The sequence below is a fragment of the Sphingomonas sp. SRS2 genome (genome assembly GCF_000971055.1).
GTDB lineage: Bacteria > Pseudomonadota > Alphaproteobacteria > Sphingomonadales > Sphingomonadaceae > Rhizorhabdus.
Genome location: NZ_LARW01000115.1, coordinates 1 through 43,500, shown reverse-complemented (window position 1 = coordinate 43,500; position 43,500 = coordinate 1). Strand labels below are relative to the sequence as shown.

Below are 43,500 nucleotides of genomic sequence, written 5' to 3'. Positions count from 1 at the left end.
CCCCTGCAGGGGAGGGGTGAAGAGTTTGTCGCTCAATCCCGTCAGCCAAGGCGACATCGCGGGCGCGCCGCAAACAAAAAAATCGGGGCGGAGCCTTTCGGCCCCGCCCCTCCTCTCCTCCAGAGCTCTATAACCGGCACCGGAAGCGCGGAGAACCGCCATTTGCAGGCCGGTCTGGGCTGGATGGCGAGTTGCCCTCAGCCCGCCCAGTTGTCCCGGTCGTTGGCATCCGCGCGGAGCGTCTCGCCAAGGCGGTCGAGCCGCTGATGGATGACATTCTCTTCATTCGCGGTGAAGCGGTTGCCCGAGCGGCGCATCTTCGTCTCGTCGCGACGGATCGAGGCGAGTTCGTTGCGCGCACGGTTGGCTTCGGCCTTGCTGATCACGCCGCGCTCGCGCTGGCGGTCGATCCGCGCTGCGACGCGAGCCTCGCGGACGCGAACGTCGCGGCTGTTGGCGACGCCGCCCGGACGGCCAGCGGCCATGCCGGTCGAAACCCAGCGGCCACGGGCGTCATAATAGCCGGTGGCCTCGCCACGGACCCAGCGGCCGTTGGCGTCATAATAGCCGGGCTGGGTCTGCGCCTGCCAGTAACCGGTCGGCGTACCGTTGGAATTACGATCGGCGATCCAGCGGCCATTGGCGTCGTAACGGCCATAAGCGGGGCCGGAGACCCAGCGGCCATTGTCATAATAGCCGGGCGAGTTCGCCTGCACCCACTGGCCGTCGGCGGCGTAATAGCCGCTCACGCCCACCGGTACATAGCGGCCGTCACGGTCGCGATAGCCCGAATGGGACGGGTCGCCGTTGAACGACACCCAGCGGTTGTTGTTGTCATAATAGCCGTTGGGAGCGCCTTCGACCCAGCGGTTGTCGCGGTCATAATAGCCGCGCGCCGCGCTGGCATCGATGCGGTTGGCGTGCCAGCGGCCGCTCTCGTCATAATAGCCGTACGACACTTCGCAGCGGTCATTGCCGCCCTTGGCAAGCTGATTGCCCGCGACGCCGCCGGCGATCGCGCCGCCGATCGTTCCGACTTCCTTGTGACGGCCGCCGTCGATGACGCGGCCGAGGATCGCGCCGATGCCTGCGCCAGCGATGGTGGCGACGGTGCGACCCGTATTGTCCTGCTTGCAGACCGTGGCGGCCTGCGCGCTGGTGGAGCCAGCCGCAAGCGCGGCGATGCTGGCCGCGATAAGATATGTACGCATGTGTCTCTCCTGGAACCGACTTATTGCCGTTTCCCCCGCCGCACAGACGCTTCACATGGATCAATGTTCCGTTGGTCGCCGGTGGAACAACTGGTCGGCGGGTGGAGCCGGCCCGGCGCGGCGGACTTGACGGCCGCCATGGCCGGCACGCAGAACCGACGGGTCAGGAGATGCCGATGCGCTTGATCATCTTCGCCGCCGCCACCGCCGCAACGCTGGGCGCGCTGTCCCCCGCTCTGGCCGTGAATCTCCCCGGATCCGAACCCGAAAAGCTGACCGCGCTGCCCGACGACTGGCTCGACGAGGATGTGGACGCCAACAGCGCCGGCAGCGGCCGCACCGTTGCCGCCGACGCCTCCGATGTCGCCGAAAGCGGCAGCAGCAGCGACGAGCGGCTGGCCGGCAATGCGGAGGAGTGCCGGCAGGGCAGCGGCGCCACCGGTGCGATCCTCGGCGCGGTGGCGGGCGGCCTGCTCGGCAATATCCTCGACGGCGGCCGCCACCGCGCGGCGGGGACGATCGTGGGGGCCGGCGGCGGCGCGCTGCTGGGCCGCGAGGTCGAGAAACGGCGCGGCTGTAAATAGGCCTTCCCCTCCTCTTTCTCCCCTCCTCGCCTTCTTTCTCCCCTCCCGCATGCGGGAGGGGAAAGAGGATGCGGAACGGTGAAAACCCCATGTCCCCCAGATGAACAGGACGTAGTTTCCTGTTCACGCAACCTTTGCGGAGCCGTTCCGTTCTCCCCCCGTCCATATCGGACTGGAGAGATTCAATGCGTAAGTTCATTCTGGCAATCGCCCTGGCCGCCACCATCACGCCCGCGATGGTCGTGAGCCAGCCGGCCGCCGCGCAGAGCCGCGAAGACCGCCGCGATTGGCGCGAAGAGCGTCGTGACGATCGCCGCGACGACCGCCGGGAATGGCGCGAGGACCGCCGCGAAGCCAAGCGCGACTATAAGGAAGCCCGCCGCGATCAGCGCCAGGCCTATCGCGACTGGAACCGCTACGACTATAACCGTCCCGATCCGCGCTATGGCCGCACCTATGACGCGCGCCGCTATTATCGCGACGGCCGCTATTATCAGGAACGCCGCCTGACCCGCGCCGACCGCATCTATCGCGGTAATGACGGCCGCTATTATTGCCGCCGAGACGACGGCACCACCGGCCTGATCATCGGCGCGCTCGCCGGCGGCCTGCTCGGCAATGCGATCGACAATGGCCGTTCGTCGACCCTCGGCACCCTGCTCGGCGCAGGCGGCGGTGCGCTGATCGGCCGCTCGATCGATCGCGGCGACGCACGCTGCCGCTAGGCTGATCCACGCCCGCAAGCGCACAGGATCTGGACCCCGCTCATGGACGCGCATGGGCGGGGTTTTTCTTGGGCTTGGGACGGCCTGTCGCCGGGATGAACGTGCCGTAGTTTACGATTCACGCAACCTTTGCACAGCCGTTCCGTTCTTCGCGCATCACTTCGGAACGGGAGAGATCCGATGCGTAAGTTTCTGTTGGCCGCGGCGCTCGCCGCCACCGTGCTGCCTGGCACCGCCGCCTTCGCCGACCCGCCCCCCTGGGCCCCCGCGCATGGCAAGCGCGCCAAGGACGATTGGCGTGACCATCGCCGCTACGACTATAACCGTCCCGACGCCCGCTATGGCCGCACCTATGACGCGCGCCGCTATTATCGCGACGGCCGCTATTATCAGGAACGCCGCCTGACCCGTGCCGACCGCATCTATCGCGGTAATGACGGCCGCTATTATTGCCGCCGGTCGGACGGCACCACCGGCCTGATCATCGGGGCGCTCGCTGGCGGCCTGCTTGGCAACGCGCTCGACAATGGCCGCTCGTCGACCCTCGGCACCCTGCTGGGCGCAGGCGGCGGCGCGCTGATCGGCCGCTCGATCGACCGTGGCGAGGCGCGCTGCAGATAAACCTTCTCCCTCCCCCCGCGCGCGGAAGGGAGGATCAGTAAGTTGCGTAGAGTAAGTGTATGTTGCGTATCGTTTGACCCGCCCCTCGTTACGCCGAACCGGCGTGGCGAGGGCGGATGTCCGTCAGGGGCCACCTACGATCGCCTGATGGTGTTTCTGTTTTGTTCTGGTAATTCCGGCGATATTCTGCTACGCGATCCGGTTTGACATCGGCGGCGCCCTCATCGCGCACCGCCCCGGAGCGACGCTATGCAGAGCCATTCTATTTTTCCCGGCAAGGGTCGCCCGGCGACCATCGTCGCACCGGTCGAAGGGGCTGCATCGGAAAAAACACAAAAACGCATGATCAACCCCATGCACCCGGAGTTTCCGCGAACGAGTCGCATCTGGCCCGCTCCGGCGCCCGGCGATGGCGCGCTGTGCGTCGCGCTTGACCCCGCCGCCGCGCCGCGCCAATCCGGCGCAGCAACGAGGCGGGGATTTCCATGACCGACATGACAGCGACACCGCCATCGACACGGCGCATCCTGCTGGCCAGCCTCACCGGCACATCGGTCGAGTTTTACGACTTCTATATTTTCGCGACCGCCGCCTCGCTGGTGTTCGGTCCACTGTTCTTCGGCGGGTTCGAACAATCAACCCAGCTGATCTGGGCCTATACACTGCTCGGCCTCGCCTTCCTGTCGCGGCCGCTCGGCGCATGGGCGTTCGGGCATTTCGGCGACCGGATCGGCCGCAAGTCCACCCTCGTCGCCTCCCTGATGGTGATGGGGCTGTCGACGCTGCTGATCGCCTTCCTGCCATCCTATGAGACGGCGGGCTGGATCGGCGCTTTCCTGCTCGCGGTCCTGCGCTTCGGCCAGGGTTTCGGGCTGGGCGGCGAATGGGGCGGCGCGGCGCTGCTTGCGGTCGAGAACGCGCCGCCGAACATGCGCGGACGCTATGGCATGTTCCCGCAGCTCGGCGCGCCGGTCGGCTTCATCGCCGCCAATGGCCTGTTCCTGATCCTCGGCATGGCCATGACCCAGCAGCAGTTCATGGACTGGGGCTGGCGGCTGCCCTTCCTGGGCTCGGCGGTGCTGGTCGGCGTCGGCCTGTGGGTCCGTCTCAAGCTGACCGAGACCGCCGCCTTCCAGGAAGCGATGGCGCATTCCGAGCCTGCCAAGGTGCCGATCGCCGAGCTGTTCCGCGACCATCTCGTTCCCACCGTCGCGGGCACCTTCGCGGCGGTCGCCTGCTTCGCGACCTATTATCTCGCGACCGCCTTCGCGCTGGGCTACGGCACCGCGACGCTCGGCATCCCCAAGGAGACTTTCCTGGGCGTCCAGCTCGTCACGATCCTGTTCATGGCCGCCGGCATCCTCCTCGCGGGCTGGTGGTCCGACGTGAAGACCCCACGCTATGTGCTGATCGCCGGCTGCATCGGCACGATCGGCACCGGGCTGCTGATGGGGCCGATGTTCCTCAGCGCCGACCTCACCATCATCGCCGCCTGGCTCGCGCTGGCGCTGTTCATGATGGGCTTCGTCTACGGGCCGCTCGGCGCATTCCTGCCGTCGCTGTTCCCGCCGCGCGTGCGCTATACCGGCGCGTCGATGACCTTCAACATCGCCGGCATCCTCGGCGCGGCCCCGGTGCCCGCGGTCGCGCAATATCTCTCCGACCATGGCGGGCTCGGCTATGTCGGCTTTTATCTGAGCGCCTCGGCGTTGCTCAGCCTCGTCGCGCTGTGGTGGACCCGCCACCATGATGCTAAAAGCGTCTGATGTTCTTCGGCTTCCTCGACGAGCTGCGCGCCGCCGGCATCAAGGCCAGCCTCAAGGAGCATCTGACGATGCTCGAGGCGATGCAGTCCGATGTGATCGGCTGGTCGTCCGAAGAATTCTATTATCTCGCCCGCGCCACCTATGTGAAGGATGAGGGGCTTCTCGATCGTTTCGACCGGGTGTTCGCCAAGGTGTTCAAGGGCGCGCTCGAGCCGGCGCCCGAGGGGCACGACATCCCCGAGGAATGGCTCAAGGCCATCGCCCAGAAATATCTCACCCCCGAGGAGATGGCGAAGATCGAGTCGCTGGGGGACTGGGACAAGATCATGGAGACGCTGAAGCAGCGGCTCGACGAGCAGAAGGGCCGGCACCAGGGCGGCAGCAAGTGGATCGGCACCGGCGGCACCTCGCCTTTCGGCAATGCCGGCTATAATCCCGAAGGTGTGCGGATCGGCGGCGAGAGCACCCATAAGCGCGCGGTGAAGGTCTGGGAAAAGCGCGAGTTCCGCAACCTCGACAATGACATCGAACTGGGCACTCGCAACATCAAGGTCGCGCTGCGCCGGCTGCGCCGCTTCGCGCGCGAGGGCGCGGCGGAGGAGCTCGACCTCGAAGGGACGATCGACGGGACCGCGCGGCGCGGCTTCCTCGACATCCATATGCGCGCCGAGCGGCGCAACGCGGTCAAGCTGCTGCTCTTCCTCGACATCGGCGGATCGATGGACCCGCATGTCAAGCTGTGCGAGGAGCTGTTCTCGGCGGCGACCGCCGAGTTCAAGCATCTCGAATTCTTCTACTTCCACAATTGCGTCTATGAAGGCGTGTGGAAGGACAACAGCCGCCGCTTCAAGGAGCGGACCCCGACCTGGGACGTGCTCCACAAATTCGGCCATGACTATAAGCTGGTGCTGGTCGGCGACGCGTCGATGAGCCCTTACGAAATCAGCCAGCCGGGCGGCTCGGTCGAGCATTTCAACGAGGAGACGGGGCAGGTCTGGCTGCAGCGGCTGACCAATGTCTATTCGTCGGCGGTGTGGCTCAACCCGACCGCCGAACCCTATTGGATGCACAGCCAGTCGACCCGGATGATCCGCGACCTGATGGACAACCGCATGTTCCCGCTGACCCTGTCGGGCCTCGACGATGCGATGCGGAACCTGTCGCGGAAGAAGTGATTCAGGCAATCCAAATCGTCATGCCAGCGAGGGCTGGCATCTCAGGAGAGGTTCGAGACCTCCGATCCGTCCGTGCCGCACGAGATCCCAGCCTTCGCTGGGATGACGGTCAGGCCTCGTGAATCACCCCGCCCGTCATCGCCGCGGGCACCCCGGTCGTCCCCGGAAAGCTGATAGGATCCCCCTTCAGCGCGCGGACCGCCATATAGGCGAAGCCCTCCGCTTCGGTCGCGTCGCCGTTCCAGCCGAGCGCCTCGATCGGTTCGGCGGCGATCCCGGTCGCGGCGGAGATCATCGCCATCAAGGTCGGGTTGTGCCGCCCGCCCCCCGCGACGATCAACCGCTTCGGCGGCGCGGGCAGGTGGCGCAGCGCCAGCCCGACCGTCTCGGCGGTGAACGCGGTCAGGGTCGCCGCGCCATCGGCGGCGGACAGGCCGCGCGCTGGATCCATGGTGAAGTCGGCGCGGTCGAGCGACTTGGGCGGCGGCGCGTCGAACCACGCTTTGTCGAGCATCGCGCCCAGCACCGCCCGATCGACCGCGCCACGCGCCGCGAAGGCCCCGCCGGCATCATAAGGCGATCCGGTCTCGGCGAGCATCCAGTCGTCGATCAGGCCGTTGGCCGGCCCGGTATCGAACGCGATCACCGCCTGTTCGTCCGTCGCCAGCCAGGTGATGTTGCCGACGCCGCCCAGGTTCAGCACCGCGACCGGGCCGTCCATCCCGGCGGTCAGCGCGCGGTGATAGACCGGGAGCAGCGGAGCGCCCTGCCCGCCCGCCGCGACATCGGCCGAGCGCAGGTCGTTGACCACGCGGATGCCCAGCGCACGCGCCATCGCCGCGCCGTCGCCGATCTGCCAGGTCCAGCCGCGATCGGGCCGGTGCGCGATCGTTTGCCCGTGGAAGCCGATCACGTCGATGGCGGCGGGATCGAGGCCCGCCCCGGCGAGCAGCTGTCGCACCGCGAGGATGTGGCGATTGGTCAGCATCGCCTCGGCCTCGACGATCTTCGGGCTCGGGCGCGGCTTCTCGAAGCTCAGCGCCAGCGCCGCCGCCTCGCGCAGCTGTTCGCGCGCCTGGGCGCTATAGGGATCGGAGCGGAAAGCGATCGGGCGAATATGCGCCGCGCCGTCGGTCTCGATCAGCGCCGCATCGATCCCGTCCAGCGAAGTGCCCGACATGAGGCCGATTGCGAGCATGTTCGTCATCACCGGCCTCTCCCCGTCACCGCAGCCATCGCTGGCATGACGATCGAGGCAGATCAAGGTGACAGCGGCAGACCGCCCATGCTAATCGCCCGCGCGTCATGACCGAATACAGATCCGACCTGCTGCGCCTGCTCGAAACGCGGGGCTATATCCATCAGATCACCGATGCGGAGGGGCTGGATAAGCTCGCCGCGACCTCGGTCGTCCCCGGCTATATCGGCTTCGACCCGACCGCGCCGTCGCTGCATGTCGGCAGTCTGGTCCAGATCATGCTGCTGCGCCGGATGCAGCAGGCCGGGCACAAGCCGATCGTCCTGATGGGCGGCGGCACCGGCAAGATCGGCGATCCGAGCTTCAAGGACGAGGCCCGCCAGCTGATGACCGGCGAGGTCATCGCGGGCAATGTCGCCTCGATCAAGCGCATCTTCGAACGCTTCCTGACCTTCGGGGACGGCCCCACCGACGCGGTGATGGTCGACAATGCCGACTGGCTCGACAAGCTGGAGTACATCCCCTTCCTGCGCGAAGTCGGCCAGCATTTCTCGATCAACCGGATGCTCAGCTTCGATTCGGTGAAGCTGCGGCTTGATCGCGAACAGTCGCTGAGCTTCCTCGAGTTCAACTACATGATCCTGCAGGCCTATGACTTCATGGAGCTGGCCCGCCGCCGCGATTGCCGGTTGCAGATGGGCGGATCGGACCAGTGGGGCAATATCGTCAATGGCATCGAACTGAGCCGCCGCATGCTGGGCAGCGAAGTCTATGGCGTCACCACGCCGCTGATCACCACCGCCGATGGCGGCAAGATGGGCAAGACCATGTCGGGCGCGGTGTGGCTCAATGAAGAGTCGCTGCCCGCTTATGATTATTGGCAGTTCTGGCGGAACACCCATGACAAGGATGTCGGCCGCTTCCTGAAGCTGTTCACCGACCTCCCGCTCGACGAGATCGCCCGGCTGGAGACCCTGGAGGGCCAGGAGATAAACCAGGCCAAGATCGTCCTCGCGAATGAGGCCACGACGATGTGCCGGGGACCGCAAGCGGCGGCAGCGGCGGCCGAGACCGCGCGGCGGACCTTCGAGGAGGGTTCGGTGGGCGGCGATCTGCCGACTCTGGCCGTGGGCGATGAGGGTATCAACATCCTCGACGCGGTCGTGCAGATCGGCTTCGCTGCGTCGCGTGGCGAAGCGAAGCGGAAGCTGGAAGAAGGCGCGGTGCGTATCGATGGCGTCGCCATCTCCGATCCCGCGCATGCCGTGAACGCTCCCGCCAAGCTCAGCCTCGGCAAGAAGAAGCACGGGTTGCTGACGCAATAGCATGATCCGCACCATCCTCCTCGCCGCCGCTCTCGTCTTCGCCGTCAACGCCAAGCGCGCGCCGTCTCCGCTCGACGGGATCGCCGAGGACTATGTCCACCTCACCCTCGAAGCCGGCCAGCGCGAGGAGGGCTATGTCGATGCCTATTACGGTCCCGAAGCCTGGGCCGCCGAGGCGAAGGCAAAGCCGCGCGATGTCGCCACGCTGCGCAAGGACGCCCGCGCGCTCGCGGCGAGGCTGGCCGCGATCAAGCCCGCGAAGCTGACGCCCGACGACCGTATCCGCCGCAGCTTTCTGGCGGCGCAGCTCAAGGCGGCCGAGACCCGGCTGGCGATGAAGGCCGGGGTGAAGTTCAGCTTCAGCGACGAGGCCCTTGGGCTGTTCGGTGTCCGCCCGGTGGTCCGGCCACTCTCCAGCTATGACGCCACCCTCGCCGAAATCGGAAGGATCGTGCCGGGCGACGGCCCGCTGTGGAAACGCGTCGACGATTTTCAGGACCGCTATATCGTACCCACGGACAAGCTCGAACCCGTCATGCGCGCCGCGATCGCCGAATGCCGGGCGCGTACCGCCGCCCATATCGCGATGCCGGAGCAGGAGCGGTTCGAGCTCGAATTCGTCACCGGCAAGAGCTGGTCGGGCTATAACTGGTATAAAGGCGATGCCCACAGCCTGATCCAGGTCAACACCGACCTGCCGGTCCGGGTCAGCCGCGCGGTCGATCTTGGCTGTCACGAAGGCTATCCGGGGCATCACGCACTCAACATGCTGCTGGAGCGCAATTACGCGCGGGCGAAAGGCTGGGTTGAATATACCGTCTATCCGCTGTTCAGCCCGCAAAGCTTCATCGCCGAGGGGTCGGCCAATGCCGGCATCGATCTCGCCTTTCCCGGTGACGAGAAGGCGCGTTTCGAGGCGGCGAAGCTCTATCCGATCGCCGGGCTCGATCCCGCGACCGCCGCCGCCTACGACAAGCTGCTCGACCTGCTGCATGGACTGACTGGCGCGCGCACGACGATCGCCGCCGATTATCTTGACGGCAGGATCGATCGAGCGACCGCGCTCGACCTGATCCAGAAATATCAGCTCGTCAGCCGCAAGCGCGCCGAACAGTCGCTGAGCTTCACCGACAATTATCGCAGCTATGTGATCAACTATGGTCTGGGCCAGGACATGGTGGCAGCCGATCTGGCGCGTGCCGGCGAATCTCAGGCAGCGCGGTGGAAGCGGATGGAGGAGATCATTTCGCGGCCGACGTTGCCGTCGCAGCTGCGCCGCTGACAGAAACGATCCGGCCATAGCCCGATGGTCGAATAAATCCCGCTTAACCCCCTGCTAACCCTGCGCGTTAACATGCTGGCAAGCCGCATGGGCAATTCTCATGTTGAAACAAGGACATGAGATCATGACCCAGCCAGTATCAACCCTGACCTCGCAGACCGACGAGGACACCAAATTCGCCGAGCAACGCCGCGCACCGCGCGACGACGTCGCGCTGCCAACGCGGATGTTCACACAGGACAGCGCCAGCGACGTGCTGTTGGTGAATATCTCACCGCTGGGCTTCATGGCCCGCGAATATGGAGAGACGCCCAAGGGCACGATCGTTCGTCTGGCGCTGCCGCGCCTCGGCCAGGTTTCGGCGAAGGTGGTGTGGTCGCTCGGCGGCCGCGTCGGCGCCGAGTTCATCAAGCCGATAGACAGCTATGCCTATGCCGCGATGCTCAACGCCGCACGAGCCAAGCGTCAGCGCTGGCCAATGGGCTGACGCACCGGCGGCGCGGTTCCCCCGGCTGCGCCGCCACCATTTTATCTAGCCGCAATCCGGGCTGGCAGATAACTTCATCTACATCGAAATCGCTTTATCCGGCTCGTAGCAGGCCCACCGCCGCGTCGCGTTCGAACAGGTAAAGTGCAGTGCGCGCCGCCTGTCCCCGCTCGCCCTCCAGTCCGCCATCGCGATCGACAAGCAGGCGCGCGTCCTGGGTTGCCGCGTCGATCAGCGCGGCGGTGCGTTCGGGCCCGGCGAGCCGGAACTCGGCCTCGCCCGACTGGCGCGTTCCCAATATTTCGCCCGCTCCGCGCAGCCGCAGATCCTCTTCGGCGATCCGGAAGCCGTCATTGGTCTCGCGCATCAGCGCGAGACGCGCGCGCGACGTCTCCGACAGCGCGTTGCCGCGCAACAGCAGGCAGGTCGACCGCTGGTCCCCGCGCCCGACCCGTCCACGCAGTTGGTGGAGCTGCGCGAGGCCGAAGCGGTCGGCTCCCTCGATGATCATCAACGTGGCGTTGGGTACGTCGACGCCGACCTCGATCACCGTCGTTGCGACCAGCACGCCGAGCCGGGCCGCCTGAAACTCGGCCATCACCGCATCCTTGTCGGGCCCCTTCATCCGGCCATGGACGACGCCGACCTTATCCCCGAACAATTGCCGCAGGCTCTCTGCCCGGCTTTCGGCAGCGGCGAGGTCGGACTGTTCGCTCTCCTCGACCAGCGGGCACACCCAATAGGCCTGGCCGCCTTTGGCCATATGCCGCCCGAGCGCCCCCGCAATCTCGTCGAGCCGTTCGCCCGCGATCACCCGGGTTTCGATCGGCTGGCGGCCCGGCGGCATTTCGTCGAGCCGGCTTACATCCATCTCACCATAATGGCTGAGGGTCAGGGTACGCGGGATCGGCGTCGCAGTCATCACCAGCAGATGTGGTGGCCGTTCGGCCTTGTTCTGGAGCAGCATCCGCTGCGCGACGCCGAAACGGTGCTGCTCGTCGACCACGGCGAGCGTGAGATTGCGATAGGCCACCTTGTCCTGGAAGATCGCATGGGTGCCGACGAGGATATCGATCGATCCGTCCGCCAGCCCCATCAGGGTCGCCTCGCGCGCCTTGCCCTTTTCGCGCCCGGTAAGGATCGCGACATTCACCGGCAGGCCCGCGAGGGTGCGGCTGAGCGTCTCATAATGCTGGCGGGCGAGGATCTCGGTCGGCGCGAGAAGTGCGCCCTGCGTGCCCGCCTCGACCGCAATCAGCAGCGCCATCGTCGCGACCAGCGTCTTTCCCGACCCGACATCACCCTGAAGCAGCCGGGTCATCGGCACCGCCTGCGCGAGATCGCCCTCGATCTCGGCCACCGCGCGCGATTGCGCTCCGGTCGGCGCATAGGGCAGCTTCAGCGCGTCGCGCAGCCGGCCGTCACCCTTGAGTGGATTGCCCTTGCGCCGCCGCGACGAGGCGCGGACCAGCATCAGCGCAAGCTGGTTGGCAAACAGCTCGTCATAGGCGAGCCGCGCCCGCGCCGGTTCGTCGGCGGGATCGGCATGGACGCGGACCAGCGCGTCGCGCCAGCCCGGCCAGCCGCGCGCGGCGAGCAGGCTCGGTTCGATCCATTCCGGAAGCTCCGGCGCGCGGGCGATCGCCTGCTCGGCAAGCTGGCCCATGCGCCGTGTCGTCAGGCCCTCGGACAGCGGATAGACGCTCTCGCGCGCCGGCAGGTCGACCGCCTCGGCAGGCGGCAGGACATGATCGGGGTGGACCATCTGCAATTCCTGCCCGTAAAGCTCGAGCTTGCCCGAGACGATACGCGGCTCCCCGATCGGCAGCAGCTTCTTGGCCCAGCCGGGATTGCCGCCAAAATAGACGAGGCTCACGACATTGCCCGCCTGGTCGGTTGCGCCGACCCGAAACGGCCCGCGCCCGCCCGAGGCGCGGTAGCTGACCGGCACGACGCGCACCGTGATGATTCGTCCGCTGTCCTCGGCCTCGACCGTGTCGACCGGCTTCCGCTCGATCGATCCGGTCGGCAGGTGAAACAGCACATCGGCCACGCGTTCGAGGCGCAATTTCTTGAGGGGTTTGGCCAGCGTAGGCCCGACGCCCTTCAGTGCCTCCACTTCGGCGAACAACGGATTGAGAATATCGGGGCGCATCGTCTCTTTCATTGCCGCATTTTTCGAGCCGCCCCGTGATTGCACGGGGCCCCAAAATGCTTAGATGCCTTCTATCGTGTCGTCGGCTGGCTTCCAATTGCCTGCCGGCCAATTTGCATCGGAAGATCATGGATCGCGACAATCGCATCAAACGCCTGCGCTTCCGCGCCTGGCACCGGGGTACCCGGGAAGCCGATTATATGATCGGCGGCTATTTCGACCGGCTCCATCAGGACTGGGACGATATCGCGTTGACATGGTTCGAGGGACTGCTCGACCAGGAAGATGTCGACATCATGGGCTGGGCGATCGGAACCATCCCGGTTCCCATCGAATGGCAGGGGCCGATGATGGAGCGGATGCAGCGCATCGACTACATCGATATTCCGCAGTGAAGAGACCCTTCTAAGCCGTCACCCCAGCGAGAGCCGGGATCTCCCTGCCTTCCCGATGAAGCAAGGAGAATGAGATCCCCGCTTCAGCGGAGATGACGAGGAACAGAACCAACGCAATGACCGATCTCCAACGCATCCTCAAAGCCGGCGAAGCGCTGACCCTCGCGCGGGCGCCGGCAGGGTTCCAGCCCTGGCTGCTCGCCGATCTCGCCCGCGCCGCGGCGGCGCGCGGCGGACGGCTGATATTTGTCGCGGCCGACGATCAGGCGATGCAGGCTATCTCCGACGCGGCAGGCTATTTCGCGCCCGAATTGTCAGTGCTTCAGTTCCCGGCCTGGGATTGCCTGCCCTATGACCGCGCCAGCCCGGCGCTGCGCGCGACCTCCGAGCGGTTGGCGACGCTGCATGCGCTCCAGACGAAGCCCCAGGGGCCAGTGCTGGTCGCCACCACGGTCAACGCGATCACCCAGCGGTTGCTTACCCCTTTCCGCATCCGCCAGCTGGTCGCGCGGCTCGCGCCCGGCGAACGGATCGACCGCGACAAGCTGGCCGCGCTGCTTCAGGCAAACGGCTATGTCCGCACCGACACCGTCACCGATCCCGGCGAATATGCGGTGCGCGGCGGGCTGGTCGACCTGTTCCCCTCGGGCGAGCCGCATGCGTTGCGCCTCGACTTCTTCGGCGACGAGATCGAGAGCGTCCGCCAGTTCGACGCCGCGGATCAGCGCACGATCGGCACCATCAAGGGCTTCACCCTGCTCCCCGCATCCGAAGCGCTGCTCGACGAGGAATCGATCAAGCGATTTCGTGGCCGCTATCGCGAGCGTTTCGGCGCGACCGCCACCGGCGATCCGATCTATCAGGCAGTATCCGACGGGCGGCGACTGGCGGGGATGGATCATTGGCTGCCGCTGTTCGAGGAACGGCTGACGACGCTGTTCGATCATCTTTCGGAGGACGATCTGATCCTGCGCGAGGCGGGGTCGATCAAGGCCGCCGAGGGGCGTTTCGAGGCGATCACCGACTATCACGCCAACCGCGTCCGCGCGCGCAGCGCCGATCCCGGCAGCTATCGGCCGCTCGAACCGAACGAGCTCTACCTGACCGCCGGCGAATGGGAAGGCACGGTCGTCGACCGGCCGATCCATCTGATCACCCCCTTTGCCGAGCCCGAGAGCACCCGTGTGATCGACCTGGGCGTCGACGCCGCACGCGACTTCGCGCCCGAGCGGGGCCAGGGCGTCAACATCTACGACGCGGTCGTCGAGCATGTCGAAGCGCTGGGCAAGGCGGGCAAGAAGGTCATCCTCGCCAGTTATTCGATCGGCGCGCGTGAGCGTTTCGCGGGGCTGCTCAAGGATCATGGCCTCGAACGCGCGCCCTTCGCCGAAAGCTGGCAGGAGGCGCAGGGCCTGGCGCCACGCGGCGGCGCGGCGCTCGCCGTCCTCCCGCTCGGCCATGGCTTCACCAGCGGCGATATCGCTCTGCTCACTGAGCAGGACATGCTCGGCGACCGACTGGTGCGGCGGCAGAAGCGCAAGAAATCGGCCGATGCCTTCCTCGCCGAGCTGGCCACGCTCAGCCCCGGCGACCTCGTCGTTCATATGGACCATGGCATCGGCCGCTATGAAGGGCTGACCTCGATACCGGTCGGCACGTCGCCGCACGACTGCGTGGCGCTGAGCTATGCCGGCGGCGACAAGCTTTACGTCCCGGTCGAGAATATCGACGTGCTCAGCCGCTATGGCGCCGAGAGCGAAAACGCGCAGCTCGACAAGCTGGGCGGTGTCGCCTGGCAGAGCCGCAAGGCGCGGATGAAGGAACGCATCCGCGAGATCGCGGGCGAGCTGATCAAGACCGCCGCCGAACGCGCGCTGCGCCCTGCCGAGGTGATCGAACCCGAGAGCGGCTATAACGAGTTCGTCGACCGCTTCCCCTATCAGGAAACCGAGGATCAGGACCGCGCGATCGCCGAGGTGATCGAGGATTTAGGCGCGGGCAAGCCAATGGACCGGCTCGTCTGCGGCGATGTCGGCTTCGGCAAGACCGAGGTGGCGCTACGCGCCGCTTTCGTCGCGGCGATGGCGGGGATGCAGGTCGCGCTGGTGTGCCCAACGACGCTGCTCGCGCGCCAGCATTTCAAGAATTTCGTCGACCGCTTCCACGGCTTCCCTGTCAATGTCGGCCATCTCTCGCGCCTCGTCACGGCCGGGGACGCGCGCAAGGTGAAGGACGGACTGGCGGACGGATCGCTCGACATCGTCATCGGCACCCATGCGCTGCTCGCCAAGGGGATCGAGTTCAAGCGGCTCGGCCTCGTCATTGTCGACGAAGAGCAGCGCTTCGGCGTCACCCACAAGGAGCGGCTGAAGACGCTCAAGACCGACGTCCACATGCTGACGCTGACCGCGACACCGATCCCCCGTACGCTTCAGATGGCGATGTCGGGCCTCCGCGAGCTGTCGGTGATCCAGACCCCGCCGGTCGACCGGCTCGCGGTGCGCACCTATGTCGCGCCGTGGGACGAGGTGGTGGTGCGCGAGGCGCTGCTGCGCGAACATTATCGCGGCGGACAGAGCTTTCTCGTCACCCCGCGCATCAAGGACCTCCCCGATATCGAGGACTATCTGCGCAAGGAAGTTCCCGAGGTCAGCTATGTCGTCGCCCATGGCCAGATGGCGCCGAGCGAGGTCGAGGAGCGGATGTCGGCTTTCTACGACAAGAAGTTCGATATTCTCGTTTCGACGACGATCATCGAGAGCGGGCTCGACATCCCATCGGCCAACACGCTGATCATCAACCGGGCCGACAAATTCGGATTGGCGCAACTCTACCAGCTGCGCGGGCGGGTCGGCCGGTCGAAGACGCGCGCTTATGCCTATCTGACGACCGGCAACCGCACGATGACCGAGACCGCCGAGAAGCGGCTCCACATCCTCCAGAATATCGACACGCTGGGCGCGGGCTTCCAGATCGCCAGCCACGACCTCGACATACGCGGCGCGGGCAATCTGCTCGGTGACGAGCAGTCAGGGCATATCAAGGAGGTGGGCTTCGAACTCTATCAGTCGATGCTGGAGGAGGCGATCCTCGAAGCCAAGGCCGGCGGGCTCGCGGAGGCAAAGCGCGAAGCGTTCAGCCCGCAGATCAACGTCGACGCACCGATCCTGATCCCCGACGATTATGTCCCCGATCTCGATCTGCGAATGGGCCTCTACCGCCGCATGAACGAAGCGGAGACCAAGCAGGAGATCGAGTCCTTCGCCGCCGAGATGATCGACCGCTTCGGGCCGCTGCCCGACCCGACCCAGAATCTGCTGATCGTGATCGAGACCAAGCTAAACTGCCGCAAGGCCTGCGTTGCCAAGCTCGACGCCGGCCCGCGCGGCGCGCTGGTGACGTTCCACAACGACAACTTCCCCGAATTGCCGGGGCTGCTCGCCTATGTCGACCGGATCGGCGCAAAGCTGCGCCCCGACAGCAAGCTGGTGATCACCCGACCGTGGCCGGATGCCAAGGCGCGCCTGAACGGCGCACTGCAGCTTTCACGGGGGCTGGCGAAAATCCTGAGCTAAACGGCGTATGCCGCCCTGCCGTCAGAGCAATGGTTCTTCGGCGGGCGCCATCAGTGCGCTGTTGCTGGTCAGCATCGCCGCCAGCGCCGCGCTGTCGACCGGCGGCGAGCAGAGATAGCCCTGGTAGAAATTGCAACCTTCGCGCGCGAGAAGCGATAGCTGGGCCTTGGTCTCGACCCCCTCGGTGATCACCGAGAGGCCGAGCGACCGCGCCATATCGATCACGCCGCGCACCACGATCCGATCGCGGGTCGATCCGGTGATGTCTTCGGCGAGGGTCTTGTCGATCTTGAGATAATCGAGCGGCAACGCCTTGAGATAAGCCAGGCTCGAATAGCCGGTGCCGAAATCGTCAATCGCGACGCGCAATCCCGCGCGCCGCAGCTGCGCGAGCAATTCGGCCGCGCCAGCCAGATCCGCGATCAGCCCGCTTTCGGTGACTTCGACCGTCAGCCGATCGCGCGGGAAGCCGGCGTCATCGACCCGGCCGAGGAAATCCTCGACAAAATTGGGCCCGGCGATGTCCGCGGAGGTGACGTTCACCGACACCCGCAGCCGGCTCAGCCGCTCAGGCCAGGCCGCCGCGAGCTGGAGCGCGCGTTGCTGAACATGGCTCGACAGCTGGACGACGAAATCGGACCGCGCGGCGGTCGCGAACAGCGGAACCGCACCAAGCTCGCCAAGCTGCGGATGCCGCCAGCGCGCGAGCGCCTCGACTCCCATGATCACTCCAGTGGCGATGTCGACCTGCGGCTGAAACAATATATCGATCTGATCATGGTCGAGCGCGCGGCGCAGATCGATCTCGAGCTGATTGCGGCGGTGCGCCTCGGCTTCGCTGTCGGCATCGAGCGCACGGACCATCCCTGTGTCGCCGTGCTTGGCGGCGGCGAGCGCCGCGGCCGCGCGCTGGAACAGTGTGGACGCATCACGTCGTCCATCCGGATCGACCGCGGCGACGCCGACGCGGCACGACAAGGGGATCAGGGATTCGCCCGAGACGAATGGCCAGGCGACGCTTTCGACGAGCCGGTTCGCGATCAGTTCGGCGCTTTCGGCCGTCACCGGCGACCCGAGCGCGATCGCGAATTCCGAACCCGCGGATCGCGCGATCATCGAATTGCCGAGGCCGATACGGTCGATCACCCGCTCGATCCGCCGGGCAACACCCTGAAGCACCGCATCGCCGGTCGCGCGTCCAAAGGCGGCGTTAACCAGCCCGAAGCGCATTATCCCTAGCATCAGCAGGGCGCAACGCGGTTCGTCGGCACGTTCGTCGGCCAGCCGCTCCTCGACCCAGACACGGATCCGGTCCGCCGAGGGCAAGCCGGTCAGCATGTCGCCGCCTTCGCGCTCCGCACTTCCATCGGGCCGGGTCGCCTCGATCCAGGCGACCACCGCGCCGCGTTCCTCATCGAAGGAGATATGATGCGCCAGCTTATCGCCATGAGGCATGCTGCGATGCGCGAAAGCGGTGCCCCGGCCGCTGGCAAGCAGCCGGTCGATCGCTTCGCGCGCGACCCGCCGGCTCGGCTTGTCCATCATCCGCACCAGCCGCATCGCCGGGACGGTTTCGCCGCTCACGCCGATCCGCTCGGCGAAGGCCGGGCTGATCCGTACCATCCGGTCGCCCGGCTTCCAGATCCAGGCCTCCGACTCGGCCAGCCGCAACCCCGCCCGATCGGACGCCGCACGCCCGCCCCCCGCGACCCGCTCGACCAGCCGGCTGGCGAAGCGCAGCGCCATCGCCAGTTCCGCTTCGGAGAAAGGCGCCGCGATATAATGGGTCGCACCGGCCTCGTAGAAGCGGTCGAGGGTCGCGATATCTTCGACGATCACGAGTAATGCCGCGCCCGCCGAACCCGCCGCCGAGGCGAGTCCCTTGCATGCAGCGATCGCCTCCTCGGTGGCGCCTCGGGCATCGACCATCGCAACCGCCGCGCCGGAGGCGATGAAGCGCCGCGTCACCGCATCGGCGCGACGAGCCGCGATCACCTGGCAGCCAGCATGCTCCGCCATCACCGCCAGATCGTTACGATGATGGAACGACAACAGGAAAAGCGGCAGCTTTGCCGGGCCGGCGCCGATTCCGACAGCTGCTTCGCGCGCGCGCTTACCCCGGTTCATTGCTGGTGTGTTATCGTATTGGCACGGCAAGGCCAATCGCAAAGCGCCGCCGCGACATGGCGATCTTTGCGGTCCGCACTGCTTCCTATGCTTGGCGGGGGCGGCCTGCTAGGATATTTCCATGGCGCTTATGAAACCGCAGCAGACAACAGGAACCGACCCCCTCGCCGACAGCTTCGGCCGGCGCATCTCTTATCTGCGCCTGTCGGTAACGGACCGGTGCGACTTCCGCTGCCGCTACTGCATGCCCGAACGTATGCAGTTCCTGCCCAAGCGCGAGATATTGACGCTCGAGGAACTGGCGACACTGGCCGACGCGTTCATCGCACGCGGGATCCGGCGGATCAGGTTGACCGGCGGTGAGCCGCTGGTGCGCCGGGGTATCGACGATCTGGTTCGCGCGATCGGCCGCCGGATCGGCGACGGCCTCGACGAACTCACCATTACCACCAATGGCAGCCAGTTGCGGGGCCATGCCGCCGCGCTGGCCGATGCCGGCGTCCGGCGGATCAACGTCAGCCTCGACAGCCTCGACGCCGATCGTTTCGGATTCATCACGCGCGGCGGCGACCTCGCCACCGTGCTGGACGGCATCGCCGCGGCGCGTGACGCCGGGATTGCCATCAAGATCAACATGGTCGCGCTCAAGGATTTGAACGAGGCCGAGATCGAGCCGATGCTGCGCTGGTGCGCCGCCGAGGGACATGATCTTACCCTGATCGAAACGATGCCGCTGGGCGAGATCGAGGACGACCGCACCGATCGCTATCTGCCGCTCGACGGCGTCCGCCGCGATCTCGATCAGCGTTTCACGCTGAGTCCGGTCGACTATCGTACCGGCGGGCCGGCGCGCTATGTGCGGGTCGAGGAACTCGACGCCAAGCTCGGCCTGATCACGCCGATGACCAATAATTTCTGCGACGGCTGCAACCGGGTTCGCGTGACCGCGACCGGCCAGATCTACATGTGTCTTGGCCATGACGACCGGCTCGACCTGCGCGGCGCGCTGCGCGAAGGCGGGCCGGGCGACATCGACCAGCTGCTCGATCGGGCGATGCGGATGAAGCCGGAGCGCCACGCGTTCCGCATCGACACGCCCGGGGCGGCCCCCACCGTTACGCGCCATATGAGCGTCACCGGCGGATGACCGAAAAGCGGATGGCGCTCGTCGCCTCGCCAACGCCCGCGTCGCAGGAAGCCGCGACCGAACTACGCGGACTATATGAATGGCATCCGATCGAGCGAGCCGACATGGTCGTGGCGCTGGGCGGCGACGGCTTCATGCTGCGCACGCTCCACGGGATGCTCGACCGGCACCGAATATTGCCGGTGTTCGGGATGAACCTCGGCACGGTCGGTTTCCTGATGAACGACTGGCGGCCGGACCTCCTCGAGCTCCGCATCCAGCACGCCAAGGCGATCACGGTGCTGCCGCTGCGGATGGACGCCACGACGGTGGGTGGCGAGCGGCTGACGATGCCAGCAATCAACGAGGTATCGCTTCTCCGCGAAACCCGCGAGACCGCCAAGATCGAGGTGCTGGTCGACGGGCGCGTCGTCCTGCCCGAACTGGTGTGCGACGGCGTGCTGGTGGCGAGCCCGGCAGGATCAACCGCCTATAATCTATCGGCGCAGGGGCCCATCCTGCCGCTCGAATCCTCGCTGCTGGCGCTCACCCCGATCAGCCCCTTCCGGCCGCGGCGCTGGCGCGGGGCGATCCTTCCCAACAAGAATGCGATCTCCTTCCGGGTGCTCGACGCGGTCAAGCGCCCGGTGAGCGCCGTCGCGGACCAGCGCGAAGTGCGCGACGTGGCGCATGTCAGCGTCAGCATCGACCGGACGAGCCCGCTGACGCTGATGTTCGACCCCGAACATGCGCTGGACGACCGTATCACGATGGAACAATTCGCGTCCTGAGCCCGGAAATACAGGCGCTTCGGCAGCCACGTTAACCCCATCCTCATCAACTGTTCCTAAAGGCTTGCAACCCGCAAGAAGGCGCTGCTATAGGCGCGCCTCGCCTTAGGCGAAGAAGTGTTCCCCGGTAGCTCAGCGGTAGAGCGTTCGACTGTTAATCGAATGGTCGCCTGTTCGAATCAGGCCCGGGGAGCCATTTTTCTGACCGCTAATGGCGGCATTCGAGCCACCTCCGATATTGGCAGAAAATGCCCCACTTTCCGTGGGTTTGCGTCCGCGATTTCGCGGGCGATCGGACAGAGACGCTTTTGGCCGACGGCTATGGCGCGAAATAGGGCCAGGTCTCTGAGGCCCTGTTTAGTGACACTGGGAATGTGCCAGCGGCTTCCAGCGGGGACGAACGAAAAAGGGCGGCACCGAGGCGCCGCCCTATGACTCTCATGTGCTGGAGTTCAGCCGAAGCCGAGCATGGCTCGCTGCTGTTTCCAGTCCATCGGGAGGTCCGAGCTTCGCATCAGCTTGCGGGCCGATAGACCCGCCGGCTGCGACCCTTCGAAGATCGCCGTGGTGATGTCGGGTGCCAAAAAAGCGAAGCGAGCGATCCGCGCGAGATGGTTGCGCGCCTGATATTCCATGTCGTCCGCGATGGTAGGCGGCTTGCCATCAAGCCCCAACATGCGTCTCGCCTGATGTGCCTGCACGATCAGTTCGACCAGCTTAGGATCGCGCCGCGATGAGCATGCGGATGCATCGAACTGAATGGTGAGCTTCACGTCGGTGCCGCGACGGACCATCAGCGTCGGGATGCTCAGCTCGATGGGATCGTGATCCGATTCGACCATCTCAATCCCCAGCCGTCGACCCAGCGATCCATGATCGATCTTCGCCTCGACACGATCGGCATGGACGATCACCCGCGCTTCCAGCTCCAGTAACAATGCCCGCTGATCCGATGGCGCCATTGTAGGGATGCTCCGATGAAGCAAACCCGCGGAACGCATGAGATCCGCCGTCTCATATCCCTCGCTGTCGTGCTGGGGATAGAGCATCGTCAGCCCAGCTCGATCAGCGATGAGGCTCTCGAAGCTCTCGATTACAGCTTTCTCGATATCCCGGGCAGCGATCCGAATCGGTCGCGGATGCGGCCCCTCCCCTTCATCGACCGAATTATAATAGCGGTAACGCACATCGCCTCGGCTCGCATGGCTCGGCGTCATCCTGCGTCCTTCGCCATCTCGGATCATCCCCGCCAGCAAGCTGACCTCATTGGCATTGGATTGATGACGGCGCTCAACCCGATTCGAGGCGAGCTTCTCCTGGACCGCCGTCCACAGCGCATCGTCGATGATCGCTTCATGCTCACCGGGATGGGCTTCGCCCTTGTGGACGACCATACCTCGATAAAGCTCGTTCCCGAGGATATGATAGAGCGCGCCGGGCATCATGGTCTTGCCGCCCCAGGTCTTTCCGTCCTCGTTGCGATGCATTTTGGAAGTGATGCCTTTCGACCGCAGCTCTGCGGCGAGATCGTAGACGCTTCCGAGCTCGACATAGCGGCGCATCATGAAGCGGACGGTTTCGGCTTCGGTTTCATTGACGATGAGTTTGCGATCGCGAATGTCGTAGCCGAGCGGGCAATTGCCGCCCATCCACATGCCCTTGCGCTTCGACGCCGCGACCTTGTCGCGGACCCGCTCGGAGATCACCTCGCGTTCGAACTGGGCGAAGCTCAGCAGCACGTTGAGCGTGAGCCGCCCCATGCTGGTGGTCGTATTAAACGACTGGGTGATGCTGACGAAGCTGGCGCCTGCGGCATCGAGCACGTCGACGATCTTGGCGAAGTCCGACAGCGCCCGGGTTAGGCGATCGACCTTATAGACGACGATGACATCCACCTTCCCGGTCTCAACATCGGCGAGGAGCTGCTTGAGGCCCGGCCGGTCCATATTGCCGCCGGTGAAGCCGCCATCGTCATAATAGTCCGGAACCAGTGTCCAGCCTTCGTGACGCTGGCTCATGATATAGGCCGCGCAGGCTTCGCGCTGGGCATCGAGGCTGTTGAACTCCTGGTCGAGCCCCTCCTCGGTCGACTTGCGCGTGTAGATAGCGCAGCGAATCTTCTCCCGGCGCTGCGGCTCCGGCGCCCTGCCCCGGGTCATGCCGCCGCTCCGGCAGTCTTGGTCAGTCCGAAGAAGCGAGGGCCCGACCAATGCGCGCCAGTGATCTTGCGGGCGATCTCGCTGAGCGAGCCGTAGCGCTCGTCCCGGTAGAGATAAGCCTCATCGAGGATCATCACCCTGTGCGTGCTGCCGCGCCACTCGCGGACGAGCTGCGTACCGGGGCGAAGCGTGGCCGATGCGGATGCTTTGATCTCCCCGCCCCGCCCCACCTGCCGCACGAGAGTGTCGACCTCGCGGACCAGCTTGGCGGAAAGGCCGCCCCTGGCTTTCTCCTGCAGGCGGCTGGCGATGGCGAGCGCCAGCAACCGGTGGCCGAGCGGTGGTGCGGCGTTGCCGAACGTCTGCAGCCATTCTCCGCGCAGCTGCGCCGGCGACATCGTCGCCAGCGCAGCCAGTTTGTCGTCAAGCCTTACCATGTCAGGCGGCCGTCGCGATCTGGTAGCGGGTAATTCCCGCAACCTTCTCGCTGCTGATCGGGTGGCCCTTCTTGCGCAGCCCCGTCAGGGCTGCCCGCGAGGTGTGGGGGAGCCAGCCCGTCAGCTTGACGATGTCGGTGAGCGTCGCTCCGCTGTCGCGCTTGAGCAGGTCGATCACCTGCGCCTGCTTGCTGGCCGGGCGAGCCGGTACCGGTTCGACCCTGGCATCGGTCGCCGGCTCAGGGGCGCCGTTCGCATCATCTACGGGGGGATCGGTGATCGCGCGACCCGCGTCGGTGATCACGACGCCGATGGTGAGATCGCCGTCGCTGCGCCAGGCCTGCATCGCTGACATACCCTCGCGCTCAATCGCGAACCCGTTCTTGATAAGCGCTTCGACCGCCTTGCGGATGCGCCCGGCCTGAGCCCCCAGACTCTTGGGCGGAGGTAGTAAACTGCCGTCTTCACGCTGGCAGGCGCTGGTGAGCAGCACGAGCTGGATATCGGTGAGTTTTGTCATGTGGGTGGTCCTTATCCGGGCCGACCCTATTGTCGGTCCCACCACCCAGAGCCCCGCCGGTCGCCCGGTCGGAGCCTGCGCCGGCGCGTTCAGCCGGTGCGATTCACACGAACAGCAATGCTTGCTATCGCAATGAAGTCGAGCGAATTGTGCGACCCAAAATGCTGGATATGGACTGTGCGACGGGTTCCGGCCTTGGTGGAGGCGGAGGTGCCCATGGACCAGGAAGAACGCGCTGAGCTTGTCACTCGTATATTCGCGCGGATCACCAGTAAGCTCGAAGACGCTGCGGCCGACGCGATGGAGGGGCAGTCCAAAGAAGCGAACGAACGTGAGCAGATTGCACGAGCCGAGCGTATCGAGACGAGCGCGCGTGATATTCAGCTGATGGCCGAGGCGGCCGCAGCGATACTGCGTCAAGCGTGTCAATCGGCGCGCAAACGGGGCTCTGACTCAAATTCCGTGCAGATTTGACAAGATTGAAAATCAGCATTGAAGCGTGACCCCCACAGAAATTCGTTCAAACGATTGATATAATTGCCGAAATTCCTCCTTCGCCAGGGTCAAGATCGGCGCCGATTCTGACCCTGCACCAGTCAATATTTTCCATTTCTCTCAGTAAGTTAGCCTGACCAACCTCAGGGGTCCCGCTTCAGCGCTTATTCACACCTTGGAGATCGTCTCGTGGGTCTTCGACAGTTCCTGCAGATCGTTGATCCCGGCCGCCAGCGGATCGACATAGCGCTGCGTCGCGCCAATCCGCAGCATGTGCAGGATGACCTGAGCGTCCTTCGGGTCGTTCTTGTCCCAGCCGTTATGCAGCGCCTCGCGCGTGCGGGCGGCCTCCAAAGTGTTGTCTCGACAACTTCACTTTAGACACCTGCTGGTCGGCCATGGCTTGCCCTGATGAAGCCTGCGGCCGCTTCGCGGCCTTGTCTTCATCAGGGCCACCGCGGCTCCCGAACCGGCGCTTCCCAATGTGCTACGGCACCGAGCTGACCTCGTCGGCTATCCTGCGCTGGTCGCAGGAGCGCCGGGTCGAGTGGCACTACATAGCCCCTGGCAAGCCGATGCAGAACGGCTTCGTCGAAAGCTTCAATGGCCGCCTGCGGGACGAATGCCTCAACGAGACGCTGTTCACGTCGCTGGCCCATGCCCGCTTCGTACTCGATGCCTGGCAGCATGACTATAACCACGTCAGGCCACACTCGAAACTGGGCGGGCGCACCCCCGCCGAGATCGCCGGCCAACGTATCTGGGGGCATGCCCCCAGATACGTTGCCATCACCTCAACCAACCATCATGAAGGAGCCGGACTCTACCTCTGACTGGTAACAATCCGGGGAGCCCGTCACCGCCATGATCTTGGCTGCGAGGGTCGCAACGTCATTCGAGTCTCGCCGCCTTCTCCCCACCGGAACGTCAGAACAAACCGCATAGGACCGCAGCGGCGTCGCTTCCAGCGCCACTTTCGCCTTGAACTCCGGCGAATACCCCTTCCCCGTCGTCTTCATTCCCGTCCATTCCTCAGGTCGGGATTAGCTTAACATCCTGTCCAAATTTCCGGCACCACCTCTACGCGACGTCGCCGTCGGATCAGCCTATCTGCGGAGTTCCCAATGGCGTGCCATTAGTTCAACCGCTCGTCGTTCAAGCCCTACCGGCACTGGTGGATATAATGCGCTTCCCGACGATCGGCTTGGCAAACAAATTATCGCAGTGGCCTCAACCGTAACCTCACCGCGTTGGTTGGTCATCCGAGTGACGACATCGACCAGGCAACGTCCTTCTTCGGTTCGCTTGGCTACCACTTCACCGGTTATGATCTGCGTATCGCCGATATAATTGAACTTGCGCACCTTATCATCGAAATGAACGACAATGCCGTCATCGCCACACCAATCGGTGTGAAAGTGATAGAGGTAGTTTTCGCGCATCAGGCCATAGTCATAGGCCATCGGATTACCGATCGCCCGGGCCCATTTCTCATCCCAGTGCAACCGCTGCGCAACATCGGGAATCCCCTGCTCGTTGTTCACATAGAAGGCCGGAATGCGCTTCCTGTTTTTCCAGCTCATCCGCCCCACCGACGGCTGGTAAGGGGCATAGCCATAGCCGCCGGCATGAAACAACACGACGTCGGTAATGGTAAGCGGTCCCTTGGCCATCGTGCCGAGCTGATCGCCGACCTGCACATCTTCGAAGAAACGGGGCTCACGCCCTCTCACCTTTTCCGCGGCATAGATCTCATCAATCTCGCGAATCTGGTCGGCCGTGTAGGTTGCCGCCTCGATGCCGCTATATTTTCCCCGCGTGCGGGCCGCCTTCCTTTCGGTCAGCACGCGAAGGCTGCGATAGACCGCCACCACCTCTCCGCGCTGGTTCATCTTCACATCGCGACGGACGCGGATGACCGAACGGCCTGAAAATTCGGACGGCTTCACCTCCTGGCTTTCGTCACCGCTGAACATGAAGATCGTGTCGCCGGCATAGATCGGCCGGTACCAGGTCCAGTTGCCGCCCGAAACGAAGACATGCACGCCACGAAACAGTCCGCGGGTCTGTTCTTTGATCCTGGAATCTATGGGGTCACCCCGCATCGGCGCGTTCAGGATACCCGCCATCATTCCGGGAGCGATGATATCGCCCCATCGCGTGGATCGCGCATAATCGCGATCCCGGTGCAGCGGATTGTCGTTTCCCACGCCATGGACGAACCCAAAAATATTGTCATAGCTCGCGGTCTGGTTCTGCTGACGCTCCGCCGAGGCCGTATCGACACCCAGCAGCAACTTCGCGCGCTCGATGTCCGCGTCGGAAATCTGATAGCTTGTTGCCGCATCCCATTCGTCCGATTGCGCTGGATCCGTCATCATCTTCTCTCCGTGTACCGGGGCGACTCGACGCCCGAAAAATCGGCTTTCCATTGATCCATGATCGATCGCAGGACGCTGACAAAGGCGATTGGCTGATCGACCATCAGGTGGTGGTGTGTTTCAGGAATGACCACCCGCACCGACCCGGCCGGGAGCCGCTCCAACCGTGCGGCACGGTCTTCGCCGCCGGTCACCGTCGAGTGCTCGGCATCGATCAGCGCCAGCGGACAGGCGACCCCGGGCAGCAGATCCCACGCATCCCCATTGGGGAAGTTGCGATACAGCCGGGGATCGAAGCGCCAAGTCCATCCGCCATCGACCTTCATGATCGCCGCCCGGGCGATCAGGTCGGCGATGAAGAGATTGGTACAGGGTTGCGCGGGCGCGAAGCGGAAGTGCGCCAATGCGTTTTCGAGGGTCGCGTAGATGCGGTGCGGCCGCGTCGGAAACGGCTGGCCGGGCGCCGGCGGGCGCACCCTCCCGTCGGCTAGGATCAATCCGCCCAGCGCCGGTCCGAGCTGGTGAGCCGCGGCGAGCGCCGGCCCCGCGCCGGCCGAATGGGCGACGAACACCGGCTTTGAAGGGCCGTCCAGCAGGCCTGACGCATGTGCGACGGCCACCGCGTCAGCGGCCAGTTCGCTGGTGGAATAGCGGGGCCGCCATGCCGATCGGCCCAGACCGGGCCACGAAAAGGCGACGGCCCGATGTGTCTCGCGAAAAAATGGAGCGATGATCCGCCAGATATCCGCGGTCGCGATATTCCCATGCATGAACAGCAGTCCGGGGCGGCCCGTCTCGCCCCAGCTCAGCATCTCGATCTTCCCGCCATCACGGTCGAGCATGTCGCGCGCGGGAGCACATGCGATCGCACGCTTGAACCAGGCGGGGCCTTCGACGGCGCGCCCGCGCAAATGAGCAAGCGGCGCACGATCGCGCCCAGCCGGCCGGTCTGCCACGGCAGACTCTGACGACACGCCGCGCTGGTGCTGCTCCTCCCGGATAGCGGCCATGGCTAGCCGACTGTCCCCGCCGTCACGCTTCCGCGCTGAAACAGCGTCAGAACGTCCGGCAGGCTGGGTTTCATCGAAGGTGTGCGGGGAAGTTCATCCACCATCAGAAACTCCACCGGAATCTGGTAGGGCAGCAGCCGTTCGCGAAGGAAGGCGCGCAGCTCGTCAGCTTTGGGTGGCACCGCCCCGGCGACGGGAATGAACACGCAGACCGGCACTTCCCCCAGCCGCCGATCGGCCAGGCCCACGATCGCCGCTTCACGGACCGAAGGATGCGATTCAATCGCCCTCACCACATCCTCCGCATGAATCTTGAAGCCCCCTCTGATGATAGCGCCGTCGGTCCGGCCGCGGATGAACAGGAAGCCATCCTCATCGATCATCGCCCGGTCAGTGGTCCGTACCCAATTACCGGGACCAAGCTGCGCACCCGTCAGCTCGAGGACACCTTCGCCTCCGCTGGCAACCTCGGCGCCGGTTTCGCCGTCGACGATCCGCGCGCCGACACCCGACATGAGCCGGCCGACACTTCCCCGTTTCGCGGCCCAATGGTCGCGAAAATCACCGAGCGCCCACCCCGCGACCGCTCCGGCGAATTCGGTCGCGCCATAGGTCTGCAGGACGGGGATGTCGTACCGGGCAAGGAACTCATCGGCGATCACCGGATCGAGCGGAGCGGTGCCGGTCCGGATGGCCTTCACGCTCGATAACGACGCGGGATCGATCTTCGCGTCGAGCATCATGCGAAGCGCGGCAGGCGGTGCGTTGACGAGCTTCGGGCGGAGACGAACGATCGCCGCGACAAATGCTGCAACCTCGAACTTTTCCATCAGCGCCAGCTTGCGGCCGGCTGCAAGCGTCATCAGCGCCGCGGAAATCCCGCTGATGTGGCTGAGCGGAGCCGTGAGGATCCGGACCCCGGTGCGCAGCCTCGCCCCCTCGTCCCCATTCCGCCCTTCGAGGGTCGAGGCCGCCGCATCGAAGCTCATGTCGAAGCTGCGCGCCATCAACGGCACCCGCTTGGGCGGGCCGGTGGTTCCGCTGGTCAGCATCTCGATCAGCACCCCTGGGCGGGTTTCGAGATCGCCCATGCGCGGCTTCTCCAGACCGGTGACCGCCGCCGCCTTGCCGTGCCCGCCCGGCAGCTGCACCAGCGCCGATCCAATCTCATGGGCAAGCTCGGCGAGGCCGCTCGCCGCCAGGTCCGATTCCTCGCCGATCAGCATCGCGGGCCGGCGCTCGCGGATGTCGGCATGGAGTGCTTCGATCGAAAGAAGCGGGTTCAACGCGACAGCGCATTTGCCATCGATCGTACAGGCCAGCAGAGCGCCCAGCTGCTGGGGCCGATTGCGGAAAATCACGCCGACCGCAGCCCCTTCGGGGAGCTGCGCGTCTGCGAAGCAGGTGATGAGACCGCTCACCAGCGACGCGAGATCCCCGAACGTCCACCATTGGTCGGGGGCATATTCGACGGCCCGCGCCATGGGGTCGAGTTCCATCACCTGCGCGAGGACTTCAGCGATCTTCTTCATAGCCTGCGTCTCATCGGGTAAGTTGATCGAACGGCACGCCCTTGTCGCTTCGGGCTTCCCGGGGAAGGCCCAGCAGCCGTTCCGCCAGCTGATTGCTCAGTATCTCGTCCGACCCGCCTGCGAGACGCATCGCGGCCGACCAGATATAGGCTTCGAAGACCGCATCCTCGGCGGAGGCGTCACCGTCCCCGAAACTGCCCGAATAGCCTTTCAGGTCCATCGCATAGGCCGAAAGCTCCTGAAGCTTACGGTAGGTCACCAACTTCGACAGCGCCGCCATGGGGCCCGCGCCTTCGCCTTTCGAAACCTTCGTCAGCACACGATATCGCAGGTTCTTCAGGCCCTGTTCGATGGCGAACCAATGGGCGATGCGCTCGCGCACGCCAGCATTGTCGAGCAAACCCGCCGCCCGGGCGATACGGTAGATCGTACGCGAATCGACCCCGGTATCCGCGGCGGCCCCGCCGAGGCGCTCGTTGGTCAGCGTGAACATCGCCACGTCCCAGCCGGCATTCACCGCGCCCAGCCGGTTGCTGTCGGGGATGACCACGTCGGTGAGGAACGTCTCGTTGAAATCCGACTTTCCGGAGATCTGCCGGATAGGCCTGAGCTCGATCCCCGGGGACTTCATGTCGAGCAGGAAGAAGGTGAGCCCCTTATGCTTCGGCTGTTTCGGATCGGTCCGTGCGAGCAGGATGGCCCAATCCGCATGATGCGCCCAGCTCGACCATATCTTCTGTCCGTTGACGATCCAGTTGCTTCCATCGCGAACCGCGCGGGTCTGCAGCGCGGCGAGGTCGGAGCCGCCCGCCGGCTCGGAGAAGAGCTGGCCCCAGAGGATGTCGCCCTGCAGCGTGGGGCGTACCAGACGCTCGATCTGGTCGGGATTGCCATATTGGAGCAGCGTGGGTCCGGCGAGCCGGATGCCGAGATTCGATATCGGACCATTGGGCACATAATAGCGCCCCTCTTCGCTTTCGAAGATGACCTGCTGGATCGGCGTGCCGCCTCGCCCGCCCACCGCCTCCGGCCAGAGGATCGCGGAATAGCGCGCCTCGCTCTTGCATTTCAGCCATCGCCGCGCGCGGCCGACAAACTCCTCTTCGGAATAGGGTTCGCTCGGCGGATTCCTGTATTCGGCGGCGCATTCCGCCAGCCAGCTCCTGGCCTGCTCGCGGAAAATCGCTTCATCGGGGGTGTCGAGAAAGTCCAAGCCTATCTCCCAATTTCAAGCCTGGATGGCATCATCGAGACTCTCGCCGAGCAGTCCGACCAGCCGATCAGCCCACTCGCCGGCATGTCCCAGGCGCACGGCCTCGAGCCGGGTGCGCCGGTAGTAGAAGTGGCAGTCGGCTTCCCATGTGTAGCCGGCGCCGCCGTGAATATGCAGATTCTCGCGCGCTGCCCGCTCATAGGCATCCGTCGCGGAGATGCGCGCAACGGCCGCGGCCCGGCCGACTTCGGCGGGCGCGTTCGCCAGCGCCCATGCCGCGAACCATGCATTGGAACGGGCGATCTCCAACAGGCTCAATATCTCGACCAGCCGGTGGCTGATCGCCTGGAAGGATCCGATCGGCCGGCCGAACGCCCGCCGTTCGACGGCATAGTCGCGGGCCATGTCGAGGCACGCTTCCGCGCCGCCGATCTGGGCAAAGGCCGCATATATGGCCGCTCGGTCATATAGCGTGCGAAGCGCCGCTTCCGCGGCGGCCCCCTGCGCCAGCGGCGTGAACCGGGCATCGGAAAGATCGACCCGAAAATGCCGTTCGAGTTCGTCGATGCCGCGGGCGGCAGCCACATCGACCCCGATCTGCGCCATCTCCACGATGCCAAGCTGGAGCTCGCCGTCCGCGTCCCGGGCGGTCACGACCGCGAAGGTCGCGATATCGGCATAGGGCACTGGAAACTTGGTTCCGCTGATGCTTTCGCGCGAGACCCGCGCAGCAATATCGGCGGACAGGACCGCCCCCTCCCGTTCGACATGGCCGAATGTCGCGATCGCGGCACCCGAAGCGAGCTGCGGCAGATATTCGGCCTTCTGCTCGATGGTTCCGGCCAGCGCGATCGCCTCCGCCGCCAGGCAGAGCGATGTGAACAGCGGGATCGGCGCCACCGTGCGCCCCGCCTCCTGGACGATCATCGCGAAATCGAGCGGCGTCATGCCGAGTCCGCCAAACTCCTCGGGCAACGCAGTGCCGAGAAAGCCAAGGCTGGAGAGCTGCCGCCAAAGCGGCTCGCTCCAGCCTTCGCCGGCGTTCAGCAGCCTGCGAAGATGGGCAGGAGAGGCATGGTCGGCGAACAGGCGCCTCGCCTGCTCACAGACCATCAGCTGCTCATCGGAAAGGTCGAAATTCATCGGTGAACTGATGGCCTAATCATATAACTTATTACACTCTTAAGAGGGGTGGAGAATTTTGGCAAGACGCTTCATCGGACGTCACGACAGGGGGACGGAGCACCCGGCTCGGGCGGAGGCCACGCCTCGAAAAGGTCGGCAGAACGGACTTGACGCCTCCCCGGCAAGCAGGCAATCCGCCCTGACAACCATGGCTCTCGATGAGAGCGGAAATGGGTGGATGCCACCGCTGATCTCTTGGCTGTCTCACAAATGGCTGACGAACATTATGACGGGGTGCTCAAAGAAGGGCCCATATGAACGCCGCTGATTCGATGCGCCCGGTCCGGGTGAGAAAGGCGGCGGAAATGGTCGCGGCGCAGATACGCAACGCAATCGTGCGCGGCGAGCTCGCGGACGGCGACGTCCTGTCGAACGAAGCCAATCTCATAGCGCAGTTCGCGGTTTCCAGACCAACATTGCGAGAGGCGATCCGCATCCTCGAATCGGAAGGGCTTGTCGAGGTCTCGCGCGGCGCGCGCGGCGGCGCGCGGGTGAGCCTGCCGAACGCCGAGCTCGTCGCCCGGTCGGTGGGAATGACCTTGCAGTCGCGCGGATCGACGCTCGAGGATGTGTATCAGGCACGGGTCATCATAGAACCGCCTTCGGCCCGCCTTGCCGCCGAAACCCGATCGACGGCGGCGGCCGCCGTGCTTCGACAGCATGTGGAGAAAGAGTTCGATGTCATGCACGACCGGGCCCAGATCGCCGGCGCGGTATCGGAGTTCCACCGCCTTCTCGTCGAGCAGTCGGGCAATCATACATTATCGCTCCTTGCAGCGTCGCTCCAGTCGATCACCGAGCGGCATTTGCGGCTTGTTCACCGCCAGCAACAGCGGGAGGAGGATCCCGCCGTGCAGCTTCGCCGGACCCGCAGGGGTTTCCGCTCGCACCTCAAGCTCGTCGATTTGATCGCGGCTGGCGACGGCAATGGCGCCCACGAACATTGGGAAGCTCATATGCGGGAGGTGAGTTCATATTGGCTCCGGGAGTTCGGTCCGCGCGGCCTCGACGTCCTCGACTGAGGTCCGTCGCAAAAACGGGGCTGGCCTTCTCCCCGGATCGCTTCATGCGGACGATGACGGGCCACATGCCTCCCTCGACCCCGGCACGCTGCCTTATTCCAGGCTGTCGGCGCCCGAGGTCTGATTGACGCCGCCGGCGGAAGTGTCGCACCTCCACCGACGGCAATCAGGCCTAGAACTTATAGGTCGCCGAGACTCCATAGGTACGCGGCTCGGCAAAGGACCGGTTGATGAAGCTGCCCGCGAAGAGGAATGCTTCGCCCGGTACCTTCTCGTTCGTCAGATTGGTACCGAACACCGACAGTTCGAGCGAGTCATCCAGCACGGTCAGGCCGATCCGGGCGTCGAGCAGGCCCCGGGCCGGGCGCGTCGAAAGCGCCAGGATGATCGCGTTGAACGGGTCGGCCGGGTTGTTGTTCGGCAGCAGCGCCGTCGTCGCCGTCCAGTTATAGCCCCCGCTCAATACCAGTTTGCCGATATCGAGCGGGCGCGTGTAGGTGCCGGTGATCGAGAACGCCTTTTCAGGCACCGATTCAAAGCGCTCCTGCCGGCGATCGGTCCCGGTACCATCGGCATAGATCAGATATTTCGGCTTGGTGATCGAACCGTTGAAGTTCAGCTCGAAACCATCGAACAGACGCGCCGAAAGCTCGGCTTCGAAACCGTATATCCGTGTCTTGCCGGCGCTACGGATCAACGCCGATGCGCCGAACGGCGTGACGATGATGCTGTTGCGCTGGAGATTGGCGACCCGGCTATAATAGCCTGCGGCGTTGAACCTCAGGCGCCGGTCGAAGAACTCGCTCTTGAAACCGGCCTCATGCTCGATGACGATTTCGGGATCATAAGGGAGGAAGAATTCAAGCCGGGTCGGACGGAAGTTGAGTCCGCCGGCCCGATATCCCCTGGTCCGCTTGGCATAGAGCAACGCGTCCTCGGTCGGCTTATAGTCCAGCGAAACCGTGTAGGATATATCGCTGAACTTGACGGTCTTCTCTGCATAGCAGTTCGGCGCTGCGAGCGCCGCGATCTGGCACGCAATCACCCCCGTGTTACGATTCTGCACACGGTTATGGATCTCCACTCCCTTTTTATCGTGGGAATAGCGGATGCCCCCAGTCAAGGTCAGATCGCTCAGGATCTTGTAGCTTGCCTGCGAATAGACGCCCCATGACCGGTTCTTGATGCTCCCGTCGTTGACCGTGTTGTTCGGGCTCGTGCGCGGCAGGTTCTGGGTGATCGAAAGATCGAGGCCGGATTCCGCAAAATATAGTGCGCCGGCAGCAAAGGTCAGATCGCCGTCGAGCACCGATCCGGTGGTCTGAAGCTCGACTGAGCTTTCCTTCAGATTCTTGATATTGTTCGAATTGGACACCTCGAATGGTGATCCATCGAGGTCGGTGAACTGGTTGTTCTTTACCTTGCGGTATCCGGCGATGAGTTTGACCGCTCCGTAGGAAGTTTCATAGGTCGCGGTTCCGACATAGGTTCTGGTCCGCGTGCTTTCCGTCGGGCTATAGTCGTTCGACAGCGAGTAGAAATTTCCGGCGATGCTCGCCAGATAGGCATTCGTCGCCGCTACGCCGGCGGTGTTGATGAAACCGCCGCCGGGATAAGCGAACGCCAATCTGCGGCTCGGCGCCTTATTGTCGTTCCAGAAGTGCTCGGCCGACAGCAGAATGTTGAACCGGTCCGACACGTTGAACAGGAGCTTGGCCCGCGCCACCCAGTTATCGCGGTCGTCATAGCGTTTGCCGCTGACCAGATCCTTGGTGTAGCCGCCACCATGTATCCGCTGGACAGCGGCGCGAAGCGCGATCCGGTCGTCGACGATCGGAATGTTAAGGATCGCCCTGCCCACCGCCTTGTCGAACCGCGCATAGCTTGCCGTGAGCGTCCCGGAAAAGCGGCTTGGATCCGGGTCGTTGCTCTGGAAGACGATCGCGCCGCCCGACGTATTCCGGCCGAACAGCGTGCCCTGCGGACCCTTGAGCACCTGAACATTCTGCAGGTCGAGAATATTGGTACCGCCGAGCCCATAGGATCGCGACCAATAAAACCCGTCCACATAAAATCCTACCGATGGATCGGCCGGTGCCGATGCGTCGGACTGCAGCTGGCCGCGCATCTGGAAAGTGACGGCAGTCGCGCTGCCGGTCCCTTCACGCAGCTCGAGACCAGGCGAAATCCGCGCGAGATCGCGCACCTCGGCGGCGCCGCGCTGTTCGAGTTGCTTGGCCGAGAACACCGTCACGGCAACCGGCACCTCCTGAAGATTTTCAGCGACGCGCCGCGCGGTGACGACAATCTCGGCGAGACCGCCGCCGTCGCCCGAAGCCTCCGCCTGATCCGCGGCGGTCTGCGACTGCGCCTGGGCGGCACCTGCGGCGCCCATCGCGGCCAGCGCAAATAATGACACTCCAATATGCGATAATACTTTCATTTTATCCCTCCCAACTTAAGTTTATTACAGACAATACTCTACCCTTTACCGAAATCGTCATTTCCGACCCCGATATCGCTTCCGCGTCTGCGGTAATTCCAGCGGGTGCCTGGCCCGCCAGCTATGTCTAACCCGTCGCTCCAACCCCGGAGACCGGATGAAGCTTCGCGGATTTCGTCGGCCGGCCGGGCAGAAACAACGCAGCCATGGTCGCGGTCAGGCACACGCCCGACACCAGCACCATCGCGATCACAAAGGCCCTTTCCGTCGGATAGCCGGCCCCGCCAGTGGCGGATTTGATCGTATCGCTCGCGAGCACGACAGCGATGATCTGCGCACCCATTCCATAGAATGTCTGGCGCAGCGTCATCGTCACCGAGGTCGCCTCGCTGGTCCGCTCATCGGGCGCCGCCGTCGCGATCACGTTGGGCACCACGGCGAGAACGACGATCGTCCCCAGCGTGATCAGGCAAAGCGTGGACACGACGGCAATGACCGAACTGTGGAACGCTATGATCAGGAGCCACCCCAGCGTCATCAGTACGCCGCCGAGCACCATCACCCAGCGATGCCCGAAACGGCGGATCATCTGCCCGGTCCATGGGCCCGCCACGATCCCGATGAGATTGGACGGAAGTTTGACCATGCCGGCGGCCGTGGCACTCATGCCCAGTCCCACCCCGGTCCACAACGGCGCCTGCAGCAGCAGCAGGAAAACGAGCCCGGCCTGCGAGGCGCCGAGCGCGGTCAGCGCGGTGACGAGATTGGCGATCAATACCCGGCGATCGGCGAACAGCCGGACGTCGATCAACGGATCGGGCGTATGCAGGCTGTGGCGGATGAGCCAGACGAACGCCAGGATCGACAGGATCGCCATGCAGATGGTCTTCGGATCGAGCCAGCCCCAGGCGCTGCCGTTGCTGATCACCAGCAGCAGCGCCATGATGCTTGGCATCAGCAGGCAGACACTCAGCCAATCGATGCGGTAGGCGGAAAAGCGCGTCGGCGACCGCGGCACACAGGCCAGCACCGCGACGAACGAGAATGCCGCGAACACCGCGCTGGCGACGAATATGCCCCGCCAGGAATAATGATCGACGATCAGCCCGCCGAAAATGAGACCGATCGCGGATCCGGCGGAGTTGCCGGCGATCATCAGGCCGATCCCGCTGGGCGCCTTTTCCCGGCTCATATTCTCCCAGATCAGGCCGATGCACAGCGGCAGGATCGCGCCCGTGAGCCCCTGCAGAGCCCGGCCGAGCAGAACCACCGCGAAGATGCTCGTCGACGCGCTGATCACCGAACCCAGCACGCCGATCGCAAGCAGGATCAGCATGACGAACCGGCGGCCGTAGATATCGCCCAGGCGGCCGATCACCGCCGCCGTACCGGCGCCGACGAGCAGATAGATGGTGATGAGCCAACCCACCGAGATCGGGCTTCCGAACGTCTCGACCAGATCGCCGATCGCCGAGAAGATCATCGCCGTCTCATAGGCGCCGGTGATTTCGGCCAGCAGCAGCGCAACCAGCACCGCCCAGATCGGGTAACGGCGTCCGGGTCCGGCGGCGACATCGCCACGGAGCATGTCGATGAGGTTTTTCAACATGTCGCGATCAACTTCATCGGCGCGCGCCCGGACGACCGGGCATCAGCGGCGAGCGGCGCATCACAGCCGGAGATGCCCGACGCGGTCATTCGGACGTTCCTGATTCATGCTGGCCGGAATCCTTCGCGGCGGCGGCCTGCGCCCGTTCACGCCGCAGATCCGCAGTGGCCTCGCGTGCTTCCGCGATCCCGCGGTTGAGTGCGCCGGCCTTCCCCCACCCCGCGTAAAAGCTCAGGAACAGGGGGATCTCGTCGAGTTCCTCCTCGGTGAGTTCATTGTTCAGGATCGCGCCGGTGATGATGATCCGGATCGTATCGGCATCGGACAATGTGGCTGACAGCCCCAGGATCAACATTCGCCGGTCGCGTACCGAGAGCTGCGGACGCGTCCATATCTCTCCCATGAGATGGGCTATGGTTTCACGGGTCTGGGGGTTGGACAGCCTTCCCGCGGCGGCATCGCGCACATCGGGGCCATAGACTTTTCCAACCACTTCCAGGCCGCGGGCGACAGCTGCATCTGATTCAGGATTTGGCATGTACAGTGATCCCATCGAGTTCGGTCAAATCGTGCATGTTACCGCATCTCGATCCAACGGGTTCCGGTCAATTCCACGCGAGATGAAGCGTGTCGACATGAACGATGGTGCCGGTCTGAAAACGCAGCTCGCTATTCTCCTTCAACCGAAATTGCGGGATCGCAGCGAGCACTTCCTGCATGCCAAGCTGCAATTCACGGCGGGCCAGATGCTGGCCGATGCACCGGTGCATGCCGAAACCGAAGGTCAGGTGGGTCGCCTTGCGATCGAAATCGACCACATCCGGATCGGCGAACTGCTCCGCATCCCTTCCGACGATCGTCGTCGACATCGCGACAAAATCGCCTGGCTCAATAACGATCCCGTCGATTTCATAGCGCTTCACACATTTCCGCGCGGTCGTGACGGCCGCGTAGGATCTCAGAAGCTCCTCGATCGCGACAATGGCATCGCGGGGATTTTCCCGCAGACGCGCCTGATCTTCGGGGTTGTTGGCCAGATGAAGGAAGTGCCAGCCCAGATTCGCAGTGACGGTATCCAGCCCGCCGAGAAAGAGATTGAAGCAGTGGCCGAAGACTTCATCGACCGTCCAGTTGCGGCCGCCGACCTTGAGGCCGAGCGCGTTGCTGATCATGTCGTCCTTCGGGTTGCGGATCCGATCGTGGATTTCCTCCATCAACCGCGCTTTCACGGCGCGCACCGTGTTCTTGCGGTGCTCCATGTCGGTGCCGCGCATGAAGACCCGCTCCCACTCGAGGAACTGGTCGACCTCATCCTGCGGCAAGCCGAACAATGTGAGGAAAATCGAAACCGGAAAGAGGGTCGCGAACTGCGATATGAACTCGCACTCCCCGTCATCCTTGAACTTCGCGATCAATTCCCTCGCACGCTCGCGCACCCAGCCGTCCAGCGATGCCATTTTCGCCGGCGAGAATGTGGGATTGAGGCTCGCCCTGAAATCCGCATGAACGGGATGGTCGAGCTCGGTCGGGATCATCAGCCAGTCCTCGCCGATGATCCTGGCATAGGCCGATGCGTTGTTCTTCGAAAAATGCTCGATATCCGCATAGATCTCACGGAGATGCCTGCCGCGGCGCGGCACCCACGCCCCGCGCTCCGAGATCGGAAAGAAATTGCGCGCATAGCCGATATTGGGCCCGTGGCTGGCTTCGGACACCAGGCTGTCGAACGGATTGACGTCGGTCAGCCGGCGATCCCAGAACGGGATATCGACGATGCGGTCCGGGGGCACATGGCCGGGAATTTCGATGACGGCAGCTGAAACCATTACATAATCTCCAAAACTCGTTCTCGCGGAGAGGGTGGCCTGCTCGGGCGGCCATTCCGCACTCTCCGCGAAGATTTCTATGACATCGAACGGAGGTTTTTCCGCAGGCTGCCATCCGCATTCTGGCTCACGCTGCCCCCGCGTTGATCGGCAGAAGGCACCGAAGCTCCCCGGTCGGGAATATTGTTCCCCAGACCGACGATCTCCCGTCCCATCACCCTCGTCAGCGCGACGCCGGGCAGCAGCAATCCGGATCCGGCACCCAGCTCGGTCGCCGCCTTCAGATCCTTTTCGAGAACCGACGCCAGATAATGCCGCCCGCCTTCGGGATAGGGCTCCGAAGCATATTTCGGATCGCGCCGGACCCATCGGCAGGATGGCCCCACGCCATCGGCACTGGCATCGATCGCATCCGCCAGCTTCATCACGTCGACGCCCGCGCGCTTTGCCACGGCCATCGCCTCATGTTCGGCGAGCCAGGTGACATAGACGACGATGTTCCGGGCGATCTTGGCCGCCAGCCCTGCGCCCGGCGGGCCCATATGGTACATCTTCTTCGCAAAACCCTCGACCACCGGCCGCACCGCAGCGACGGCCTCGTCGGTGCCTCCGATCAGCGCGACGAGCCCATTGACCGCCGCCAGATTCCCCCCGGTCACGCCGCAGTCGAGCAGTTCGACACCATGTTCCAGGGTGAGTGCGCGAAGGTCGAGGAATTTGTCGTGCTCGATCGTGCTGAGCAGGACGAGCTTGAGATCCGGCCGCGCCGCCGCCAGCAACCCCTCGGGGCCCTGGAGCACCGTCCGCGCCTGAGCGGCGTCGTAAACCGCGATGATGACCACATCGCAATTGCGCGCCACGTCCGCCAGCGTAGATGCATTTGCCGGCACCCCGTCGAGGTTCGCCGCGACATCCGGGCGAATATCATAGACCGCCGACAGCAGGCCGGAGCGCGCGAGACTGATCGCGACTCCCCCGCCGATTTGCCCCAGTCCGACTACTCCCGCGCGCAGCATAATCTCTCCCCACTCCGGCCAGAGATGCGCGTCAGACGATCGCGCGCGGCCATGAGCTTTTGCGAACTTGTCGAGTTTGCTCGACTACATCGTCTCAAAGGGTGCCGCGCCATGAAGGGGCAGCGCCCCACATTGAAGCATCACCCTCAATAAACCTGAAACTTAATTAGACGATTTTTTCGTGTCAACCGCATATTTATTTAGGCTCTATTTAAATAATGGTAATATTCCAATTACGAATAAGTCATTTTCTAATAATTATCGATCTCTGCCACAATACACGCTGGCAAAACTCTGGAAACAACGATCGACACCGTCGCGCAGCGCGAGGTAAACACCCTTGTGCACGCACCCTGCCGCCGGATGGCTTGTCTCATCCCCGCGGTCAGTGCCGCTGAACCGAGGAGGACGGGTGCCGGCTGGCCGAGCGCGCGCGACCCGGTAGCATGGCGATCAGCAGCGCCGCGATGAGCGATAATAATGTCAGCAAAACAAAAACTTGCTCATAGCCCGCAGCCCCTGGGAGGCTGCCCCCGCCCGGTATCGGACTAGAAACCATCTGGGCCGAAAGCAGGTAGGGAACGATCACGCTTCCGGCGGCTGCGCCGACATAGCGAACCGCCTGGGTCAGCCCGGTCGCCTCGCTGATACGATCGTCGGGCGACGCTTCGATGATGATCGCCGGCATGATCGCGAACAGAAGCGCGATACCCGGATTTATAAGAAAAACGGAAACACCGATGACGACCGGCGCGCTTCGATATCCGGCGAACATCGTTCCCCATCCCAGCGCAAGCGCCAGGCACGCGCCAAGCACCACGGTCCGGGCGCCAAAACGCCCGGACAGATAGCCTCCAAAAATCGCCGCGCAGCCCCCGACGATGCAGAGCAGGAACCAGATCGCCCCGACCAGCGACGCTTCGAGCCCAAAGCCGGCGCCCGACCATCTGGCCTGTTGCAGCAACGGTATGTTCACCAGGCTGATCATCATCGGTCCTATGCCGATGACGAAGGTGGCGAGGTTTGCCAGTCCGATATCACGCGTTCCGAGCTGGCGGACATCGATCAGCGGCGTCTCGACATGCAGTTCGAGCCAGACCCAGACGCCCAGCGTGACGACTCCGCCGAGCAACGGCCCCCATACCAGCGGATCCGTCCATGCCATGTGTCGAAAGAAGGTCAGCGACAGCAGCAGCATTGCAACCGCCGGCGCGAACAGGACGCCCCCCAGCACGTCGATACGGCCCGACCGCGCGGGCCGCCCGGGCGATGGTGGCAGGATCAGCAGCGCGAGCAGGAAAGCCACCCCCGCGAGCACCGCGCTGACCGCGAAAATGCTTTGCCAATGATAATGATCGATGACCAGTCCGCCCACCAGCGAGCCAAGGCCAGTGCTGAAGGTGTAGGTGCCGCCCAGGAAACCCACCCCGAAACCCAGTTGCTCGGGGCGGGCATGTTCACGCAGGATTCCGAACGACAAAGGCAAGGTGGCTATCGATACGCCCTGCAAGGCCCGGCCGAGGATGACCAGGTAGAGACTGTCGGCGACCGCGCTGAGCGCCGACCCGATGAGCGCGACACCCAGCATGATGAGCAGCATCCGGCGCCGCCCGTACAGGTCTCCGAAGCGCCCAGCTATCGCTGCGGAGCCGGCGGCCGTCAGCGAAAAGGCCGTCACCAGCCAGGCGGCCCGTGCGGGGTCGCCCGTCTGGCGGTAGACTTCGGCCAACGCGACGAAGATCATGTTCGTCTCCAGCGAACATACCAGTTCGCCGATGACGAGGACGGCCAGAAGCTGCGGGAACGCGATTGCCGGTCTAGACATCCATCAGATCTTCAGTTCCAGGGGCCAGCACAATCGCCACCTCAAGCCAGTGCCCGAAATGCCGGACGACAGGCCCTCCGCACCAACTTGTCAGGAAAGTATGAAGTCATCTTCATTGGGGGTGAATGTCCTGACCCAATAATCGATCGCCAGGTGCGGCCAGTTGGCGGTGGTTCGCCCCTTGTCATTCTTGTACCAGCTATCGACATAGGGGCTGCCCCAGGCCATCTTCCTGTTACCTTCGTCCATCTCCACCATATAGTCTTCGTAGACTTTGTCCTTCACGTCGATCTGGCTTTTACCGGTCTCGGCAAGCATTTTCAGGCACTGCATGATGTATGCGGACTGGCACTCGAAGTTAAAGATGATGCTGCCATTGGTGACGTTGCCGGTATTGGGGCCATACATGCAGAACAGGTTCGGATAGCCGGCGATAGCTATTCCCAGATAGGCACCGGGATCGCCCTGCCATTTTTCCTGGATCTCGACACCGTTCTTTCCGGTTATCTTGATGTCCTCGAAGAACTTGCTGCCGCTATAGCCGGTTCCATAGACGATCACGTCGGCTGGCCAGAGCGCGCCGCTCTCGGTGATGACGCCTTCCTCGGTGATCTCGCGGATACCTTCGGCGATCAGGCTGACATTGTCCCGCTGCAGCATCTTGATCCACGAGCCGTTGTCGCGAATGAAGCGTTTGCCGCAGGGCGGATAATTGGGCGTGCACTTCTCGAGCAGTTCCTGATCGCCGCCGCACTGACTGGCGATATAATCCGTCAATTGCTCGCGCAGAACCTGGTTTGAGGCACTGACCGACAAAGGCGTGCCATTCCAGTGCGGATCGACCTTCGCCATGTCGTACACGCCGTCGGCGACCGACCAGAACAGCCAGAAACGGTACCAGTCGGCATAATGGGGAACATTCTCCACCAGCCACATTTCGCCCTGGGGCACTTCGAGATGATAGGTCGGCGTGGGAACGAGCCAGGGCGCGGTGCGCTGGAAAATCAGCATCTCCCGGGTATCGGGCGCGACACGGGGGCCGAATTGCAGTGCGCTGGCGCCCGAGCCGATCACGGCAACGCGCTTGTCCGACAGGTCGATGTCATGCCGCCAGAGCGCCGAATGGAATTGCGGACCCTTGAACTTTTCGGAACCAGGGACATCGGGAAATTTCGGCCTGCTGAGGTGCCCCACCGCAGTGACCACCACGTCAGCGATGAGCGAGTTCTCGTGACCGTCCGCGTCGATCGTCCGCACCAGCCATTGCGACTTGTCCTCGAGAAACTCGAGCTCGGTCACGGTCGTGCCGAACCGGACATGGCTGCGCAGGTCATATTTGTCGTAGACGTCCGAAACATATTTGAAAATGTCCGGACGCTCCGGAAAATAAGAAGTCCAGTCGGTCCTCGGCGCCATCGAAATCGAATATAGCTGGTTCGATGAATCGATGCGGCATCCGGGATAGGTATTCTGCAGCCATGTGCCGCCCACATCGGGATTGCGATCGATGATCGTGTAGTCGATCCCCATCTGGCTGAGCCGCAGGCTCATCTGCGCCCCGGACATTCCGGCACCGATGATGGCGACATGGAGATCGCTCCCGCGCTTGCGCAGCGCTTCCGATGCCCATTTCTCGGTGGGGTCGGGTGCCTCGACACCCAGCCGGGCGTGAAGGAACGGCACATATTGCTCGGGCAGATCAGCGCCGGCGACATAATTCATCATCCGCCGCAGATCCTGTTGCGACGGCGCCGAAGCCAAAGGCTTCAAATGACCATTTTCAAAATAGGTCGCGAAAACGCTGCGCGCCAGGTCGAATATCTCGGCAGTCTGCTCCTCGCTGAAGAAGGGCTGCTGATCGTCCACGATCCAGGCACGCGGCTTGATGGGGAACCTGTCCATAACGCTCATGTCGCCGGTGATGTGAATTATGCTCATCAGCAGCGAAGGAAGATGCGCCCTTCTCAAAGCCTCTTCGACCAGGTCATCCCGGGGAAGATCGGGATAGTCGGTCGCCTTGAGCGCTCCTGCTTCAGTCATCAGAATCTCCTAATTCGAATGTTTATTTATGACGGATGTACTGGGGCCGTTCCATCTCACATCAACATAGCTCCGCCAGCTGCGATCGAAGGGCATCAGAACAGCTGCGCACCATTCACTTGCAAAAGCAGAAGCCATAGTCCGGTACCAATTTATGAAGCCCAACGATAGCATGTCAACATATTCAGGCGTGCTATGCTCTATTAATTTTTCATTTTGACAAAATTCTTGAAAAGTATTGTAG

General features: G+C 64.0%; 34 protein-coding genes, 1 tRNA gene and 2 pseudogenes. 16 read left to right on the top strand and 21 right to left on the bottom strand.

Annotated elements, in window-relative coordinates; genetic code table 11:
* Positions 1–197: 197 nt before the first annotated feature.
* Complete coding sequence (locus WP12_RS18695) at positions 198–1,211, bottom strand: glycine zipper 2TM domain-containing protein (RefSeq protein ID WP_046195204.1); 1,014 nt, start codon at positions 1,209–1,211, stop codon at positions 198–200.
* A 176-nt stretch (positions 1,212–1,387) separates the two neighbouring features.
* Here WP12_RS18695 and WP12_RS18690 point away from each other — a divergent pair, with 176 nt between their 5' ends.
* The 5 genes from WP12_RS18690 (at position 1,388) to WP12_RS18670 (ending at position 6,082) form a co-directional block, all read left to right on the top strand.
* Entirely contained in the window at positions 1,388–1,795 is a 408-nt protein-coding gene (locus WP12_RS18690; RefSeq protein WP_046195212.1) for a glycine zipper 2TM domain-containing protein, read from the top strand.
* Between the two features lie 185 nt (positions 1,796–1,980).
* Positions 1,981–2,520: a glycine zipper 2TM domain-containing protein gene (locus WP12_RS18685; RefSeq protein ID WP_046195203.1), complete on the top strand. Its 540-nt coding sequence runs from the start codon at positions 1,981–1,983 to the stop codon at positions 2,518–2,520.
* A 180-nt stretch (positions 2,521–2,700) separates the two neighbouring features.
* Entirely contained in the window at positions 2,701–3,141 is a 441-nt protein-coding gene (locus tag WP12_RS18680; protein WP_046195202.1) for a glycine zipper 2TM domain-containing protein, read from the top strand.
* Between the two features lie 485 nt (positions 3,142–3,626).
* Complete coding sequence (locus WP12_RS18675; protein ID WP_046195201.1) at positions 3,627–4,907, top strand: MFS transporter; 1,281 nt, start codon at positions 3,627–3,629, stop codon at positions 4,905–4,907.
* Entirely contained in the window at positions 4,907–6,082 is a 1,176-nt protein-coding gene (locus WP12_RS18670; protein WP_046195200.1) for a vWA domain-containing protein, read from the top strand. The genes WP12_RS18675 and WP12_RS18670 overlap by 1 nt, the downstream gene beginning before the upstream one ends.
* A 109-nt stretch (positions 6,083–6,191) precedes the next feature.
* On the opposite strand, the gene WP12_RS18665 is transcribed toward WP12_RS18670, so the two are convergent.
* Positions 6,192–7,280 (bottom strand): anhydro-N-acetylmuramic acid kinase, encoded by a 1,089-nt coding sequence (locus WP12_RS18665; RefSeq protein ID WP_046195211.1) that lies wholly within the window; start codon positions 7,278–7,280, stop codon positions 6,192–6,194.
* A gap of 107 nt (positions 7,281–7,387) precedes the next feature.
* Between WP12_RS18665 and tyrS the strand changes: the two genes are divergently transcribed.
* The 3 genes from tyrS to WP12_RS18650 all read left to right on the top strand — a co-directional run bounded on the left by tyrS (position 7,388) and on the right by WP12_RS18650 (position 10,374).
* On the top strand, positions 7,388–8,605 hold the full coding sequence (gene tyrS, locus WP12_RS18660) for a tyrosine--tRNA ligase (RefSeq protein ID WP_046195199.1): 1,218 nt from the start codon (positions 7,388–7,390) through the stop codon (positions 8,603–8,605).
* 1 nt (position 8,606) lies between these two features.
* The gene (locus WP12_RS18655) at positions 8,607–9,887 is read left to right on the top strand and encodes a hypothetical protein (RefSeq protein WP_046195198.1); all 1,281 of its coding nucleotides are present in this window, start codon (positions 8,607–8,609) and stop codon (positions 9,885–9,887) included.
* 124 nt (positions 9,888–10,011) lie between these two features.
* The gene (locus WP12_RS18650) at positions 10,012–10,374 is read left to right on the top strand and encodes a PilZ domain-containing protein (protein ID WP_046195210.1); all 363 of its coding nucleotides are present in this window, start codon (positions 10,012–10,014) and stop codon (positions 10,372–10,374) included.
* Between the two features lie 94 nt (positions 10,375–10,468).
* Here WP12_RS18650 and recG read toward each other — a convergent pair whose 3' ends face one another.
* On the bottom strand, positions 10,469–12,529 hold the full coding sequence (gene recG, locus WP12_RS18645) for an ATP-dependent DNA helicase RecG (RefSeq protein WP_046195209.1): 2,061 nt from the start codon (positions 12,527–12,529) through the stop codon (positions 10,469–10,471).
* 128 nt (positions 12,530–12,657) lie between these two features.
* Here recG and WP12_RS18640 point away from each other — a divergent pair, with 128 nt between their 5' ends.
* Both WP12_RS18640 and mfd read left to right on the top strand, forming a co-directional pair.
* Entirely contained in the window at positions 12,658–12,924 is a 267-nt protein-coding gene (locus tag WP12_RS18640; protein ID WP_046195197.1) for an FAD assembly factor SdhE, read from the top strand.
* A 116-nt stretch (positions 12,925–13,040) separates the two neighbouring features.
* Positions 13,041–16,499, top strand: coding sequence for a transcription-repair coupling factor (mfd, locus tag WP12_RS18635; RefSeq protein ID WP_046195196.1), 3,459 nt, complete (start codon positions 13,041–13,043; stop codon positions 16,497–16,499).
* A 21-nt stretch (positions 16,500–16,520) separates the two neighbouring features.
* Here mfd and WP12_RS18630 read toward each other — a convergent pair whose 3' ends face one another.
* Positions 16,521–18,626, bottom strand: a complete 2,106-nt coding sequence (locus tag WP12_RS18630; RefSeq protein WP_046195195.1) for a putative bifunctional diguanylate cyclase/phosphodiesterase — start codon at positions 18,624–18,626, stop codon at positions 16,521–16,523.
* 121 nt (positions 18,627–18,747) lie between these two features.
* Between WP12_RS18630 and moaA the strand changes: the two genes are divergently transcribed.
* The 3 genes from moaA to WP12_RS18615 all read left to right on the top strand — a co-directional run bounded on the left by moaA (position 18,748) and on the right by WP12_RS18615 (position 20,739).
* Entirely contained in the window at positions 18,748–19,773 is a 1,026-nt protein-coding gene (gene moaA / locus WP12_RS18625; protein WP_046195194.1) for a GTP 3',8-cyclase MoaA, read from the top strand.
* On the top strand, positions 19,770–20,543 hold the full coding sequence (locus WP12_RS18620) for an NAD kinase (protein ID WP_046195193.1): 774 nt from the start codon (positions 19,770–19,772) through the stop codon (positions 20,541–20,543). Before moaA ends, WP12_RS18620 begins: the two co-directional genes overlap by 4 nt.
* Before the next feature lie 121 nt (positions 20,544–20,664).
* Positions 20,665–20,739: transfer RNA gene (locus tag WP12_RS18615), tRNA-Asn, on the top strand.
* A gap of 256 nt (positions 20,740–20,995) precedes the next feature.
* On the opposite strand, the gene WP12_RS18610 is transcribed toward WP12_RS18615, so the two are convergent.
* The 3 genes from WP12_RS18610 to WP12_RS18600 are packed head-to-tail and all read right to left on the bottom strand — an operon-like array spanning position 20,996 to position 23,659.
* Entirely contained in the window at positions 20,996–22,702 is a 1,707-nt protein-coding gene (locus WP12_RS18610; RefSeq protein WP_046195192.1) for a recombinase family protein, read from the bottom strand.
* Positions 22,699–23,139, bottom strand: a complete 441-nt coding sequence (locus WP12_RS18605) for a DUF2924 domain-containing protein (RefSeq protein WP_046195191.1) — start codon at positions 23,137–23,139, stop codon at positions 22,699–22,701. Before WP12_RS18605 ends, WP12_RS18610 begins: the two co-directional genes overlap by 4 nt.
* A gap of 1 nt (position 23,140) precedes the next feature.
* Positions 23,141–23,659: a DUF3489 domain-containing protein gene (locus WP12_RS18600; protein WP_046195190.1), complete on the bottom strand. Its 519-nt coding sequence runs from the start codon at positions 23,657–23,659 to the stop codon at positions 23,141–23,143.
* Between the two features lie 216 nt (positions 23,660–23,875).
* On the opposite strand from WP12_RS18600, the gene WP12_RS18595 reads away from it, so the two are divergent.
* Positions 23,876–24,133 carry a hypothetical protein gene (locus tag WP12_RS18595; protein WP_084691236.1) on the top strand — a complete coding sequence of 86 codons (258 nt, stop codon included), beginning with the start codon at positions 23,876–23,878 and terminating at the stop codon, positions 24,131–24,133.
* A 195-nt stretch (positions 24,134–24,328) separates the two neighbouring features.
* Here the strand turns inward: WP12_RS18595 and WP12_RS18590 are convergent.
* Positions 24,329–24,499: pseudogene (locus WP12_RS18590) on the bottom strand (IS110 family transposase); the annotation flags it as partial.
* Between the two features lie 146 nt (positions 24,500–24,645).
* On the opposite strand from WP12_RS18590, the pseudogene WP12_RS18585 reads away from it, so the two are divergent.
* Positions 24,646–24,987: pseudogene (locus WP12_RS18585) on the top strand (integrase core domain-containing protein); the annotation flags it as partial.
* Between the two features lie 273 nt (positions 24,988–25,260).
* On the opposite strand, the gene WP12_RS18580 reads toward WP12_RS18585, so the two are convergent.
* Genes WP12_RS18580 through WP12_RS18560 form a run of 5 tightly spaced genes read right to left on the bottom strand, consistent with a single transcriptional unit; the run spans position 25,261 to position 31,433 of the window.
* The gene (locus WP12_RS18580; RefSeq protein WP_200894555.1) at positions 25,261–26,535 is read right to left on the bottom strand and encodes an FAS1-like dehydratase domain-containing protein; all 1,275 of its coding nucleotides are present in this window, start codon (positions 26,533–26,535) and stop codon (positions 25,261–25,263) included.
* Entirely contained in the window at positions 26,532–27,545 is a 1,014-nt protein-coding gene (locus tag WP12_RS18575; RefSeq protein WP_084691235.1) for an alpha/beta fold hydrolase, read from the bottom strand. The genes WP12_RS18580 and WP12_RS18575 overlap by 4 nt, the downstream gene beginning before the upstream one ends.
* A 2-nt stretch (positions 27,546–27,547) precedes the next feature.
* The gene (locus WP12_RS18570; RefSeq protein ID WP_046195186.1) at positions 27,548–29,077 is read right to left on the bottom strand and encodes a class I adenylate-forming enzyme family protein; all 1,530 of its coding nucleotides are present in this window, start codon (positions 29,075–29,077) and stop codon (positions 27,548–27,550) included.
* 10 nt (positions 29,078–29,087) lie between these two features.
* Entirely contained in the window at positions 29,088–30,290 is a 1,203-nt protein-coding gene (locus tag WP12_RS18565) for an acyl-CoA dehydrogenase family protein (protein ID WP_046195185.1), read from the bottom strand.
* 15 nt (positions 30,291–30,305) lie between these two features.
* Entirely contained in the window at positions 30,306–31,433 is a 1,128-nt protein-coding gene (locus tag WP12_RS18560) for an acyl-CoA dehydrogenase family protein (RefSeq protein ID WP_046195184.1), read from the bottom strand.
* 296 nt (positions 31,434–31,729) lie between these two features.
* On the opposite strand from WP12_RS18560, the gene WP12_RS18555 reads away from it, so the two are divergent.
* On the top strand, positions 31,730–32,497 hold the full coding sequence (locus tag WP12_RS18555) for a FadR/GntR family transcriptional regulator (protein ID WP_046195183.1): 768 nt from the start codon (positions 31,730–31,732) through the stop codon (positions 32,495–32,497).
* 172 nt (positions 32,498–32,669) lie between these two features.
* Here the strand turns inward: WP12_RS18555 and WP12_RS18550 are convergent, their stop codons facing one another.
* From WP12_RS18550 to WP12_RS25960, 8 genes are all read right to left on the bottom strand, one after another.
* The gene (locus WP12_RS18550) at positions 32,670–34,940 is read right to left on the bottom strand and encodes a TonB-dependent receptor (protein ID WP_084691234.1); all 2,271 of its coding nucleotides are present in this window, start codon (positions 34,938–34,940) and stop codon (positions 32,670–32,672) included.
* A 127-nt stretch (positions 34,941–35,067) separates the two neighbouring features.
* Positions 35,068–36,549 (bottom strand): MFS transporter, encoded by a 1,482-nt coding sequence (locus WP12_RS18545; RefSeq protein ID WP_046195181.1) that lies wholly within the window; start codon positions 36,547–36,549, stop codon positions 35,068–35,070.
* An 85-nt stretch (positions 36,550–36,634) separates the two neighbouring features.
* Positions 36,635–37,087 (bottom strand): carboxymuconolactone decarboxylase family protein, encoded by a 453-nt coding sequence (locus WP12_RS24325; protein ID WP_046195180.1) that lies wholly within the window; start codon positions 37,085–37,087, stop codon positions 36,635–36,637.
* Between the two features lie 67 nt (positions 37,088–37,154).
* A complete protein-coding gene (locus WP12_RS18535; protein WP_046195179.1) occupies positions 37,155–38,375 on the bottom strand; it encodes a cytochrome P450 in 1,221 nt (406 codons plus the stop codon).
* A 77-nt stretch (positions 38,376–38,452) separates the two neighbouring features.
* Positions 38,453–39,391: an NAD(P)-dependent oxidoreductase gene (locus WP12_RS18530; protein WP_084691232.1), complete on the bottom strand. Its 939-nt coding sequence runs from the start codon at positions 39,389–39,391 to the stop codon at positions 38,453–38,455.
* 385 nt (positions 39,392–39,776) lie between these two features.
* Positions 39,777–41,216 carry an MFS transporter gene (locus WP12_RS18525; protein WP_046195178.1) on the bottom strand — a complete coding sequence of 480 codons (1,440 nt, stop codon included), beginning with the start codon at positions 41,214–41,216 and terminating at the stop codon, positions 39,777–39,779.
* Positions 41,217–41,306: 90 nt separating this feature from the next.
* Complete coding sequence (locus WP12_RS18520) at positions 41,307–43,256, bottom strand: flavin-containing monooxygenase (RefSeq protein WP_052730496.1); 1,950 nt, start codon at positions 43,254–43,256, stop codon at positions 41,307–41,309.
* A gap of 9 nt (positions 43,257–43,265) precedes the next feature.
* Positions 43,266–43,500 (bottom strand): hypothetical protein (locus WP12_RS25960; protein WP_235399204.1); only part of this gene is annotated, 235 nt, incomplete at its 5' end.

What these genes read in the sequence shown, in the direction of transcription:
- WP12_RS18650 (WP_046195210.1), top strand. Translation starts at nt 10,012, where the DNA reads ATGACCCAGCCAGTATCAACCCTGACCTCGCAGACCGACGAGGACACC.
- WP12_RS18545 (WP_046195181.1), bottom strand. Translation starts at nt 36,549, where the DNA reads ATGTTGAAAAACCTCATCGACATGCTCCGTGGCGATGTCGCCGCCGGA.
- WP12_RS18675 (WP_046195201.1), top strand. Translation starts at nt 3,627, where the DNA reads ATGACCGACATGACAGCGACACCGCCATCGACACGGCGCATCCTGCTG.
- WP12_RS18595 (WP_084691236.1), top strand. Translation starts at nt 23,876, where the DNA reads ATGGACCAGGAAGAACGCGCTGAGCTTGTCACTCGTATATTCGCGCGG.
- WP12_RS18575 (WP_084691235.1), bottom strand. Translation starts at nt 27,545, where the DNA reads ATGGCCGCTATCCGGGAGGAGCAGCACCAGCGCGGCGTGTCGTCAGAG.
- WP12_RS24325 (WP_046195180.1), bottom strand. Translation starts at nt 37,087, where the DNA reads ATGCCAAATCCTGAATCAGATGCAGCTGTCGCCCGCGGCCTGGAAGTG.
- WP12_RS18655 (WP_046195198.1), top strand. Translation starts at nt 8,607, where the DNA reads ATGATCCGCACCATCCTCCTCGCCGCCGCTCTCGTCTTCGCCGTCAAC.
- mfd (WP_046195196.1), top strand. Translation starts at nt 13,041, where the DNA reads ATGACCGATCTCCAACGCATCCTCAAAGCCGGCGAAGCGCTGACCCTC.
- WP12_RS18695 (WP_046195204.1), bottom strand. Translation starts at nt 1,211, where the DNA reads ATGCGTACATATCTTATCGCGGCCAGCATCGCCGCGCTTGCGGCTGGC.
- WP12_RS18665 (WP_046195211.1), bottom strand. Translation starts at nt 7,280, where the DNA reads ATGCTCGCAATCGGCCTCATGTCGGGCACTTCGCTGGACGGGATCGAT.
- WP12_RS18605 (WP_046195191.1), bottom strand. Translation starts at nt 23,139, where the DNA reads ATGGTAAGGCTTGACGACAAACTGGCTGCGCTGGCGACGATGTCGCCG.
- recG (WP_046195209.1), bottom strand. Translation starts at nt 12,529, where the DNA reads ATGCGCCCCGATATTCTCAATCCGTTGTTCGCCGAAGTGGAGGCACTG.
- WP12_RS18580 (WP_200894555.1), bottom strand. Translation starts at nt 26,535, where the DNA reads ATGATGACGGATCCAGCGCAATCGGACGAATGGGATGCGGCAACAAGC.
- moaA (WP_046195194.1), top strand. Translation starts at nt 18,748, where the DNA reads ATGGCGCTTATGAAACCGCAGCAGACAACAGGAACCGACCCCCTCGCC.
- WP12_RS18535 (WP_046195179.1), bottom strand. Translation starts at nt 38,375, where the DNA reads ATGGTTTCAGCTGCCGTCATCGAAATTCCCGGCCATGTGCCCCCGGAC.
- WP12_RS18620 (WP_046195193.1), top strand. Translation starts at nt 19,770, where the DNA reads ATGACCGAAAAGCGGATGGCGCTCGTCGCCTCGCCAACGCCCGCGTCG.
- WP12_RS18670 (WP_046195200.1), top strand. Translation starts at nt 4,907, where the DNA reads ATGTTCTTCGGCTTCCTCGACGAGCTGCGCGCCGCCGGCATCAAGGCC.
- WP12_RS18555 (WP_046195183.1), top strand. Translation starts at nt 31,730, where the DNA reads ATGAACGCCGCTGATTCGATGCGCCCGGTCCGGGTGAGAAAGGCGGCG.
- tyrS (WP_046195199.1), top strand. Translation starts at nt 7,388, where the DNA reads ATGACCGAATACAGATCCGACCTGCTGCGCCTGCTCGAAACGCGGGGC.
- WP12_RS18680 (WP_046195202.1), top strand. Translation starts at nt 2,701, where the DNA reads ATGCGTAAGTTTCTGTTGGCCGCGGCGCTCGCCGCCACCGTGCTGCCT.
- WP12_RS18530 (WP_084691232.1), bottom strand. Translation starts at nt 39,391, where the DNA reads ATGCTGCGCGCGGGAGTAGTCGGACTGGGGCAAATCGGCGGGGGAGTC.
- WP12_RS18550 (WP_084691234.1), bottom strand. Translation starts at nt 34,940, where the DNA reads ATGAAAGTATTATCGCATATTGGAGTGTCATTATTTGCGCTGGCCGCG.
- WP12_RS18640 (WP_046195197.1), top strand. Translation starts at nt 12,658, where the DNA reads ATGGATCGCGACAATCGCATCAAACGCCTGCGCTTCCGCGCCTGGCAC.
- WP12_RS18560 (WP_046195184.1), bottom strand. Translation starts at nt 31,433, where the DNA reads ATGAATTTCGACCTTTCCGATGAGCAGCTGATGGTCTGTGAGCAGGCG.
- WP12_RS18690 (WP_046195212.1), top strand. Translation starts at nt 1,388, where the DNA reads ATGCGCTTGATCATCTTCGCCGCCGCCACCGCCGCAACGCTGGGCGCG.
- WP12_RS18525 (WP_046195178.1), bottom strand. Translation starts at nt 41,216, where the DNA reads ATGTCTAGACCGGCAATCGCGTTCCCGCAGCTTCTGGCCGTCCTCGTC.
- WP12_RS18520 (WP_052730496.1), bottom strand. Translation starts at nt 43,256, where the DNA reads ATGACTGAAGCAGGAGCGCTCAAGGCGACCGACTATCCCGATCTTCCC.
- WP12_RS18630 (WP_046195195.1), bottom strand. Translation starts at nt 18,626, where the DNA reads ATGAACCGGGGTAAGCGCGCGCGCGAAGCAGCTGTCGGAATCGGCGCC.
- WP12_RS18685 (WP_046195203.1), top strand. Translation starts at nt 1,981, where the DNA reads ATGCGTAAGTTCATTCTGGCAATCGCCCTGGCCGCCACCATCACGCCC.
- WP12_RS18600 (WP_046195190.1), bottom strand. Translation starts at nt 23,659, where the DNA reads ATGACAAAACTCACCGATATCCAGCTCGTGCTGCTCACCAGCGCCTGC.
- WP12_RS18610 (WP_046195192.1), bottom strand. Translation starts at nt 22,702, where the DNA reads ATGACCCGGGGCAGGGCGCCGGAGCCGCAGCGCCGGGAGAAGATTCGC.
- WP12_RS18570 (WP_046195186.1), bottom strand. Translation starts at nt 29,077, where the DNA reads ATGAAGAAGATCGCTGAAGTCCTCGCGCAGGTGATGGAACTCGACCCC.